Origin of the sequence: Streptomyces sp. NPDC023838 (assembly GCF_040639555.1) — a bacterium.
Lineage (GTDB): Bacteria > Actinomycetota > Actinomycetes > Streptomycetales > Streptomycetaceae > Streptomyces.
On the sequence record NZ_JBFAAD010000021.1, the window covers coordinates 57,672 to 115,342 of the forward strand.

The window sequence follows — 57,671 nt, forward strand, 5'->3', positions numbered from 1 at the left end:
GAGACGCCCCGGCTGACCACCCTGCTCGGCCGCCGTCTGCCGAACCTGGAGGCGACCGCGAAGCTGCGGGTCGGCGAGCGGGACTACCCGACGCTCGCGCAGTTCACCAAGCAGCTGATGTGGGACGTCGACTACCCGATCGACGTCGTCTACACCTGGGTCGACGACACCGACCCGGCCTGGCAGGGCCGCCGCGACGCGGTGCGCCGCAGCCGGAACATGCCGACCAACGACGCCGACAGCGGTGACGTGCGCTTCCGCAACCGCGACGAGCTGCGCTACTCGCTGCGCTCCCTGGAGATGTTCGCGCCCTGGGTGCGCACCATCTACCTGGTCACCGACGACCAGACGCCGGAGTGGCTGGACACCGAGCAGTCCGGCATCAAGGTGGTCAGCCACCGCGAGATCTTCAAGGACGCGGCGTGGCTGCCGACGTTCAACTCGCACGCCATCGAGAGCCAGCTGTACCGGATCGAGGGCCTGGCCGAGCACTTCCTCTACCTCAACGACGACGTGTTCATCGGCCGTCCGCTCAACCCGTCGTCGTTCTTCCTGAGCAACGGCGTGGCCAAGTTCTTCCGGTCGCCGACCGCCGTCCCGCCGACCGAACCGTCCCCGGACGACGAGGGCTACTTCGCGGCGGCGAAGAACAACCGGGCGCTCCTGGAGGAGGCGTTCGGGCGGACCGCGACGACGAGCTTCCTGCACGCGCCGCACCCGCTGCGCCGCAGTGTGCTGACCGAGATCGCCGAGAAGTTCCCGGAGGAGGTGGGCCGTACCGCGGCCAACCCGTTCCGCGCCAACTCGGACCTGTCGATCACGTCCTCGCTCCACCACCACTACGGCTACCTGATCGGCAGCTCGGTGCCGAGCGCGATCTCGTGCAGCTACATCAACGTGGGCAACTACGACCACCACACGGTGCTGACCCGGCTGCTCGCCGAGCGCGCCCACGACGTGTTCTGCATCGGCGAGTCCGCCGACGCGGAGGTGTCGGTGGAGGAGCAGGACCGCGTACTGCGGGCGTTCCTGAGCGCGTACTTCCCGGTGAAGTCGCGGTTCGAGCGGGACTGACGCGGCTGACGCGTCGGATACGGAGAAAGGGGCTCGCCCCGGCCTTTCGGCCGGGGCGAGCCCCTTTCTTTCGGGGGCGCGGGGAACTGCGCGAGAAGCGCCCACAGCCCGCGGCCGCGCGACGGCGGGCCCCGTCACCCCGGTAGGGCGCTACTTTTCGAACGGGCTCCGAACCGGGAAGTACGCGTCGAGGAACGGCGTGATCAGGTCCTTCTGCTCGTGCACGTCCTGCTCCGTGGAGACGGTGTCGTTGACGCAGAACACCGTCTTGTCGCGGTTGGCGAGCAGCCGGCCGAGCCGGGTCTCCGTCCACGGGTGCGTCAAGTCGAGGTAGGTGTACGGAAGTTCGGAGGGCACCGCGCGCTGCGTGTGGTACGCGTAGTAGTGGTGCAGGGACGACGAGATGGAGATGTCGTCCTCGGAGCGGAACCGGCTCGCCTCGGTGTAGCGGTACTCCGGCTCGAACTCCGTCTCGATCTCGGTGAGCAGGCTGCGGCGCAGCGGGTGCGGCATGTGCTTCATCTTCTGCACGACCACCGCCCCGTACCGCTCCTCGATGAGGCGGCGGTTGTTCTTGCCCGCGGCGGCCACCGGCGGGTCCTCGGGGGTGCGCGCGCCCAGCGGGACGAGGGCGGGCGAGGGGAAGAACTTGGTGAGGCCGCTGGAGAGGAAGAAGTCCTGCGGGGTGACCTCGTTGCCGAGCATCACGTCGTCGTTGAAGTACAGGAAGTGCTCGGCGAGGCCGTCGATGTGGTGGAGCTGGCTCTCGATGGCGTGCGAGTTGAAGGTGGGCAGCAGGCCCGGGTCGCGGAAGATCTCCTTGTGGCTGACGACCTTGATGCCGGGCTGTGTGGTGTCCAGCCAGTCGGGGGTCTGGTCGTCGGTGACGAGGTAGATGTTGCGCACCCACGGCGCGTACATGTGCAGCGAGCGCAGCGAGTAGCGCAGCTCGTCGCGGCTGAGGTAGCGCGCGGCGTTGGCGGCCTCGGCGTGGTAGGTCTCGCCCGCGAACTGGGCGCGGCGGCGCAGCCAGGCCGGGTCGGCGCCGTTCACCCAGGTGTAGACGACGTCGACCGGGAAGGTGATCTCGTCGGTGGGGTGGATGGCGAACTCGGCGCGGGTGCGCACCTGGGCGGCGTCGGGGGCCTCGCGGGGGGCGAGGTGGGTGAAGTACGCCTCGGAGACCTGGGCGGTGGGGCCCTCGGCGGCGAGCGTCTCGGCGAGCTTGCCGACGCGCGGCGGCACCAGCTGCCCGTCCTCCTCGTGCCAGAACTCGACGTCGCAGCCGTAGCGGTTGCCGAGGATGAGGCGGTGCGTGGCGTCCGTGCGGTACCAGGTGACCCTGACGGTCCCGGCGGTCTTGAACCGGCGCCAGGTGCCGTCCTCGTACCCCGGCAGGGAGGTCTCGGGGACCGGGTTGTTGCCCTTGACGTGGGTGACGTAGCCGGGCTGGTCGCCGCAGAGCGCCTCCAGCACCTTCAGCACGGCCGTGCGGTCGTCCTCGCGGACGGCGACGGCGGCGGCGGTCTCCGAGCGGCCGCGTACGCAGAAGTGGTCGAGGCCGGCCGCGTGCAGGGCGCGCAGCACGGCGTCGAGGTTGGCGCGGCGGGCCTGGAGCGGGGTCACGCCGGGGGTGACGAGGGCGACCTTGGGGTCCTTGCCGACGTGCACGACCGCGCGGTCGGGGCCGGAGGCGAGGGTCTGGTAGCGCTTGGTGACGCGGGCGGCCCGCATCTTCTCGGCGACGGCGGCGCCGCCGGCGATGCGCATCTTGACGCGGCGGCGCATGTCGGCGTCGACCTGCGAGACGATCGCCTTGCGGACGCTCTCGGGCACGGCCCGCCGGTAGACCCCCAGCAGTCTCGGTGCCTCGGGATTACGCACGGGGGGCTACTCCTTGACGTTCGTGGGACATCGTACGTTTGCTGAACGTGTCCAGTATGCCGCCGCCGCCGTGGGGCCCGGACGCGGGGTTTTCCCCCACCCCGCCCCTTCCCGCTGTGACATTGCGCGGCTCCGCCGCGGGGCCTCCGGCGGTCGTCGTCCGGCTGCGGACCGTGGTGGGTTGCTCGCTCCCCCCAAGTTCTCGGCTTCGCTCGAACAGGGGGGACACCCATCGCGGCGGAGCCGCACATGTCACAGCCCCGCGCCCCTGTAGGGGCGCGGGGAACTGCGCGGCCAGCCACAGACGGCCCGCAGCCGACCGACGAGCGGCCTCAGCCCACTAGAACGGCTTGAACTCGTCGTACTCCTGCTGCGCCTCGTCGCGCTCGGCATCCCGGTCGCGGCGACGCTGCGCGGCAGGCCGCGGCGCCTCCAGACGGTGGTCCTCGCCACGGCGGCCCAGCATCTCCGCCCCCGCCATCATCGTCGGCTCCCAGTCGAAGACGACCGCGTTCTCCTCGGGGCCGATGGCCACCGCGTCGCCCGCGCGGGCACCGGCCTTCATCAGCTGGTCCTCGACGCCGAGGCGGCTGAGGCGGTCGGCGAGGTAGCCGACGGCCTCGTCGTTGTTGAAGTCGGTCTGGCGGATCCAGCGCTCCGGCTTCTCGCCGCGCACCCGGTAGACCTCGGCCGCCTCGTCGTAGGTGACGGTGAAGCCCGCGTCGTCGACCGCCTTGGGGCGGATCACGATGCGCGTGGCCTCCTCGACGGGCTTCGCGGCACGCGCCTCGGCCACGATCTTCGCCAGCGCGAAGGAGAGCTCCTTCAGACCGGTGCGGGCGACCGCCGAGACCTCGAAGACCTGGTAGCCGCGCTGCTCCAGGTCGCCGCGGATCATGTCCGCGAGCTCCTGGCCGTCCGGGATGTCGATCTTGTTGAGGACGACGATACGGGGCCGGTCGTCGAGGCCGCCGTACTGCTTCAGCTCGTCCTCGATGACGTCGAGGTCGGAGACCGGGTCACGGTCGGACTCCAGCGTGGCGGTGTCCAGGACGTGCACGAGCACCGAGCAGCGCTCGACGTGCCGCAGGAACTCCAGGCCCAGGCCCTTGCCCTGGCTGGCGCCGGGGATGAGGCCCGGCACGTCCGCGATGGTGTAGACGGTCGAGCCCGCGGTGACCACGCCGAGGTTGGGGACCAGCGTGGTGAACGGGTAGTCCGCGATCTTCGGCTTGGCGGCGGACAGGACGGAGATCAGGGAGGACTTGCCCGCGCTCGGGTAGCCCACCAGGGCCACGTCCGCGACGGTCTTGAGCTCCATGACCACGTCACGGGCCTCGCCGGGCTCGCCGAGCAGCGCGAAGCCGGGGGCCTTGCGCCGGGCAGAGGCGAGCGCCGCGTTGCCGAGGCCGCCGCGGCCGCCCTGGCCCGCGACGAAGGTGGTGCCCTGGCCGACCAGGTCGGCGAGTACGTTGCCGTCCTTGTCGAGGACGACCGTGCCGTCCGGGACCGGCAGGACCAGGTCCTGGCCGTCCTTGCCGGAGCGGTTGTCACCCGCGCCGGGCTGGCCGTTGGTGGCCTTGCGGTGCGGGCTGTGGTGGTAGTCGAGGAGCGTGGTCACCGACTGGTCGACGACCAGGATGACGTCGCCGCCACGGCCGCCGTTGCCGCCGTCAGGGCCGCCGAGCGGCTTGAACTTCTCCCGGTGCACGGAGGCGCAGCCGTGGCCTCCGTTACCCGCGGCGACGTGCAGCTCGACGCGGTCCACGAAGGTGGTCATGGGCTTGCCTCCTGGGGGTCCCCCCGGCCGAAGGCTGGGGGAGTACGAATGTCTGTGTAATGCCGTGTTTCATTAGAAACACGCGAAAGGCGGACCCGCTTCCCGTACGGGCTCCGTACGGGAAGTGAGGTCCGCCTCAGCGAAAGAACCGGTCAGGCGACCGGAACGATGTTCACGACCTTGCGGCCACGGTGGGTGCCGAACTGCACCGCGCCGGCCTGCAGGGCGAACAGCGTGTCGTCGCCACCGCGGCCGACACCGGCGCCCGGGTGGAAGTGGGTGCCACGCTGGCGGACCAGGATCTCACCGGCGTTGACGGTCTGACCGCCGAAGCGCTTCACACCGAGCCGCTGAGCGTTGGAGTCGCGACCGTTCCGGGTGGACGATGCGCCCTTCTTGTGTGCCATGTCTCCTCAGTCCCTTACTTCGCAGCCGCGGGGATGCCGGTGACCTTGATCGCCGTGTACTGCTGGCGGTGGCCCTGGCGACGGCGGTAACCGGTCTTGTTCTTGTACCGAAGGATGTCGATCTTGGCACCCTTGTGGTGGTCCACGACCTCGGCCGTGACCTTGATGCCGGCCAGCACCCACGGGTCGCTGGTCACAGCGTCGCCGTCGACAACGAGCAGGGTCGAGAGCTCGACCGTGTCGCCAACCTTGGCAGTGGAAATCTTGTCAACCTCAACGATGTCGCCGACAGCAACCTTGTGCTGGCGACCACCGCTGCGCACGATGGCGTACACGCGGATCTCTCTCTCACTCGGGACGGAACCCCTGAAGCCAGCCGCGTCACACGGGCGAGCCCGTGATGATCCGGAATGGACGAGCGGCCTCTCCCCGCTACCGCGAACGGTGGCCGGGAGGGAGGTGCTCAGGGGCGGGCGCGCATGGAAACACGCCGAGGGTCAAGGTTACGGGCCGCTTTCCCAGGGGTCAAACCAGCGATCATCGGGCCTGTGGGCAGTCACCCTCCGGGCCCGTGGGCGATCACCCCCGGGCACGCGAGCCGGTCACCCTCCGGGCACGTGAGCCAGTCACCCCCGGGCACGTGAGCCAGTCGCCCCCGGGCCCCTGGGCCGGTTACCAGAGGTCACTGATTCAATAATCACTCGTGCACCTGCGTTCGCTGCTCTCCATGCCCCGCATGCTCCGCCACGGCTCGACCGTGGGCGCGGACCTGCCGCCCGACGAGGCCGTCACGCTCGACGCCCCGGACGGCCCCATGGGCGACGCGCTCGCCGCCGTGCACGCGGGCGACCGGGGCCCGGCCGCCGCCCTGCTCGCCGGGACCCGCGAGCGGGCCGAGTGGGAGCGCCGCAGCAGCTACGTCAGCCAGCTCGCCGCGGCCGCCCTGCACAGCCCCGGCTGGCTGGACGACTGGCTCGCCGAGTCGCCCGAGGACCCCGACGCCGTCCTGGTCAAGGCCGAGCTCTGCGTCCACCAGGCGTGGGAGATACGCAGCGCGGCGCGCGCCAGGGACGTGGCGCCCGAGCAGTTCCAGGCGTTCTTCGCGCTGCTCCAGGACGCCGTCCCGGTGGCCTCGGCGGCCGCGCGGCTCAACCCCACCGACCCGGTGCCCTGGCAGATCGCGCTCACCCACGCCCGGGGCAGCCAGGCCTCGCGCGAGGTGTTCGACGCGTACTGGGCGGAGGCCGTCGCCCGCTCCCCGCACCACTACGGCTGCCACGCGGCGGCCCTGCAGTACCTCTCCGAGAAGTGGTACGGCTCGCACGGCGAGATGTTCGCCTTCGCCGAGCGGGCCGCCGAGAGCGCGCTGCCCGGCTCCAAGCTGCACGCGCTGCCGCTGCTCGCGGCCGTCGAGTACGTGGTGGTCTCCGACGACCCGCGCCACAGCCCCGTCGAGCGGGCCAGGATCGACGCGGCCGTCGAGCGCGGCCTGGAGCTGTCCACCTGGTACGAGCCGGGCGACCCGGACGCGGCGGACTTCCGCAACCACCTCGTCCTGATGCTGATCCTGCACGAGCGGTGGGCCGAGGCGCTGGACGTGTTCCGGGCGATCGGGGTGCGGGCGCGGACGTATCCGTGGGCGTACCTGGGCGAGCCGCGCACCGAGTTCGTGGAGCTGCGCTCCGGGGTGCGGATGCAACTGGCTTCGCGCACGCCGCTGTTCTCCCGGCCCGGGCGGCCGGGCGGCCCGGACGCGGGCCCCGGCCCGGCCCCGGCCCTGGAGGCCGGGGGCTCCGGGCAGCCGCGCACGCTCGCGATAGCCGCGGCCGCGCCGCACGAGGTCGCCGAGGCCGCGCTGATGTGCGGCGTCTCCCTGCGGATCGCGCCCGCGCGGCCGGACATGAGTTACGTGGAGCTCGTCCCGGACCCCTCGCCCGGGCGGCGCGCGGCGCTGGCCCGCGACGACCGGCTGACGGCGGCAGCCAACAGCTTCACCACGGGCGAGAAGTGGCCCGCGCTCGTCCTGCGGCGCAGCGGGCCCCGGTACGGGCTCACGCTCCTGCAGAAGGGCAAGGAGACCGCGGCCCACCAGTGGGACCCCGCGGCCCCCGTCACCGACCACGCGGAGGCGTCCGCGACCGCGCAGGCCCTGGCGGCGGCGTTCTCGGTCCGCGACGCCCGGCCGCTGGTGGCGCTGCTGCGGGGCGCGGACTCCCCCGCCCGCCGCCAGGCCGGCCTGGTGGCCGCGCTCGGCCTGCCGCCGCTGCCGCCCGGCTTCGGCGAGCACGACGAGGTGCTGCGGACCGTCCCGGGCGCCCAACTCCTGGCCCGCCGGGGCGTGTTGCGCGGCATCCGCGACTCCCTCTCCACGGACCTGGGCACCCCGGCGATCCCGGTACCGCGCAGCCGCCGCTGGTGGCGCCTGCGCATCGCGGCCCTCACGGTGCTGGTCCCGACGTCCGCGTACGCCTGGACAACCCCGGACTGCTACCGCGCGACGATGCCGACGCTGGCGTCGTTGTTCCTGGCGAGCCAGTTGCGCACGGCGTGGAGGGGCAGGGGTTGAGCCCGGGGTTCACCTGCGGGCCAGTGGGGGCCGGCCGCGCCCACGGCCCGCACGTCCAGGGGTTAGGGGCGCGGGGAACTGCGCGACCAGCCCCCACCCACCCGCAGACAAACCGAAGGCCCTCCCCCGGCAGATCCGGGGAAGGGCCTTCGGTGTCGCGGCGTACCGACCGGCGTACCGGCCGTCCTACCTACCGCGCTCAGCTCTCCGAAGAGACCGGGTCGGCGGCCGTCTTCTTGGCCGCCTTCTTCGCCGTCGTCTTCTTAGCCGCGGTCTTCTTGGCCGCCGTCTTCTTGGCGACCGCCTTCTTCGCGGTGGTGGCCTTCTTGGCCGTCTTGCGGGCCGCCTTCTTGGCCGGGGCCGCCTCCTCTTCCGCGACGGGCTCGGCCGCGACGGGCTCGGCTGCGACCGGCTCGGCCGCAGTCGGCTCGGCCGCCGTGGCGGTCTCCACCACGACCACCGCCGCCTCCTGCGCACCCGACGGCGAACCAGCCGGAGCCGTGGCCTTGCGGGTCGCCCGGCGACGGGCCCGCGGCGGGGCGGCGACGGGCGCCTCCTCGACGGCGGGCTCGGCCACCTCGGGCTCGGCCACCACGGGCGCGGGCTCGGCGACCGGCTCCGCCACCACGACCGGCTCGGCCACGACGACCTCGGCCGGGGCCTCGGTGGCGGGCGGGCCCGCCGGGGCGGACGCCTTGCGGGTGGCCCGGCGACGGGTCCGGCCGCGCGGCGCCTCGTCCTCGATGAAGGACGCCACCGTCACCGGCTCCGCCGCGACCGGCTCGGCCTCGGTGACCGGCTCGGCGCCCCGCTTCGGCGCACCGGCCGGAGCCGACGCCTTACGGGTCGCCCGGCGCCGCGACCGGCTGCCACGCGCCGCGGCCTCCGCCTCGGCGGCGCTGCTGTAGAGCTCCTCGTCCGGGACGAACTCCGGCTCGGCGAGCGCGACGGGGGCCGCGACCTCGGCCGCCACCTCCGCCTCGGTCTCGACGACCTCGGTGTCCAGGGCCTCCTGCTCGTGCACCTCGTGCTCGTGCACCTCGTGGTCGTGCTCGGCACCGCCCCGGCCGCGCTTCTTGGAGCGCTTGCCGTTGCCGCCGCCACCGGTACCGGTCGGCTGCTCCATGTGCACGATCACGCCGCGCCCGTTGCAGTGGACGCAGGTCTCGGAGAACGACTCCAACAGGCCCTGGCCGACCCGCTTGCGGGTCATCTGGACCAGGCCCAGCGAGGTGACCTCCGCGACCTGGTGCTTCGTACGGTCACGACCCAGGCACTCCAGCAGTCGCCGCAGCACCAGGTCCCGGTTGGACTCCAGGACCATGTCGATGAAGTCGATGACGACGATGCCGCCCAGGTCGCGCAGCCGCAGCTGGCGCACGATCTCCTCGGCCGCTTCGAGGTTGTTCCTCGTCACGGTCTCTTCGAGGTTGCCGCCCTGGCCGGTGAACTTGCCGGTGTTGACGTCGACGACGATCATCGCCTCGGTCTTGTCGATCACCAGCGAGCCGCCGGACGGCAGCCAGACCTTGCGGTCCAGCGCCTTCATCAGCTGCTCGTCGATCCGGTACGTCGCGAAGACGTCGACCTCGGAGGTCCACCGGGAGAGGCGGTCCGCCAGGTCGGGCGCCACGTGCGAGACGTAGCCGTGGATGGTCTCCCAGGCCTCGTCGCCGCTGACGATGACCTTGGTGAAGTCCTCGTTGAAGATGTCGCGCACGACGCGGACGGTCATGTCCGGCTCGCCGTACAGCAGGCTCGGCGAGCTCGTCGAGATCTGCTTGGCCTTCTTGGAGATCTCCTCCCACTGGGCCTGCAGGCGCTCGACGTCACGGCGCAGCTCGTCCTCGCTCGCGCCCTCGGCGGCGGTGCGCACGATGACGCCCGCGTCCTCGGGGACGATCTTCTTGAGGATGGTCTTCAGCCGCGCCCGCTCGGTGTCCGGGAGCTTGCGGCTGATGCCGGTCATCGAGCCCTCGGGCACGTACACGAGGTAGCGGCCGGGCAGCGAGACCTGGCTGGTCAGACGGGCGCCCTTGTGGCCGATCGGGTCCTTGGTGACCTGCACCAGGACCGACTGGCCGGACTTGAGCGCGGCCTCGATGCGGCGCGGCCCGTTGGCCATGCCCAGCGCCTCGAAGTTGACCTCACCGGCGTACAGGACGGCGTTGCGGCCCTTGCCGATGTCGACGAAGGCGGCCTCCATCGACGGCAGCACGTTCTGGACCTTGCCCAGGTAGACGTTGCCGACGTACGAGGTGGCCTCCTCCTTGTTGACGTAGTGCTCGACGAGCACGTTGTCTTCCAGGACGCCGATCTGGGTGCGCTCGCCGCTCTGGCGGACGACCATCACGCGCTCGACGGCCTCGCGGCGCGCCAGGAACTCCGCCTCCGTGATGATCGGCACCCGGCGGCGGCCCTGCTCGCGGCCCTCGCGGCGGCGCTGCTTCTTCGCCTCCAGACGGGTCGAGCCCTTGATGGACTGCACCTCGTCGGACGGCTCGGCCTTCTCGCGGGCCGGGCGCGGCTCGCGGACCTTGACGACCGTACGCTCCGGGTCGTCCGCACCCGTACCGGCCTCGTGGTCGCCCCCGTCGCCGCTGCGACGACGGCGCCGGCGACGCCGGCGGCTGCTGCTGGTGCCGGCGGCGGACGGGGTGTCGTCGGACTCCTCGTCCTCGTCCTCGAACGCCTCGGCCTCCGCCTCGGCGGACTCCTCCGACTCGCTCTCCTCCGACTCGGCGGACTCGCCCCGGCGACGGCGGCGGCCACCGCGGCGGCGACGGCGCGAGGGACGGTCGTCCTCGTGCTCCTCGGCCTCGGCGCCCTCCGGCTCCTCCTCGGCGGGCTCTTCCTCGTCGGCCTCCTCGGCCACAGGGGCCTGCGGCTCGGGCGCGGCCTCGGCGCTCTCGCCGCGACGGCGGCGGCGACGGCGCGAGCCGCCCTGCGGCTCGGCCTGCTCGACCACCGGCTCGGCCGGGGTCTCCTCGAGCTCCTCCTCGTCCGCCACCTCGGTGGCCGCCTGGGCGGCGGCCGCGGCGGCGGTCTCGGGGGTCTGGAACATCGGCTCGTGGAAGACCGGCGCCTGGAAGACGGCGACGGCGGGGCGGGTGGCCCGGCGGCGGGAGCGGCCGGTCTCCGCCTTCACCGGCTCGGCCTCGGCCGCCTCGGGCGCCTTCACGGCCTCCTTGGCGGGCTCCTCGACGGCGGCCGGGGTGAACTGCGGCGCGGTCGCCTTACGGGTGGCGCGGCGACGGGTGCGCCCACGGGGCGCCTCGTCCTCGGCGGCCTCGGCGGCGGGCTCCTCGACGGGCTCGGCGGCCTCGACGGGCTCGGCGGCGGCCACGACGACCTCGGCCTCCTCGGCGGCCTTGGGCGCACCGGCCGGAGCCGTCGCCTTACGGGTCGCACGGCGACGGGTGCGCGCCGGACCGGCGGGCTCCTCAGCCTCGGTCTCGGCGGCGGCCACGACAGCGGCCTCCTCGGCCGGGGAGGCGACCGGGTCCTCGGCGGCGACGGCCGGCGGCGCGCCGAGGGCGCCCGGGGCCTCCTCGACGACGGGGGCACCGGCGGGCGCGGTGGCCTTACGGGTGGCACGGCGGCGGGTGCGCGCCGGAGCGGCGGGCTCCTCAGCCTCGGTCTCGGCGGCGGCGGGCTCGGCGGCGGCCGGGGCCTCGACGGGCTCGGCGGCGGCCACGACGACCTCGGCCTCCTCGGCGGCCTTGGGCGCACCGGCCGGAGCCGTCGCCTTACGGGTCGCACGGCGACGGGTGCGCGCCGGAGCGGCGGGCTCCTCGGCCTCGACCTCGACGGCGGGCTCCTCGGCGGGCTCGGCAGCGGCCGGGGCCTCGACGACCTCGACGGCCTCGGGCGCACCAGCCGGAGCGGTCACCTTACGGGTGGCGCGACGGCGCGGGCGCGCCGGAGCGGCCTCGTCGGCGGCGGGGGTCTCGGCCGGGGCCTCGGCGGCGGCCGGAGTCTCCTCGGCGGCAGCGGCGGGCGCACCGGCCGGAGCGGTCGCCTTACGGGTCGCACGGCGGCGCGCCGGACGCGCCGGAGCGGCTTCCTCGGCGGCGGGGGTCTCGGCCGGGGCCTCGGTGGCCGCGGCTGCGGTCTCGGGCGCGTCGGCGCCCGCGGCTCCCGGCGGACCGGCGGGCCGCGACGCCGCACGGCGCCTGCGGCGCGGCGGCAGCGTGTCGCTGGGGCTGTTGTTGTCGTCCCCGGTCACGCCGGGTTCGTTCTTCTCGTTCTCAAGCATGCGGGCGTAGCTCCCGTCACGCTCCCGGGCGCCGCGCCTGGTTCCGGTCCGGCGGCACGTCCGCGTGATGTGCGCGGGTGCCGCCGTCCGGGGCGCGGGCGCCGCACGGGAGCTGATATGTCCGGCTCGCCGGTTCCGTACGCGATGTACGTACGGCCTGGCGAAAGTCTCCTGGTCAGTGCGCGGCCCGACCCAGGTGGCTCCCGAGTACCAGGGCTGCGCTACAACGACTGCCCTTACGCGGCGGGACCTTCCGGCGCCGTCGCAGAAGCGGTCCCGGCGGCCTTGGGTGGAGCGGCCGGGGCTGCCTCGCGGTCGGGCGCGAGCGGGTCGGTCACCGTGCCGGACTCCTCGTCGAAGAGCCCCTGCGCCAGCCTGGTCACCGCTGCGGGGACCGGCGGCGCCAGGTCGGCCACAGCTCGGAGACCGGACAGGACGTCGTCGGGTCGCACGGCAGGTGTCAGGTGCCGTACCACCAGGCGCAGTATCGCACAGGGGGTGTCCACCGGCCTATCGGCCTGTGGAGGAAGCGCCTGGAGTCCGGCCACCGCGCCGCGCGTGTCGAAGGTGCGCACGCCGTTCTTGGTCTTGCGCTGGACCTCGACGGTCTCGGCGGCGAGGAAGGCCTCGACGGCCTTCTCGGCGTCCTCGACGGCGACGCCCTCAAGGCGCATCTCCCAGATGGAGGCCGTCAGCCGGTCGGCGAGGCCCGAGGTGCGGGCCTCCACGGCGTCGGTGATGTCGAGCCCGGTGGGCAGCGACTCGTCGAGCAGCGCGAGCAGCGTCGCCGGGTCGCGGTGCTCGGTGAGCGCGATCTCCAGGTACTCGGCCTCGGAGCCGGTGCCGGTGGGGGCCGCGTTCGCGTAGGACACCTTGGGGTGGGGGGTGAAGCCGGCCGAGTACGCCATGGGCACCTCGGCGCGGCGCAGCGCGCGCTCGAAGGCGCGCTGGAAGTCGCGGTGGCTGGTGAACCGGAGGCGGCCGCGCTTGGTGTAGCGCAGTCGGATGCGCTGCACCGCAGGTGCGGGCGGCGGGCCTTCGGGCTGTCGCTTGCCCAGTGGTTCTTCTCCTCGTGCGGGGCGGGCGCGGTGGGCGCCGCCCACCTGTCCTGTGGGGGCCCTCCGGTCACAGCCCGCGCGCCGACCGGCTCATCCCTCCGTCTTGTGGAGGGAGATCTCGGGGGCGGGCACCGCGCCGGAGGCAGTAGTTGTACTACCCAGAGTACGCGCCGGATGCGGCGCCGGTTCCCGGGGCGGCCCGCCGACGAGCGCGCGCCAGGCGTCGGCGCGGGCCTGCCGTACGGTCTCGCGGGCCGAAGCCAGCGCCTCGCGCGCGGCGCGCCGGGCCGTGCCGAGCGCGGCGCCCGCGATCCGCCCGGCCTCGACGGCGGCCCGCTTCACCGGGGCCCACACGGCCTCCCGCACCCAGTGCAGGACGGGCGCGCACACCGTGCGCCACACCCATCGCAGCGGACGCCCGACCAACTGCCACCCCAGCCACTTCAGCCCGCGCCCGACGGCCCGCGAGAGGTGTCCGGCGATCCGCCACGCGTGCCCGAACGCGGCGCCGACCTCGCGCGCGACGACCGCGACAGCGCGCCCCAGCGGCGTCAGCACCCACCGGTAGAACCACCCGAGAGGTACCACGAACAAGATCAAACCCACTCGTACGAGGGCACTCCCGACAGCCGAGACGACCACCGCGATCCCCCGCGCCACCCACGCGAGACCGGCCCACCCTGCGGCGGCGAGCCACGCGATGCCCCTGCCCAGCCATGCGAGGCCCGCCCCGACCCCGGCGGCGCCCCGGGCCAGCCCACCCACGAGCCACGCGATGCCGTGCCCCAGCGGAGTCAGGACATACCGGTACAGCAGGCTCGCCGGGGCCACCACCCCGTACCGCCACAGCAGGCTCGCCGGGACGACCACCCCGTACCGCCACAGCGGCACCGCCAGCCACCGCCACAGCCAGGTCAACGGGGCCACCACCAGCGTGTGGGCCAGCCAGGACAGACAGCGGCCCAGGAACACCAGCGGGGTGACGATCAGGGTGCGGCCCAGCCAGGCCAGCGCGCGGCCGACCGGACGCAGCAGCGAGCGGTGCACGGCACGCGCCGCCGCGGCCAGCGCGTCCCAGACCATGCGGACCGGCACGACCAGGACCAGGACGACGATCCGTACCGGGATCCGGATCGCGACGGTCAGACAGCCCTCGGGCTGCCTCGGCGGCGGTTGCTGCTGGAGTTCCATGCCCGTCAGGACGCGGCAAAGGCCCCGCACCGTTGCGGTGCGGGGCCTGCCGTGATCAACCGGTGATCGAGCGCGGCTACTTGACGACGGTCAGCGGAAGCAGCTTCTTGCCCGTCGGGCCGATCTGGATGTGCGTGTCCATCTGCGGGCAGATGGATATGGCCTGAAAACCGATTCTGCCGCCTCACGGCCCGTCCTACCGTCGAAGACATGGGCAGACGTACGAGGACAAGGACGCAGGCCAGCCAGAGACAGTACGACGTCGAGACCGAGTGGACCGCCGCAGATCTCGCGCTCTTAGAGGAGTTGAAGAAGGCAGAAGCCCTCTTACCCGACGACGCTCCAAGGGCCCTGCTGTCGGTGCGGCTATCCATCCTCACCGACGAGACGACGTCACCGGTCCGGCAAGAGCTCGATCTTCGGATGCTGGCCCGCGAACGCGGCTATCGAGTGGTCGACGTCGCCAGTGACCTCAACGTGTCGGCAACGAAGGTGCCACCGTGGAAGCGGAAGAAGCTCGGGGACTGGCTCAACAACCGCGCGCCGGAGTTCGATGTACTCCTCTTCTGGAAGCTGGACCGTTTCGTACGGCGTCTCTCCGATCTCAGCACCATGATCGACTGGTGTCTGAAGTACGGGAAGAACCTGGTCTCCAAGCACGACGCGATCGATCTGACCACGACCGCTGGAAAGATCATGGTCACGATCATCGGTGGTATCGCCGAGATCGAGGCAGCCAACACCAGCACTCGCGTGGCGAGCCTCTGGGAGTACACCAAGACTCAGAGCGAGTGGCTCATCGGCAAGCCTGCGTACGGCTACGAGACAGCGGAGACCAAGGACGGAAAGATCGTCCTGATCATCAACCGGACCGCCTGCAGAGCGCTGCACTGGTGCCGCTACGTCGCCATGCGGGCCAAGCCCCTCTCCGCCCAGCAGATGGTGAGCGTCCTCGTGCGGACCGGTCTATGCGGGGCGGGGCTCACGGCGTCGACACTGCTCCGTCGGCTGAGGAACCCGGCCCTCATGGGGTACCGGGTGGAAGAGGACAAGAACGGTGGCGTACGCCGCTCGAAGCTCGTACTGGACGGCGACGGCAGGCCGATTCGAGTGGCAGACGGTGTTTTCACGGAGGAACAGTTCTACAGCCTTCAGAAAGCGTTGGACCGTCAGGGGAAGCAACAGCCCACCCGCAACCCCGAAGGGGCGACGAGGTTCCTCGGAGTCCTGATCTGTTCCGACTGCAAGGCCAACATGACCGTCCAGAAGACCCAGAGCAAGGGCCGGTCCTACGCATACCTGCGTTGCGGCAAGTGCAAGGGCGGGGGTCTGGGCGCGCCGAATCCCTATGAGGTCTATGCCCAGCTCGTCGAAGACGTTCTGAAGGTGCTCGGGGACGAGCCGGTCATGACGCGCGAGTACCGGCAGGGAGCCGAAGCGCGAAAGGAACAGCAACGCCTGGAACAGAGCATCAGCTACTACATGACCGGGCTGGAACCCGGGGGCCGCTTCACGAAGACACGCTTCACCCAGGAGCAGGCGGAAGAGAAGCTGGATGATCAGATCAAGCAGCTGGCCGCCATCGACCCCGAGTCGACCAAGGATCGGTGGGTGGCCGTGCACAACGGCAAGTCCTTCCGAGCCCGCTGGCAGGAGGGCGGGATGGAGGCCATGGGGGCCGATCTCCTTCGTGTCGGCGTGAAGTGCGAGATCACTCGGACCAAGGTCTCGGGCGTGCGCGCTCCCAAAATCCGCATGAAGATCATGATCCCTAAAGATGTGCGAGCCCGCTTGATACTCAAGGACGACGATTTCGCGGAAGCCTTCTGAAACACCCCGACCGCCGGACACGACGGACTGGGCTTCATCGCTCAGGCGAACCACTCATCCGGGTCGAACGGCTCTTCCATACCGTCGTCGTCGACGATCACAATCTCGCTCTCGATCAGGTTCGCGGCCCTGTCATCCACAGTTCCGAGCCGCCGCGCAGACCGATGCTGCGGGAACGCTCGTTCCGGCGGTGCGGTCATGGGCCCTGACCGGCTTGCTGGTAAGTCCGGCTATCAGGACTTGCGGAATACCGCTCGTGGCAAGGCCCTGCGACGCCCCATGAAGTTCTGCCGAATGACAGCATCGTGCGGTGCGTGCGCAAGATGAACCGAGTGTCAGGTGACGCATTGGCTGCCTGACCAGGCCCGGAGCGCACGAATGCCCTCACCAGGGGTGGTGAGGGCATCACTCACGCTCGGCGGGACGGAGACGGACGAGAACGTGTAACCGCTCTGCCGTCCGTGCCACCGGCTCAAGACGCGCGAGGACTTCGGGGCCGCTGGTGCCCCGTTCTCAAGCGTTCGGCCACGGCCGTTTTGAATCAGCGTGGCCGATGACCGGGACGAGAACACCATCCACGAGAACATCCACCAGCGCACAGTTGGCATCGCCGACCGAACCGGCGATCGGGATTCCGTTGAGGGTCTTACAGACGTCTAGGTCCAACCCTGGGGCTGGTGCGGCACTGGCGGGTGCGGTTAGGGCCCCGAGGAGAGCGGCAGCCCCAAGGAGAGAGTGGTGAGTGCCCGGCTGGTGTTATGCATGCCCAGCCAACGATCTTGACCCGTCGTGGTCACGACCGGCTCGCAGACACCGCCCCGTACCGGTCCTTACCAGACCGGTGCGAGGTGGAAGGGGTGCGGTGTAGGTGCGCACCCTGCCCCGGCACGGGCGTTGGGTGGCTCGTACCGGGGCGGATGGCTCAAGCTGACTGTGACTGTGCGCTTCAGATGGCGGATGAGTGCCCGAGTTGGCGGGGCTGAGCATCAGAGGTGGCGGCCCTGCGAGATGGCGCCAAGAGCGAGATACTCAGGACCGCCAACTGAAGCACTCATCCGCCAAGCCAAGCGCTCAGACGCAGTCGGTGGAAGCGTGGAGGCTTGCCGGTCTGGGAGTCAGCTGGTCTCCTTGACCACCACATGCTCCTTGAACTGGGCGGTGTACGGGTTCCCGTCGCTGTCTGTCGCCGAGGACATGGGGTCGGCCGTGGAGGGATCAGGCCGTCCGAGTGGACGACGCGAGCCCGCTTGTTGCCGGCGTCATTGACATACAGGTTCCCGAGCTCATCGACGACCACGGCATCAGGCCCGACCATGCCCACCTACAGGGCAGGAACGTCGTCCCCGTCGAAGCGCGCAGATCCGGTATTGGCGACCGTGGTGATGATCCCGCTGGGGTCGACCCTTCGGATGCGGTGGTTGTGGGTGTCGGCGATGTACAGGCTCCCGTGGGCGGCCAAGACTCCCTTCGGGTAGTACAGGTCGGCTGCCACGGCAGGCTCACCGTCCCCAGAGGACGCCGCACGTCCCGTGCCGGCATACGTGGTGATGATCCCGCTGGGGTCGACCAGCCGGATGCGGTGGTTGAGGGTGTCCGCGATGTACAGGCTCCCGTGGGCGTCCACGGCGACCGCCTGGGGGTAGTACAGGTGGCCTCCACAGCAGGCACGTCCTGCCCGTAGAACCCCGCACTTCCCGTACCGGCATACGTGGTGACGATCCCGCTGGGGTCGACCCTCCGGATGAGGTGGTTGAAGGTGTCGGCGATGAAGACGTTCCCCTGGGCGTCCGCGGCGACCGCGAACAGGCTGTTCAGATTGGCTTGGGCAGCCGCACTCTGATCGCCGCTGTGCCCGGTAACTCCGTTACCCGCCACCGTGATCCTCTCGTCCATCCAGTTCTTACGTCCTCGGGCGTTACCTCGGTGCGGCGATACGGGTTCGAACCGCTGTCGGAAGACTGCTCTATTTGTTCCCGAACCCCACGACGGCTGTTTGGATGGCGCTGGCCATCAACAGTTCGGCCGAGCCAGTCCGGGCCTGGGCCAACGGGCCTGCGGTGTAGGCGGCGACAGCGTTGCCGGACCCGTCCACAAGAGTGATCCCCGCTGGAAAGGCCGTCCCGCCGCTGATGACGAGAACGGGTTGACCGTCCACGTAGCGCAGGCTGAGCGTGCCTACGTCCTCGGGGTTGACCTCCGAGGCCGGGACCGGGGTTACGTCGATGATTTCGGGCGGCGTGTACTGCTCGTCAGACATGGCGCTACCTCCTCCTGGTCGGCTCACTACCGATCCGCACTGATCATTCCATGACGATCCGTAATGACGCCATCACTGTTGATGGATCGGAGGCCCCCATGCTCAGACGACCCCGCCCCCCCTTGCTCTGTCCCCGGGTGCCCTGAGCTGACCCGAGCCGGCGGAGGCCCACGGCGCTCCGCGAAGGTGTGCCCGTCAACGGCGTTGGGAGTCGCGTGCGCAAGCTGAATCGACTCTCAGGTGACACGTCGGCGTCTGACCGCCGCAAGGCGAAGGAAACTCCGTGATCGGTGCAACCCGACCGAGCCCCCTCCCTGATAGGGAAGGGGCTCAACGCGTCGTCCCACCGTTCATGAGCCTGGCGGGGTTCAGACCCACTCCACCTCGGAGACGATGTGAGGCGGGCCGCCAGCCTCCGGCAGCGGCGTGCGAGACACCACCGGCGGCGCCGTAGGGCGACGACGAGAGGCACCAACCGCAGCAAGTACCGCAGCCGCCTCTTCCTCGCTGGCCACTGTCATCGCCTCAACCACCCGATCGAGTGCCCCGCTCACATCAGTGCGCGTGACCACTCGACGCGGGCGTCGGACCGGCGTTCTTGACCGTCAGAGGCAGAAGCTTCTTCCCAGTCGGCCCGATTTGTATGGCCGTATCCATCTGCGGACACACCCCACAGTCGAAGCACGGCGTCCAGCGGCAGTCCTCGACCTCGGTCTCGTCCAGCGCGTCCTGCCAGTCCTCCCAGAGCCAGTCCTTGTCGAGACCGGAGTCCAGGTGGTCCCAGGGCAGGACCTCCTCGTAGGTACGCTCACGCGTGGTGTACCAGTCGACGTCCACGCCGTACGACGGCAGCGTCTTCTCGGCGCAGGCCATCCAGCGGTCGTAGCTGAAGTGCTCGCGCCAGCCGTCGAAGCGGCCGCCGTCCTCGTAGACGGCGCGGATGACGGCGCCCACGCGGCGGTCGCCGCGCGAGAGCAGGCCCTCGACGATGCCCGGCTTGCCGTCGTGGTAGCGGAAGCCGATCGAGCGGCCGTACTTCTTGTCGCCGCGGATCTTGTCGCGGAGCTTCTCCAGGCGCGCGTCCGTCTGCTCGGCGGAGAGCTGCGGGGCCCACTGGAACGGGGTGTGGGGCTTGGGGACGAAGCCGCCGATCGACACCGTGCAGCGGATGTCGTTCTGGCCCGACACCTCGCGGCCCTTGGCGATGACGTTGACCGCCATGTCGCCGATCTGGAGGACGTCCTCGTCGGTCTCGGTGGGCAGGCCGCACATGAAGTACAGCTTCACCTGGCGCCAGCCGTTGCCGTACGCGGTCGCGACCGTACGGATCAGGTCCTCTTCGGAGACCATCTTGTTGATGACCTTGCGCATGCGCTCGGAGCCGCCCTCGGGGGCGAAGGTCAGACCGGAGCGACGGCCGTTCCTGGTCAGCTCGTTGGCGAGGTCGACGTTGAACGCGTCCACGCGGGTCGAGGGCAGGGACAGGCCGATCTTGTCCTCGGTGTACCGGTCCGCGAGGCCCTTGGCGATCTCACCGATCTCGGTGTGGTCGGCCGAGGACAGGGACAGCAGGCCGACTTCCTCGAAGCCCGTCGCCTTGAGACCCTTCTCCACCATCTCGCCGATGCCGGTGATGCTTCGCTCCCGCACGGGGCGCGTGATCATGCCGGCCTGGCAGAAACGGCAGCCGCGGGTGCAGCCGCGGAAGATCTCGACGGACATGCGCTCGTGGACGGTCTCCGCGAGCGGCACGAGCGGCTGCTTGGGGTAGGGCCACTCGTCGAGGTCCATGACGGTGTGCTTGCTGACCCGCCACGGCACGCCCGACTTGTTCGGGACGACTCGGCCGATGCGGCCGTCGGGCAGGTACTCGACGTCGTAGAAGCCCGGGACGTAGACGTTGCCGGTCTTGGCGAGGCGGAAGAGGACTTCCTCGCGCCCGCCCGGGCGGCCCTCGGCCTTCCACGCGCGGATGATCTCGGTCATGTCGAGGACGGCCTGCTCGCCGTCGCCGATGACCGCGCAGTCGATGAACTCCGCGATCGGCTCGGGGTTGAAGGCCGCGTGGCCGCCCGCGAGGACGATCGGGTCGTCGATCGTACGGTCCTTGGACTCCAGCGGGATGCCCGCGAGGTCCAGGGCCGTGAGCATGTTGGTGTAGCCCAGCTCGGTGGAGAAGCTGAGGCCGAAGACGTCGAAGGCGCCGACGGGGCGGTGGCTGTCCACGGTGAACTGGGGCACGTTGTGCTCGCGCATCAGCTCTTCCATGTCCGGCCACACGCTGTACGTGCGCTCGGCGAGGACGCCCTCGCGCTCGTTCAGCACCTCGTAGAGGATCATGACGCCCTGGTTGGGCAGCCCGACCTCGTACGCGTCCGGGTACATGAGCGCCCAGCGGACATCGCAGCTTTCCCACGGCTTGACCGTGGAGTTGAGCTCGCCGCCGACGTACTGGATCGGCTTCTGCACATGCGGGAGCAGGGCTTCGAGCTGTGGGAAGACGGACTCGGCGGCAGTCATCTCGACGAACTTTCGTGAGCTGGCAGGGGGGCGACTCTCTAGCGTAACCCGCTCGGGAGGTGCCTCTCGCCCGCCGCGATGCCCCGGCTCAGGGCCCCAGCCGCTCGCGCAGCTTCGGCCGCGACGCCCTGCGCCAGACTTCCGGCAGTTCGCGCTCGCGGTCGGCCGCCGTCGCCGCCTCCCGCCCGTACAGGAGTCCCCAGGTGAACGCGGACTCCCCCGCCAGGTGGGCCTGGATCGCCAGGCCGCGCAGCGCCTCGCGGGCCACCACGCTGTCCTGGTGGTCGCCCAGGACGGTCTGGACCTTCTTCATCCGCTTGGCGAACTTCTTCGCGGGGGCGCCGAGCGCGGGCTTGGCGGCCTCGGCGGCGTACCGGGCGCGCTTGGCCGCCTTGCGGGCCTCGTGCATGGCCACGTCGCGCGGCTCGCCCGGGTCGAGCTCCAGGGCCCGCGCCATGCGGTCCGCCAGCCGCTCGTAGTCCTTGATCACCGCCTTGGGCAGAACCTGCGCGGCCGGCCGCCGGGCCGCCGGGCGCAGCGGCGGGGCGTCGAGCAGCGCGTCCAGGGTGTCGAGCAGCGCGAGGTAGCGCCGGCTGTCCAGGACGGCGATGGTCTTGCGGCGCGTACCGGAGCGGCGGGCGACGCTCCAGATGCGCAGCCGTCCCCGGACCGGTCCGAGCAGGAGGGGGCGGGGCAGGGCTGCGATGCGGGTCTGGAGGCGTTCGGTGAGGACTTCCTGGTCGCGGTCGACGCCGAGCTCGCCCGCGAGCCACTTCAGCTCCTCGCCGAGGGGGTCGGTGACGGTCCGGTCGAGGATTTTGCGGTACGACTTGAAGGCGCTGCGCAGCCGGCGCGTGGCGACCCGCATCTGGTGGACGGAGTCGGGCAGGTCGCGCCGGACGGCCGGGTCGAGGCCGACCAGGGCGTCGCGCTGGGCGCGGAGGTAGCCGAGGATGTGGTCACCGGCGGTGGTCCCGCCGGTGGCGGGCGGCTCGGGGAGGTCCGGTGGGGCCGGGGCGGTCTCGGCCAGCGCCCGTGCCAGCTTCGACGCGTTGTGCGAGGGCCGCAGACCCGCCTTGCGCAGGCGCTTCTCGACGCGGTCGAGGAGGGCGGGATCCGCCTCGTCGGCGAGCTCCACCTCGACCTCGGTCCAGGCCGTCGCGGGGCCCGCGCTACCGGGGCCGAGCCGCTGCGCGCGCACCGCGTCGACGCTCACCTCGGCGAGCAGCGCGCCGTCCCCGTCGAGCAGATGGCGTACGTGGCGGGAGGACAGCAGCCGTACGACAGGGGTCAGTCGGGCGTCGCGGACGCGGGAGCGCAGGAGGGCGGCCAGGGTGCGGGGGACGTCCGGGGAGAGGGGGGCGCGGATCTCGTCGCGGATGCCGGTGGCGACCGGGAACTTCAGGTGCCAGCCCGCGTCGTCGCCGCCGGTGCGGCGGCGCAGGGTGAGGGAGTGTGCGGCCAGGCGCAGGTCCTCGGTGTCGTAGTAGACGGCGTCCAGCTCCGCCACGCCCCGGTCGACGACGCTCGCGACCTCCGCGGCCCTGGTGAGGTCGGGGAGCCGGACGGCGTCGCCGGTGGCTTCGTACTTCCGCTCGATCTCGCGCTTCGTCTCCGCCATGAATTGAATCTAGACGCGAAACCGGACCCTAAACAGGCACCGGACCAGCCATCGCGGCCGGTCCGGTGTCCCGCGTGGCCCTCGGCGGGCGCTACGCCGTTATCGGCCGCTGCACCCTGATCGACTGGAGGAGCCCGATCGCCACCCAGACCGCGAACATGGACGATCCGCCGTACGACACGAACGGCAGCGGCAGGCCCGCCACCGGCATGATGCCGAGCGTCATCCCGATGTTCTCGAAGGACTGGAAGCCGAACCAGGCGATGATCCCGGCCGCCACGACCGTGCCGTACAGCTCGGTCGTCTCGCGGGCGATGCGGCAGGCGCGCCACAGGACCACGCCGAGCAGCACGAGGATCAGGCCCGCGCCGATGAAGCCGAGCTCCTCCCCCGCGACCGTGAAGACGAAGTCCGTCTGCTGTTCGGGGACGAACTGGCCGGTGGTCTGGCTGCCCTTGAACAGTCCGGTGCCGGTCAGTCCGCCGGAGCCGATGGCGATACGGGCCTGGTTGGTGTTGTAGCCGACGCCCGCCGGGTCGAGGCTGGGGTTGGCGAAGGCCGCGAAGCGGTTGATCTGGTACTCGTCGAGCAGCCCGAGCGCCGCCACCGCGACCGCGCCCGCCACGCCCGCCCCTATCAGGCCGAGCACCCACCGGTTGGAGGCTCCGGAGGCGAGCAGCACGCCCAGGATGATGATCACGATGACCATGACCGAGCCGAGGTCCGGCATCATCATGATGATCAGGATCGGCAGCGCGGCGATGCCCAGGGACTTGAGCACCGTGCGGTGGTCGGGGTGGGGTGTGTCCCCGGCGTCGACGCGCGACGCCAGTATCATCGCCATCCCCAGGATGATCGTGATCTTGGTGAACTCGGACGGCTGGAGCGAGAAGCCGCCGCCGATGATGATCCAGGCGTGCGCGCCGTTGACGGTCGCGCCCAGCGGGGTCAGTACGGCGAGGATCAGCACCACCGAGAGCCCGTAGAGCACCGGCACCGCGCCCCGCAGGGTGCGGTGGCCCAGCCAGATCGTGCCGATCATCAGGCCGAGCCCGATGCCGGTGTTCATGGCGTGCCGGACGAGGAAGTAGTACGGGTCGCCCTGGTTGAGCTGGGTGCGGTTGCGGGTCGCGGACCACACGAGCAGCGAGCCGATGAAGGACAGCGCGAGCGCGGACAGCAGCAGCGGCAAGTCGAGCCGGCGCAGCACCGAGTCGCGCGCGGTCAGCTTGGCGAAGGTGGAGCGCTCCGGCGCGTAGCGCTGGACGGAGAAGCCGGCCATGGTGCTCAGTCCCTCCGTCCGTGGCGCGCGCCGTTGCGGTTGTCGGTGTTGGCCGCGGCGAGCTGCTGCTCGCCGGTCTTCTCGGGGGCCTTCTGCGAGTTGGGGTCGTACGGCTCGATCTTCGGCGCGTCGATGGAGCCGTCGGCCTGGATCCTGGGCAGGGACTGCTGCGGCTCGGGCAGCAGGGCGCGCTTGAGGTCCTGGTTGCCCGCGTCGTCGAGCCCGTAGAGCGCGTCGTAGATGTTGCGCACGGCGGGGCCGGAGGCGCCGGAGCCCGTACCACCCTGGGAGATCGTCATGACGATCGAGTAGTCCTTGGTGTACGTGGCGAACCACGAGGTCGTCTGCTTGCCGTAGACCTCGGCGGTGCCGGTCTTGGCGTGCATCGGGATCTGCTTCTGCGGCCAGCCGCCGAAGCGCCAGGCGGCCGTACCGCGGGTGGCGACTCCCGCGAGGGCTTCGTCTATGTCGTCGCGGGTGGCCTGGCTCATCGGCAGCTTGCCGTGCGCCTTGGGCTTGATCTCCTTGACCGACTTGCCGTCGGCGCTGATGACGGCCTTGCCGACGGTCGGGTCGTAGAGGGTGCCGCCGTTGGAGATCGCCGAGTAGATCGTCGCCATCTGGATGGGGGTGACGAGGGTGTCGCCCTGGCCGATGGAGTAGTTGACCGAGTCACCGGCGCGCATGAGGTTGCCCTCGAGGCAGTTCTCGTACTCGATCTTCTCGACGTAGTCGCCGTCCTTCTTGCCGTGCTTGCACCAGGCGTCCTTGTTGGCCTCCCAGAACCGCTGCTTCCACTGGCGGTCGGGGACCCGGCCGGGGACCTCGCTGGGCAGGTCGATGCCGGTCTTCGAGCCGAGCCCGAAGTCGTGGGCGGTCTTGTAGAACCAGTCGGCGGCGTCCTTCTTCGGCTTCATGCCGCCGTCCTTGAGCCACTGGTCGTGCGCGAGGCCGTAGTACACGGTGTCGCAGGAGACCTCCAGGGCCTGGCCGATGGTGATGTTGCCGTGGCCCTGCGACTCGAAGTTCTTGAAGACCTGGCCGCCCACCGAGTACGAGCTGGGGCAGGGGTAGCTGCCGCCGAAGGGGTATCCGGCGCGGACGGCGGCCGCCGAGGAGACCACCTTGAAGATCGAGCCGGGGGCCGCCTGGCCCTGGATGGCCCGGTTCAGCAGCGGGTAGTTGGAGTCCTTGCCGGTCAGGGCCTGGTAGTCCCTGGCGGAGATGCCCCCGACCCAGGCGTTGGGGTCGTAGTTGGGCAGCGAGGCCATGGCGACGACCCGGCCGGTCTTGGCCTCCATGACCACCACGGCCCCGGCGTCGGCCTTGTAGTTCTCGTTGGTGTTCTTGTCGAACTCCTTGCGGGCCTCTTCCATGGCGTGGTTGAGCTCGTACTCGGCGACGGCCTGCACCCGGGCGTCTATCGAGGTGACGATGTTCGAGCCGGGCTCGGCCTTGTCGCTCTGCGCCTGCCCGATGACCCGGCCGAGGTTGTCCACCTCGTAACGGGTCACCCCCGCCTTGCCCCGCAACTGCTTGTCATAGGTGCGCTCCAGGCCGGAGCGGCCCACCATGTCCGAGCGCAGATACGGCGAGTCGGTGTCCTTCGCCTTGATGATCTCCTCGTCCGTCACCGGCGAGAGGTAGCCGAGCACCTGGGCCGTGTTGGCCTTGCCCGGCGCGGCGTAGCGGCGCACCGCGGTGGGGTCGGCCGTGATGCCGGGGAAGTCCTCCGAGCGCTCACGGATCTGCAGGGCCTGCTGGGTGGTGGCCTTGTCGGTCACCGGGATCGGCTGGTACGGCGAGCCGTTCCAGCAGGGCTTGGGCGTCTTGGCGTCACACAGGCGGACCTTGTCCATCACGTCCTGCGGCTTCATGCCGAGCACCGCCGCCAGCCGGCCGAGGACCGCCTTGCCCTTGTCGGGCATCTTCGTCAGATCGGTCCGCGAGGCGGACACCACCAGACGCGTCTCGTTGTCCGCGAGCGGCACACCGCGCGCGTCCAGGATCGCCCCGCGCACAGCCGGCTGGACCACCTGCTGCACATGGTTGTTCTTCGCCTCGTCGGTGTACTCCTGCCCGTTGCGGATCTGGAGGTACCAGAGGCGCCCGCCCAGGGTCAGGAGCAGGGAGAAGACGAGGACCTGGATGATGATGAGCCGGATCTGCACCCGGGGGGTGCGTCCCGTCTCGGGGATGTTGCTCACGCCGTGGCCCCCTCGTTCACAGTCGCTTGACGCCCTTGATGCGGCCGGCCCGGGCCGCGCGGTTGCGGGCGGCCTTCACCCGCAGGCCGCCCTTCTGGTTGCCTATCCGCAGCCCGGTGCCGCCGGAGAGCCGGCCGGAGGCGATGCTGCTGCCGTTCTTGGCCGAGCCGCCGCCCCCGGACGACTCGGCGAGCGGGTCGTTCTCGGCCCGTCTGGCCAGCGCCATGATCAGCGGCACCGTGAACGGGGCGAGCAGCAGGTCGTAGACGGCGGCCGTGAACAGCAGGTTCACCAGGCCGACATGGCGGGCCGCGGTGTCGCCGACGAGGGCGCCGACGCCCGCGTAGAGCAGGGTGGAGCCGATGGCCGCGCAGACCACCACGACCATGGGTCCGGTGGCCGAGCGCAGCCGGCCGTGGTCGGGCTTGGCGAGCCCCGCCGCGTAACCGATCACGCAGAGCACCAGGGCGTACCGCCCGGCGGCGTGGTCGGCGGGCGGGGCGAGGTCGCAGAGCAGGCCCGCGCCGAACCCGACGAAGGCGCCGCCGAGGTGTCCGTAGACGAGGGCGAGGCCGAGGACGGTCAGCAGCACCAGGTCCGGGACGGCGCCCGGGAGCTGGAGCCGGGCGAGGACGCTCACCTGGACGACGAGGGCGACGACGACCAGGGCGGAGGAGAGGATGACCCTGTTGATGCGCATCTGGATCAGCTCCTACTGGTCGCCGTCGGCGGCGGCGTTGTTGTTCGCGTTGCCGTTGTTCGCGGGGCCGTTGGGGTTGGCGTTGGGATTCGCGGCGCCGTTGGGGTTCGCGTTGCCGTTGGGGTTCGCGTTGTTCGGGTCGCCGCCCGGGATCGGCACGTTGGGGTCCGCCGCGTTCGGGTTCGCCTGGTTCGGGTTGGGGGACGGGGTGACCGTCACCGTCACGGTGAGCGTCGGGGTCGGCTTGGGCTTGGCGGGCAGCACCTGGTCGCGCGGGTCGGTGCGCGGGGCCTCGACGACGACGCCGACGATGTCGAGCTTGGTGAACCCGACGTACGGACGGACGTAGATGGTGCGGGTCAGATCGCCGCCGGAGGGGTCGACCTTGACGACCTCGCCGACCGGGACGCCGGGCACGAACGGCTTGTCGGACTGCGAGCCGAAGGTCACCAGCCGGTCGCCCGCCTTGACCTTGGCCTTGCCGTTGAGCAGCTGCACCGACAGCGGCCGGTCGCCCTGGCCGGTGGCGAAGCCCAGCTCGTCGCTGTTCTCCATCCGGGTGCCGACCGTGAAGTCCGGGTCGTTGGCGAGCAGGACGGTGGCGGTGGACGGGCCGACGGTGGTGACCCGGCCGACGAGCCCCTCCCCGTTCAGTACGGTCATGTCGCGCTTGATGCCGTCGCGCGAGCCGGCGTCGATGGTGACGGTCCAGGAGAAGCCCTGGGCCGCTCCTATCCCGATGACCTGCGCGGCCTTGATGCCGTACTGGCCCTCGCCGGCGGTCTTGAGCATCGCGTCGAGCTGGTTCAGACGCGAGCGGTTGCGGGCGTCGCTGCCGAGCTTCTGCTTCAGCACCTCGTTCTCGCGCTGGAGGTCGGCGATCTTGTTGTGCCGCTCCCCCGAGTCGCGCACCGCCCCGATGGCGTTGCCGACCGGGTCGACGGCGGCCGCCATGCCGTTCTCCACCGGCCCGAACACCGTGGCGGCGGCCTGCCGGGCGCCGTCCACCGGTGAATTCTCCCCACCCCGGATGTCGACCGTGATCAGCGCGAACGCTACGGCGATCAGCAGCACCAGGAGCAGCCGGCTCTCTCGTGTGTCCCTCACGTGCGGCGGCCGTGCCTTCCTCGTCGGAATCTGTTCGATCTGTATATCAACGATCCGCCGTACGGGTTGGCAGTGGCCCGTACGAGCGGTCCCCCCGGGCCACTGGATGACCCGGGGGGACGGCGGCCGGTGGCGCTTATCGGCGCGGCTGGGCGTCGAGGACCTGCTGGAGCGCCTCGAACTCCTCGACGCACTTGCCGGACCCCAGAGCGACCGAATCCAGCGGGTCCTCCGCGATGTGGATCGGCATGCCGGTCTCGCGGCGCAGCCGCTCGTCGAGGCCGCGCAGCAGGGCGCCGCCGCCGGTGAGGACGATGCCGCGGTCCATGATGTCGCCGGAGAGCTCCGGCGGGCACTTGTCGAGCGTCGTCTTCACGGCGTCGACGATCGCGTTGACCGGCTCCTCGATGGCCTTGCGGACCTCGGCGGCCGAGATGACCACGGTCTTGGGCAGCCCGGAGACCAGATCGCGGCCGCGGATCTCGGTGTGCTCGTCGTTCTCGAGGTCGTACGCCGAGCCGATGGTGATCTTGATCTGCTCGGCGGTGCGCTCACCGAGGAGGAGGCTGTACTCCTTCTTGATGTGCTGGATGATCGCGTTGTCCAGCTCGTCGCCGGCCACCCGGATGGACTGCGCCGTGACGATTCCGCCGAGCGAGATCACCGCGACCTCGGTGGTGCCGCCACCGATGTCGACGACCATGTTGCCGGTCGCCTCGTGGACGGGCAGGCCCGAGCCGATGGCCGCGGCCATGGGCTCCTCGATGATGTGCACCTGACGGGCGCCGGCCTGGGTGGAGGCCTCGATGACGGCACGGCGCTCGACTCCGGTGATGCCGGAGGGAACGCAGACGACGACGCGCGGGCGGGCCAGGTAACGCCGCTTGTGGATCTTCAGGATGAAGTAGCGGAGCATCCGCTCCGTGATCTCGAAGTCGGCGATCACGCCGTCCTTCAGCGGTCGTACGGCCACGATGTTGCCCGGCGTACGACCGATCATCTTCTTCGCCTCGGCGCCGACCGCCAGGATGCCGCCGGTGTTGGTGTTGATGGCGACGACGGACGGCTCGTTCAGGACGATTCCGCGGCCCCTGACGTACACCAGCGTGTTGGCGGTCCCGAGGTCGACAGCCATGTCACGGCCGATGAACGACATGTTGTTGCTCCCCATGAGGATGCGTCCGGCCTTCCCTAATCGAGCGTTGACGGCTTTTCAGGTCGGCGAGGTGGGTGCTGTGGGCGTGAGGCTCCATCGTAGTGCCGCCTGCACGGACACGGCGCGTTGGTCCACCTCTGGTAATGGTGACGACGTGTCGAGGCGATGCGTTCCCGACTTCGTCCCGCATATGCCGAGGGGCGACCGAAATTCCATCGGTCGCCCCAGGTCATGAGCGCTATATGGCTGACAACCGGTCAGGAAGTCAGACGCGACCCGGGAAGAAGATCTTCAGTTCCCGTTCGGCCGACGCCTCCGAGTCCGAGGCGTGGATGAGGTTCTCCCGGACGATGGTGCCGAAGTCGCCGCGGATGGAGCCGGGCGCCGCCGCGATCGGGTCGGTGGGACCCGCCAGCTGGCGTACGCCCTCGATGACCCGCTCGCCCTCGACGACGAGGACGACGACGGGGCCGGAGGCCATGAAGCCCATCAGGGGCTCGTAGAAGGGCTTGCCCTTGTGCTCGCCGTAGTGCTGCTCCAGGGTGTCCTGGTCCAGGGTCCGCAGCTCCATCGCCGGGATGGTCCAGCCGGCCTTGCGCTCGATACGGCCGATGATCTCGCCGATCAGGCCGCGACGGACGGCGTCGGGCTTGAGGATGACGAGAGTGCGCTGGGTCATGGTGTACGGCTCCTTGCGGCATACGTGTGCGGTGAAGGCGAGGCTACAGGGGGCGTCTCGGGCGCCGACACCCGGACCGGCGCGGGGGCGCGGGGAACTGCGCGACCAGCCCAGCACGGTCCGCAGCCGAAAGACGCAGGCCCCCGGGCGCCCCCCGGACCGCCTACGCCTGCGGCTCCGGCTCCACCTCGGCCTGGCCCGCGAAGCGGGCTTTCGCCGCGTCCACCTGCCGGCCGTAGTGGATCGAGGCCCACCACAGACCGGCGAAGACCGCACCGAGGAAGAACATGTGCGGGACGACGAAGCCGCTCGCGATCAGGGCGATCTGGAGCGCCCAGCCCAGCTGGAGGCCACCGGGACGGGTCAGTACGCCGCACAGGAGCAGCGAGAACAGCATGGCGATGCCGCTGACCGTCCACACCGTGGACACCGTCAGGTCCTGGTCCTTCATGGCGACCAGTCCGGCGAAGCCGATGACGAAGAATTCACCGATGAGGGTGGAAGCGCAGAGCGTGCGCATCGGGCGTCAGCCCCTTCCCAGGAGCAGCCGGGCCTCGCCGACCGTGATCACGGAACCGGTGACGAGGACTCCCGCACCGGCGTACTCGTCCTCTTCCTCCGCCAGGGTGATCGCCGCCTCCAGCGCGTCGTCCAGGCGCGGCTCGACCACCACCCGCTCGTCGCCGAAGACCTCGACGGCGATCGCGGCCAGCTCGTCGACGTCCATCGAGCGGTGGCTGGTGTTGGCGGTGACGACGACCTCGGCGAAGACCGGCTCGAAGGCCTCCAGCAGGCCCTTCACGTCCTTGTCGGCGCTGGCCGCGACCACGCCGATCAGCCGCGAGAACCCGAACGCCTCGGTCAGGCCCTCGGCGGTGGCCTGGGCGCCCGCCGGGTTGTGGGCGGCGTCCAGGACGACGGTGGGGCTGCGGCGCACCACCTCCAGGCGGCCGGGCGAGGCCACCGAGGCGAACGCCTTGCGGACGGTGTCGACGTCGAGGGGGCGGGCGTGCTCGGAGCCGATGCCGAAGAACGCCTCCACGGCGGAGAGCGCCACCGCCGCGTTGTGCGCCTGGTGGGCGCCGTACAGCGGCAGGAAGACGTCCTCGTACTCCCCGCCGAGGCCGCGCAGCGTCAGCAGCTGGCCGCCGACCGCGACCTCGCGCGCGACGATGCCGAACTCCATGCCCTCCCGCGCGACCGTCGCGTCCGTCTCGACGGCCTTCTTCAGCATCACCTGGGCCGCGTCGACCGGCTGCTGGGCCAGGATCACGGTGGCGCCCTGCTTGATGATCCCGGACTTCTCGACGGCGATCTCGGCGGGCGTCGAGCCGAGGCGGTCGGTGTGGTCCAGGGAGATGGGGGTGACCACGGCCACCGACGCGTCGATCACATTGGTCGCGTCCCAGCTGCCGCCCATGCCGACCTCGACGACGGCCACGTCGACGGGGGTGTCCGCGAACGCGGCGTACGCCATGCCGGTCAGCACCTCGAAGAAGGACAGCCGGTACTCCTGCTGGGAGTCGACCATCTCCACGTACGGCTTGATGTCCTCGTACGTCTCGATGAAGCGCTCGGCGGTGATCGGCGCGCCGTCCAGGCTGATGCGCTCGGTGATCGACTGGACGTGGGGGGAGGTGTACCGGCCGGTGCGCAGGTCGAAGGCGGCGAGCAGCGCCTCGATCATGCGGGCGGTGGACGTCTTGCCGTTGGTGCCGGTGATGTGGATCGAGGGGTACGCCCGCTGGGGCTCGCCCAGGACGTCCATCAGCGCCGCGATGCGGGCGACGGAGGGCTCCAGCTTGGTCTCGCCCCAGCGCGTCGCCAGCTCCGTCTCGACCGCGCGCAGCGCCTTGTCGACCTCCGGGTCGGCGGGGCGGGCGGGGACGGGGTCGCCCTGCGGCGCGCCGCCGTGGGTGCGCAGGGTGCGGCTGCCGGCCTCGATCACCGCCAGGTCGGGGTCGCGGTTCGTCTCGGCCTCGACGATGTCGTCGAAGTGGTCGTCGGGGCTGCTGCTGCGGTCGGGCTGCTCGGTCACGCCCCCAGTCTACGGAGCCCCACCCCGCCCCTTCCCTGAACCCTCCGGGGGTGGGGGGTGGCGGAGCCGGTTTCCCCCGGGAACCCCGGGCGGGACCTGCGGCCCCTGCACCCCACCCACGGGGCTCCGCCCCGGGCCCCTGTTGGTCTGCGGACCGGGGTGGGCTGGTCGCGCAGTTCCCCGCGCCCCTGAGAACGCGGCTCCGCCGCGTGGGCGCGACCAACCCACCCAACAGGGGGGCGGGGCTGCGCCCCGCCAGAAGGCACATGGAAAGGGGCCCCGGGCCGTTCTTCACGGTTCGGGGCCCCTTCGCCGACTTCGCTACGCCTGCGGCAGGTTCGCCAGCTGCGTCGTGATCCGGTCGATGTCCGCCTCGGCCTTGGCAAGGCGCGTACGGATCTTGTCGACCACGTTGTCCGGAGCCTTCGCCAGGAACGCCTCGTTGCCGAGCTTGGCCGTGGCCTGCTGCTTCTCCTTCTCGGCCGCGCCGAGGTCCTTGGCCAGGCGCTTGCGCTCGGCCTCGACGTCGATCGTGCCGGACAGGTCGAGCGCGACCATGGCACCCGCGACCGGCAGCGACGCGGTGGCGTGGAAGCCCTCGCCCGCCGGCTGGAGGCGCAGCAACTGCCGGATGGCCGCCTCGTGCGGGGCCAGGGCCGTACCGGTCAGGGTCAGCTCGGCCGGGACCTTCTGGCCGGGCTGGAGCCCCTGGTCGGAGCGGAACCGGCGGACCTCGGTGACGACCTGCTGGACCAGCTCGATCTCACGCTCGGCGGCGTCGTCGCGGAAGCCGCTGTCGCTCGGCCAGTCGGCGATCACCAGGGACTCGCCGCCGGTCAGCGTCGTCCACAGGGTGTCGGTGACGAACGGGACGATGGGGTGCAGCAGGCGCAGGGTGACGTCCAGGACTTCACCGAGAACGCGGCCGGAGACCCGCGCCGGCTCGCCGCCCTCGAAGAACGTGGTCTTGGAGAGCTCGACGTACCAGTCGAAGACCTCGTCCCAGGCGAAGTGGTACAGCGCCTCGGACAGCTTCGAGAACTGGTAGTCCTCGTAGAGCGCGTCCACCTCGGCCACGGTCTTGTTGAGCCGCGACAGGATCCAGCGGTCGACCGCCGACAGCTGCTCCACGGGCGGGAGTTCACCCTCGACCGTGGCGCCGTTCATCAGCGCGAAGCGCGTGGCGTTCCAGATCTTGTTGGCGAAGTTGCGGGACGCCTGGACCCAGTCCTCGCCGATCGGCACGTCCACGCCCGGGTTGGCACCGCGCGCCAGGGTGAAGCGGACGGCGTCGGAGCCGTACGTGTCCATCCAGTCGAGCGGGTTGACCGCGTTGCCGAAGGACTTCGACATCTTCTTGCCGAACTGGTCGCGGACCATGCCGTGCAGGGCGATGGTGTGGAACGGCGGGGTGCCGTCCATCGCGTACAGACCGAACATCATCATCCGGGCGACCCAGAAGAAGAGGATGTCGTAGCCGGTGACCAGGACGGAGTTCGGATAGAACTTCGCGAGGCTCTCGGTCTGCTGCGGCCAGCCGAGGGTGGAGAAGGGCCACAGGCCCGAGGAGAACCAGGTGTCCAGGACGTCGGTGTCCTGGCGCCAGCCCTCACCCGTCGGCGCCTCCTCGTCCGGTCCGACGCAGACGATCTCGCCGTTCGGGCCGTACCAGACGGGGATGCGGTGGCCCCACCACAGCTGGCGCGAGATGCACCAGTCATGGAGGTTGTCGACCCAGTCGAAGTACCGCTTTTCCATCTCCTGCGGGTGGATCTTGACCTTGCCGTCGCGGACCGCGTCACCGGCGGCCTTGGCGAGCGGGCCGACCTTGACCCACCACTGCATCGACAGACGCGGCTCGATGGTGGTCTTGCAGCGCGAGCAGTGGCCGACCGAGTGGGGGTACGGACGCTTCTCGGCCACGATGCGGCCATCGGCGCGCAGGGCGGCGACGATGGCGGAGCGGGCCTCCAGCCGGTCCAGGCCCTGGAAGGGGCCGTGGACGGTGATGACCGCGTGCTCGTCCATGACGGCGAGGTTGGGCAGGCCGTGGCGCTGACCGATCTCGAAGTCGTTCGGGTCGTGCGCCGGGGTCACCTTGACGGCGCCGGTGCCGAACTCGGGGTCGACGTGCTCGTCCGCCACGACCGGGATACGGCGGCCGGTGAGCGGCAGCTCGATCTCGGTGCCGACGAGGTGCCGGTAGCGCTCGTCCTCGGGGTGGACCGCGACGGCGGTGTCGCCGAGCATCGTCTCGGCGCGGGTGGTGGCGACGACGATGGACGCGTCCCCGTCCCCGTACCGGATCGAGACGAGCTCGCCGTCGTCGTCCTGGTACTCGACCTCGATGTCGGAGATCGCGGTGAGACAGCGCGGGCACCAGTTGATGATGCGCTCGGCGCGGTAGATGAGCTCGTCGTCGTAGAGCTTCTTGAAGATGGTCTGGACGGCCTCGGACAGGCCCTCGTCCATGGTGAACCGCTCACGCGACCAGTCGACGCCGTCGCCGAGGCGGCGCATCTGGCCGGAGATCTGGCCGCCGGACTCGCCCTTCCACTGCCAGACACGCTCGATGAACGCCTCCCGGCCCAGGTCGTGGCGGGACTTGCCCTCCTTGGCCAGCTCGCGCTCGACGACGTTCTGGGTGGCGATACCGGCGTGGTCCATGCCCGGCTGCCACAGCGTCTCGTAGCCCTGCATGCGCTTGCGGCGGGTGAGGGCGTCGATCAGCGTGTGCTCGAAGGCGTGGCCCAGGTGCAGGCTGCCGGTGACGTTCGGCGGCGGGATGACGATGGTGTACGGAGGCTTGTCGCTCTTGGCGTCCGCCTCGAAGTAACCGCGCTCTACCCAGCGCTCATACAGCTCCCCCTCTACCTGGGCCGGCGCGTACTGGGTCGGCAGTTCGGTGGTGGGCGCTGGGTTCTGGTGCTGAGTGTTCTCGGTCACGGGGTCAGTTTAGGGGCGGCGGCAGCCGACGATGAAACGGGAATGTTTGTTGACATCCTCTCCGCGGTGACATGCGGAGATTCCTCGCCCCCACTGGAGAGGGGAGCCAGAGGTTCACGCGTGCGCCCGGCTCCGGAGCCGGGCATGACCGGCCGGGTGCGGCCGGTCGGTGCGTGCTGTTCACCGCAATGCCCTGCGGCAAAGGCCATGCCCGCCTCGCTCCGGAGAGCACGGCCGAGCGTCACGACCGAGGCGTTGTGGTCGGCGTCGTCCACGTGTCCGCATCGGGTGCAGACGAACCTGTCCCGGTCGATGCGGGATGCCGGGTCGCGGTGCAGACAGATCCCGCACGTCTGCGAAGTGCCTGCCGCCTCCACCGCGACCAGCGCTGCCCCGTACTGGGGGCACTTGTACGCGAGCTGACGGCGGCGCTCCCCCGGCAGATTGTCGAGGATGCCCCGGTTGAGCCCCGCCTTCTGCGAAACGTGCTGCCCGGGGATCTGCGCCGTCCCCTTGGCACTCTTCGTCATGGCCTTCACCCGCAGGTCCTCCACCGCGACCAGTCCGTGGTTCTTGGCCAGATCAGCGGTGAGCTTGTGCGTGAAGTCCAGTCGGCGCCGAGCCTGGCGGGCCTTGAGCCGGGCGATTTCCCCCAGGGTCCGCCGCAGACGCCTGCTGTATCTGCCGCCGCGATGTCTGCGCGCGTGGCGGATCTGGCGTGCCTTGCGCCGTTCCAGCCCTTCCAGCCGCCTCTGCTCCCCCTCACCCAACGACGGCTGCATGAGCCTTGGCTGTGTCTCGTCGGAGAGGTAGGCGGACTGCTTGACGCCGAAGTCGACTCCGACGGCTGGGAGCCCGTTCGCGGGGGCGGCCTCCTTGCCGGTGCACACCGCGAAGCTGATGAACCACCGTCCGGAAGCGTCGGTACGAATGGTTGCGTTCCTGACCTCGCCCCCGAGGGGACGGGAGAGACGGAACTTCACATCCCCGAGTTTCGGGATGCGAACGGACGCCCACTTGCGGTTCAGCTGCGCCACTCGGACCGCCTGACCGGGAAGCGGGATGGAAAGGCGGGCGCCTCGCTTCTTGAACCGGGGGAAGCCGGCCGGGTGGTCCTTGTTCCAGAAATTGTCGTACGCGCGGTCCAGACGCCGCAGGATCTGCTGCGGCGCCTGTGAGGGGAGCTCCCCGATCCAGTTGAGGTCGCGTCTGGCCTGTGTCAGGTACCGGCACTGTTCGTCGGCCCGCAGGCAGTGGCGCCGCTGCTGGTGAACGTAGATCCAAGCCCAAGGGCCAGGTTCCACACGGCGCGGCAGGTATGGCCCCATCGGCGGAGGGCGTCGGTCTGAAGCGGAGTGGGGTGCAGGCGGTACCGACGACCGGCGTCCGCCGCTTTCGTCGATCGCCGCGCCACTCCCCCGCCTCCCTGCTCCTCAACTCCCGCCCCGGGAATGGCTTCCCCGAACCCGAACAGGCCATGCGGGAACCCACTGAAGAGACCAGGGCCCGCGTCGACGATTTCACCGGGACCTGCGACCACGTCCGCGCGGTCGTCCGCTACCCGGCCGACATCACCGTCGCCGACTTGACCAGGAGGCTCAGGAGTACCTCGGAACGCGCCCTGCGCCCCAGGGGCGCGTCGCAGGTCCGGGCCGCTTCATTCTTCGTCGCCTCCGGCGGAGCGGATACGTGCGCCCGGAACGACGAGTACGTGAAGGAACAGGAACAAGTCATCAACAGCCAGACATCAGGACACCCCGGGTAGTGCACGCTCCTGCTGCGTCCGCCAGGATGTCGGGATCGGATAAGCATTCCTAGGGGGATTCCCAGCAATGAGCTACAACCAGCCGGGCCCGTACGGCGGCCAGCCCCAGCAGCCCGGCCCGTACGGTCAGCAGCCGCCGCAGCAGCCGTACGGGCAGCCTCAGCCCGGCTACGGATACCCGCAGCAGCCCCCGCAGGGCGTCCCGCCGCAGCAGGGCTACGGCTACCCCGCCCAGCAGCCCCAGTACGGCCAGCAGCCGCCCTACGGCGCCCCGGTGCCGCCGCCCGCCCCGGCCAAGAAGAAGAAGACGGGCCTGATCGTCACGGCCGTCGTGGTCGCGATCGCGGCCGTCGGCGGCGGGGTGTACTTCGTGACGAAGGGCGGCGGAAGCAGCGTCGCCGATGACGGCGCGCACAAGCTGATCACCCCGAACAGCGTGATCGCGGGCGCGTACAGCATCAACAAGAAGGACCCGTCCGACGAGACCACCGAGAAGGACAAGAAGGACTTCGAGAAGGCCGGGATCAAGAACCCGACGACGGTCAAGACGAGTTACAAGGCGTCGAGCGGCATGCCGGCCAAGCAGATGAGCTTCAACGGCGTCTACGGCCAGATCGCGGACCCGGAGAAGTCGATCGACGCCGTCTTCGCGCAGCTCAAGAGCAACGCGGAGAAGGACAAGGACGACAAGGGCACCTTCATCGGCAGCCCGGAGACGAAGTCCCCGGCGGGCCTCGACGGGGCCATCATGAAGTGCCAGTCCGCGAAGATCACGGCCAGCAAGAGCACCGGCGGCAAGGACCTGGAGTTCCCGGTGTGCCTCTGGGCCGACCACAGCACCCTGGGCATGGTCACCCTGATCGACCCGGCATCGATCCTCGCCGGCACGAAGGGCGTCTCGCTCGACGAGAACGCGGAGACGACGGCGAAGCTCCGTAAGGACGTGCGGGTTCCCGCGAAGTAGTTCGCGACGCAAGACCGCCGAAGGGCGCCCGACGGACTCGTCGGGCGCCCTTCGTTCTCCGGCGTCGTCCTCCTGCTGCCCGCGGCGTGAACGGCAGGATCGAGCCAATCCGGCCACAAGCCGTTGAAAGCCATGAACTCGTCATGATCGACTAGAGGCTCGTTCCGGAGCGAACCGGCGATTTCCCCCCTTTGTGACGAGGAGTGTTCTTGTGCTGCGCGCAACACGGCGTGTCCTGACGACGGTGGCTTTGGCGTCGACGACCGCCGCCGCATCCCTGCTCATAGCGACACCGGCATCCGCCGTGACGGACGAGTGTGTGAAGGTCGTGGAGGGAGCGGGATTCCCGGTTGGTTCGAAGACGCAGGCCGCCTGCCGGTACCACGCGATCGGCTCCTCCCCCGTACACCTTCCCAACCCCTTCTGCATCACGGGTCTCGAAGCGCTGCGGGTGCCTTCCGGCGTAGCAGCTGACGCATGCTCGCGTGCATGAGATGACTGAGCTGTCGAGCGGTCGGCGCGCCCTCAGTTGATTTGAAGGCGCCCGACAGAAGGGCGCCCGGCCGGTTGGATCTCCAACTGGCCGGGCGCCCTTCTGTGTTCGGCTGTCGGCTACGCCGACTTCTCGTGCCGCCCGTCGTTCTTCACGATCCGCGGCTCGCGCGGGACCAGCGTCGGGTTGACGTTGTTGTGGACGACGTCGGACGTGATGACGACGCGGGCCACGTCCTTGCGGGACGGGACCTCGTACATCACGGACATCAGGACCTCTTCCATGATGGCGCGCAGACCGCGCGCCCCCGTGCCGCGCAGGATCGCCTGGTCGGCGATGGCCTCCAGGGCCGGGCGGTCGAAGTCCAGCTCCACGCCGTCGAGTTCGAAGAGGCGCTGGTACTGCTTGACCAGCGCGTTGCGCGGCTCGACGAGGATCTGGAGGAGCGCCTCGCGGTCGAGGTTGTGGACCGAGGTGAGGACGGGCAGGCGGCCGATGAACTCGGGGATCATCCCGAACTTCACCAGGTCCTCCGGCATGACCTCCTGGAACTGGTCGCTGGCCTCGATCTCCCGCTTGGAGCGGATCGTCGCGCCGAAGCCGATGCCCTTGGCGCCGGCCCGGGACTCGATGATCTTCTCCAGACCCGCGAAGGCGCCGCCCACGATGAACAGCACGTTCGTCGTGTCGATCTGGATGAACTCCTGGTGGGGGTGCTTGCGTCCGCCCTGCGGGGGCACCGACGCCGTCGTGCCTTCCAGGATCTTCAACAGCGCCTGCTGGACGCCTTCGCCCGACACATCGCGCGTGATCGACGGGTTCTCGCTCTTGCGGGCCACCTTGTCGATCTCGTCGATGTAGATGATCCCCGTCTCGGCCTTCTTGACGTCGTAGTCGGCGGCCTGGATGAGCTTCAGGAGGATGTTCTCGACGTCCTCGCCCACGTACCCCGCCTCCGTCAGCGCCGTCGCGTCGGCGATGGCGAACGGGACGTTGAGCATCCGGGCGAGCGTCTGGGCGAGCAGCGTCTTGCCGGAGCCCGTGGGGCCGAGCAGCAGGATGTTGGACTTGGCGAGCTCGATCGCGTCGTCGCGGCCCTGGGCGCCGCCGTTCTCGCCGGCCTGGACGCGCTTGTAGTGGTTGTAGACCGCCACGGAGAGCGCCTTCTTGGCGGGCTCCTGGCCCACCACGTAGCTCTCCAGGAACTCGTAGATCTCGCGCGGCTTGGGCAGTTCCTCCCACCGCACCTCGGAGGACTCGGCGAGCTCCTCCTCGATGATCTCGTTGCAGAGATCGATGCACTCGTCGCAGATGTACACACCGGGGCCTGCGATGAGCTTCTTCACCTGCTTCTGGCTCTTCCCGCAGAACGAGCACTTGAGCAGGTCGCCGCCATCACCGATGCGTGCCACGAGGTGCTTCCCCTTCGCCTGGGAGACGCCACGTTCAGCGGCTCCTGGTGCCTCATATCCGACGGTACCTTGCCTGGCCCCCCGTTCGGGCCCCCCTTGGCGCGGTTCACTTCGACGGGGACCGCCGTGTGTACCGCGCCAGGGGCTCCGGCTGCGTCAGGCGGCCGCGGCCGACGTCGTCTTGCGGGTCGACACGATCTGGTCGACCAGACCGTACGCCAGGGCGTCCTCGGCGGTGAGGATCTTGTCCCGCTCGATGTCGTCCCGGATCTTCTCGATGGGCGTGGTGGAGTGCTTGGCCAGCATCTCCTCCAGCTGGCTGCGCATGCGCAGGATCTCGTTGGCCGCGATCTCCAGGTCGGAGAGCTGCTCGCGGCCGGTCTGCGAGGACGGCTGGTGGATCAGCACGCGCGCGTTGGGCAGCGCCATGCGCTTGCCGGGGGTGCCCGCGGCGAGCAGCACGGCGGCGGCGGAGGCCGCCTGGCCCATGCAGACCGTCTGGATGTCGGGCTTCACGAACTGCATCGTGTCGTAGATGGCCGTGAGGGCCGTGAACGAGCCGCCGGGGCTGTTGATGTAGATCGAGATGTCGCGGTCCGGGTCCATCGACTCCAGGCACAGCAGCTGCGCCATGACGTCGTTGGCAGACGCGTCGTCGATCTGCACGCCGAGGAAGATCACGCGCTCCTCGAACAGCTTCGCGTACGGGTCGTACTCGCGCACGCCCTGCGAAGTGCGCTCGACGAAGCGCGGCACGATGTAGCGGTTGTCCACCTGCGGGCCGGTGTAGAGGCCGCTTGCGGAGAGGTTGTTCTGCATGTCGGGGTTCACCATCCTGGTGGCGTTCGTGGGCTCAAGGCTTTCGGGGGCCGGGGCTGGGGTTCCCCGGCTCGGGGAGGTACGCGGCCCGGGAGGGGCCGGGGAGTCTCCCGCGGAGCCGGGGAGAGGGGCTCAGGCCCCGGTGCCGCCGCCGCCCGGAACACCGGCCGCGTGGGCCATGATGTCGTCGATGAGGCCGTACTCCTTGGCCTCCTCCGCCGTGTACCAGCGGTCGCGGTCGCCGTCGCGGATGATCGTCTCGACCGTCTGGCCCGAGTGGCGGGCGGTGATCTCCGCCATGCGCGTCTTCGTACGCAGCAGGTACTCGGCCTGGATCTTGATGTCCGAGGCGGTGCCGCCGATGCCGGCGGAACCCTGGTGCATCAGGATGTCGGTGTTCGGCAGCGCGAAGCGCTTGCCGGCGGTGCCGCCGGTGAGCAGGAACTGGCCCATCGAGGCCGCCATGCCCATACCGATCGTGACCACGTCGTTCGGGATGTACTGCATGGTGTCGTAGATCGCCATGCCGGCCGTCACCGAGCCGCCGGGGCTGTTGATGTAGAGGTAGATGTCCTTCTCCGGCTCGGCGGCCAGGAGGAGGAGCTGTGCGGTGATCTTGTTGGCGATGTCGTCGTCGACCTGCTGGCCGAGGAAGATGATGCGCTCGTTGAGCAGCCGGTTGTAGACATGGTCGCCGAGGCCACCACCGAGGGACGGCTCGCCGGCGGCGTAAGGCATCAGATTCGTCACGTATCCACCTGCTCGTCTCTGACGGCTTCGGCCGTCTCAGCGTCTTCATTCAGAGGGCGGGACCTTCGCGGCCGACTCGTCACCGGCTGACTCCACGCCCCCGTATTCATGGACCCTAACGCGCAGGTAGGACAACGCCATCCCGGTTCCCGAACTGTTCGCTCGGAGCGCAAGGTGGTTGAAGGCCGGGCCGCGATGGAATCGGCCGTTGGGGCGCCTGGGCGCGGGCCCGCTCCGGGTACGCGGAAGGGCCCGGACGCGGCAGCGTCACGGGCCCCTCTCTACGCACTTCTGCGTACTCCGTACTCAGTACGTACTTCGTACGTGGTCAGGCGTTGTCTGCCGGACGAGGCAGGACCAAGGCTCAGGCCTCGGTCTTCTCCTCGGCGGCGTCGGCCTCGACGACGGCCTCGACGGCCTCGGCGGCGGCCTCGACCTCGTCCTCGTCGTCCTCCAGGTCGACGGGCTCACCGTTGGTGTCGACGACCTTGGCGGCCTCGACGACCACGGCCAGCGCCTTGCCGCGGGCGACCTCGCCGACGAGCATCGGCACCTGGCCGCCCTCGACGACGGCCTGGGCGAACTGGTCGGGGGACATGCCGGAGGAGGCGGCACGGCGCACCAGGTGCTCGGTGAGCTCCTCCTGGTTGACGTTCAGCTTCTCCTTGTTGACGAGCTCGTCGAGGATGAACTGCGTCTTGATGCCCTTGACGGCCGCTTCCTCGGTCTCGGCGTCGAACTCTTCCTGCGTCTTGCCCTGGATCTCCAGGTACTTGGCGAGGTCGAGGCCCATCTGGCCGAGCTGGTGGTGCTCGAGGTTGTGCTTGCGGGTCTGGATCTCGTCCGCGAGGAGCTTCTCGGGGATCGGGACCTCAGTGATCTTCAGCAGCTCGTCGAGCACGCGCTCCTGGGCCTGGGTGGCCTGGTCGAACTGCTTCATGTTCTCCAGGCGCTTGCGGCTGTCGGCCTTGAGCTCGTCGAGGGTGTCGAACTCGGAGGCGAGCTGCGCGAAGTCGTCGTCCAGCTCCGGCAGTTCGCGCGCGGCGACCTGGGTGACCTTGACGCTGACCTCGGCGTCCTTGCCCTCGGCGGAGCCGCCCTTGAGCTGCGAGGTGAAGGTGGCCTCGCCACCGGCCTCCAGGCCCTTGACGGCCTCGTCGATGCCGTCGAGGAGCTCGCCGGAGCCGATGGTGTACGAGACACCCTCGGCGACGCCGTCCTCCAGGACCTCGCCGTCGACCTTGGCCTCGAGGTCGATGGTGACGACGTCGCCGTCCTGGGCGGCGCGCTCGACCGGGGAGGTCGAGGCGAAGCGCTCGCGCAGGTCCGAGACGGCCTTCTCGACGTCCTCGTCGGAGACCTCGACGGCGTCCACGGTGACCTCGATGCCGGAGTAGTCCGGGATCTCGATGGTCGGGCGGATGTCGACCTCGGCGGTGAAGTTCAGCGTCTCGCCGTCCTTCAGCTCCGTGATGTCGACCTCGGGCTGGCCCAGCGGGTTCAGCTCGGCCTCGTTGACCGCCTCGGTGTAGAACTTCGGGAGGGCGTCGTTGACGGCCTCCTCCAGCACAGCACCACGGCCGAACCGCTGGTCGATGACGCGGGCCGGGATCTTGCCCTTGCGGAAGCCCTTGACCGTGACCTGCTGGTTGATCTTCTTGTACGCCGCGTCGAGGCTGTCCTTGAGCTCCTCGAAGGGCACCTCGACAGTGAGCCGAACCCGGGTCGGGTTCAGGGTCTCCACGGCGCTCTTCACGGTTCGGTCTCCTTGTGGCTGACTTCTGGGGGGTTCTACCCGGTGGCCGACGGCCGCGGGCGGATCGGGCCCGGTTCATCGGATTCATCAGACACACGGGCACGCAGCTTGCATAGTAACCGCAAGCGGGATGCCACCCACAATGTGATCTTGTGCGCGGGGCCTGGGGAGGGGCGCGAGATGCTGCTGGTCGGGGTGGCGGGATTTGAACCCACGGCCTTCCGCTCCCAAAGCGGACGCGCTACCAAGCTGCGCCACACCCCGTCGGTGCGACACGTAGGGTACATGCCCGCGGGGAATCCGTCGGCCGCTTTCCCCACCGGGCCGCGCGGCCGGATGCGGTGTGCGCGCGCGGGGGGTGACCCGCTACGATGCTCTTCGTGCCGCGGTCCTTCCCGACCTGCGACGCGACGCACGCGGGCGTAGCTCAATGGTAGAGCCCTAGTCTTCCAAACTAGCTACGCGGGTTCGATTCCCGTCGCCCGCTCCACTGCCCCGGGCCCGGTGACCAGCTCACCGGGCCCGCGGTGTTTCCCGGGCCCGGCGCCTTCCGTGAACGCGGCGCCTTTACGTGAACGCGTCGCCTTCCGTGAACGCGGGCCGGGTCAGAACTTGATCTGGTTGATCGTGTCCGCCAGCGAATTGAGAAAGCGCTGTATGGACGGCGCCATCCCCGTCGACGCCATGAAGAAACCGAAGAGCGCGGCGACTATGGCCGGGCCGGCCTTGATGGAGCCGCCGCGGATCATCACCACGAGGACGATCGCCAACAGCAGCACCACAGACAGTGAAATGGCCACAACTGATCACACCCTTGGTCGGTCCGCCTTGCCGGCCCGGAGTGTGCCGCCGAGCACACCCCGCAGGGTCCATCGTGCCACCAACACCCCTGTAGGTGCTGCCGCCTGACGCATCGGCAAGGTATGGATCACGCCAAGGGGCCGTGCGGGTCCGGAAGGCCCAGGAGGGCGCGGGTGGTGGCGTATTTGCGCGTGAGGCGGGTACGGGTGGGCTCGTCCAGGGCGGCGAGGCGGGCCGGGTCCGCGTTGTGGGCCAGGTCCGCCTCCTTGACCAGCAGCGCCCCTGGCGTGGAGAGGATCCGCGCCGTGTAGGCCGGCAGGTCCTCGCCCGGCCGCTTCGAGAGCGCCCTCACCATCTCCTTGACGGAGTCGGTGAGTTCGGCGCCCTCCAGCCACTCCTCCGGGACCGCCCCGTCCTCCACCGCGTCGTGCAGCCACGCCGCCGCGATCTGCTCCTGTGTGCCGCCACGCGCGCGTACGCCCTCGGCCACGGCCGCCAGGTGCTCCGCGTACGGGCGGCCCGCCTTGTCGGTCTGGCCCTCGTGGGCGGCGCGGGCCAGGGCCTCTACCTCGGGGAGTGTGAGCATGCGGGTCAGCGTAGGGCCGCCCGGGCCGGGAGCGCCGTGGAGGCGAGGCCCAGGCCGAGGATGCCGAGGGCGAACGAGCCGTACAGGAGTGGCGGGATGTACGGGTCCTCGCCCGTCAGGCCGTTCGTCATGGGGATCAGGGTCGCCAGCGCTATCGCCGTGCCCAGGATCAGGCCCGCCGACGTGACCAGGAGTGCCTCCCAGCGGATCATGCCCATGACCTGCCGGCGCGTCGTGCCGATCAGGCGCAGCGTGCCGAGCTCGCGGCGGCGGTCCAGGACCGTCATGACCAGCGTGTTCGCCGCCGCGACGGCCGCGAAGCCGCCGAGGACGGCCGCCATGGTGGTGTTGGCCCAGGCGTTCAGGTCGCGGTCCACGCTCTTGGCCGTGGCGTAGCCGGCCGCGTCCGTGACCGTGTCGCCGAGCGGCGCCAGCGCGGACGGCCCGGCGCTCCCCTTCACCAGGAGTTCCGTCGGCATCCCCACCGTGGTGGTGTGGGACGCCAGGCCCGCCTGCGGGAGCGTCACCTGTGACAGGCCCAGGCCCCTGTCGTACGTCGCCACCACCCTCAAGGACGCCTTCGCCCCGTCGGGGAGGACGACGTCGAGGCGGCCGCCGACGCGCTTGCCCAGGTCGTTCGCCAGGGTCTTGTCCAGGGCCACCGTTCCCGGGCGCATCGCCTCCAGCGAGCCCTTGCGTACGCCCAGGTCCTGTACGCGCGCCAGGTCCGCGCCCGTCCCCGTGAAGCCCTGCGTGGAGACCGACTGAAGGCCGCCGCCCATATGGACCAGGACGTTCGTACGGGTGATGCCCACCGCCGTCTCGACCCCCGGCGTCACCTTCGCCCGGGCCACCGCGTCCGGGGCCAGGCCCGACGGGCCGGTGACCACCCGGTCCGCGACGAGACCGGCGCGCTGCTGCTTCTCGGTGACGCGGTCCTCGCTGGTGTGCAGGAAGACGAGGGTGGAGGCGAACGCCATGGCCAGCACGATCGGGGTGATCGCGGAGGCGAGACGGCGGGCGTTCGTACGGGCGTTGGCCGCCGCCAGCGCCGCCGGGGCGCCCGCCGCGCGCAGCGGCAGACCGAACAGTCCCGCACACGCGCGGGCGATCAGCGGGCCGAGCAGGGCGACCGCGAGCATGAAGAGCATGACGACGCCGAGGGCCGCGTTCGCCGCGTCTTCGCCCTTCTCGGACGCGGCCACGCCCGCGAGGGCGATGCCGCCGCCGAGGGCCGCCAGGCCCAGGGGTGTACGGATCCAGCCGGCCCGCAGCCGCTCGACCGACGCGTCCCGCAGCGCCTCGCCCGGCTTGGTGCGGGACGGGCGGCGGGCCGCCATGTACCCGGCGACGAGCGAGGTCAGTACGGCCGCGCCGCCCGCCGCCACCATCGGGATCCACGACACCGCCAGGTCCACGGCCTCGGGCACCGCGCCCTTGTCGCGGAGCCGGCCGAACCACCAGGTCGCGAGCGCCACGCCCGGAAGGCAACCCAGCGCGCCCGCGAGCGGGGCGACCAGCAGGGTCTCGCTGGCGATGGTGCGCCGGATCTGGCGCGGGGTCGCGCCGATCGCGCGCAGCAGGGCGTACTCGCGGCGGCGCTGTCCGACGGAGAGCGTGACCGTTCCGGCGGCCGTGAAGACGGCGACCGCCGTGGCCATGCCGCCGAAGGAGCCGCCGAGCCCGGTCAGCAGCTCCTTGGCGAAGGCGAGGCCGCGCGTCTCGACCGCGCCGCGCCCGTCGCCGGTGTGCACCTCGGCCGCGTTCCCGAGCCGCTCGGCGACCTGGGTGGCGAGGGTGGCGGCGGAGGTGCCGGGCTTCGCGAGTACGGCGATGGCGTCGGCCTTGCCCGGGTGCCCCGACAGGGCCATGGCCTGGGTGTCGGTGAACCACATGGTGGCGGGCTCACGCGTGGTGCCGGACACCGTGAACTGCCGCTTGCCGGACGGGGTGTCGACGGCGATCCGGTCGCCGACGGCCGCGTCGCCGTCCGCCGTCACCACGTCACCCGTACGGGGCGGGGTCCCGGCGGTGAGCTTCGTGCCCGTGAAGGCGGTCGAGCCCCAGCCGTGGGCGGTGGCGGGCGTGTGTCCCGTACGCACAGGAAAGGAGACGTCGGGGATCGCGGCGGCCGCGCCCGGGGCCGTCGCCGCGCGGGCCGTCAGGGCGGCGTCGAGCCGCGCCTTGTCCGGCAGCGGGACGGACTCGGTGTCCCGGTCCTCGCCGCTGCCGGTGGTGTAGTGGGCCTGCTGGTCGGCGGCGACGATCACGGGGGCACCGGCGTACCGCTCGGCCGGGACGGATGCGCGCGCGCCCGTCTCCAGGAGGATCCCGCAGGCCGAGACGATCATCGCGGCCATGAAGAGGGCGATGAAGGTGCCGGCGAAGGCGGAGGGTTTGAAGCGGAGGGCTGCGCGGGCGAGGCCGTTGGGGCGGGGGCTCATGGTGGGGTCACTCCTGTGGGGTGGGTGTTGCGGGTTGCGGGTTGCGGGTACGGGTTGCGGCTGCGCCTGCGGCGGGCGGGATTCCCCACCCCGCCCCTTCCCGAAAGCCCTCTGGCGGGCGGCCGGTGGTGGGTCGGGCGGGCTGCTGGGGGCTTCGCCCCCGGACCCCCTTGCTTCGCCTGCGGACCGTAGGTGGCTGGTCGCGCAGTTCCCCGCGCCCCTTATCAGGCCGGTGTTCGTCTGCAGGTCGTGCTGGGTTGCTCGCGCCCACGCGGCGGAGCCGCACATGTCACAGCCCCGCGCCCCTTATCAGGCCGGTGTTCGTCTGCATGTCGTGCTGGGTTGCTCGCTCCCCCAAGTTCTCGGCTTCGCTCGAACAGGGGGGACCCCCATCGCGGCGGAGCCGCACATGTCACAGCCCCGCGCCCCTACAGGGGCGCCCCGCAGGGGCGCATTTAGGGGCGCGGGGAACTGCGCGACCAGCCCCCACCGGCCCGCAGCCGACGAAACAAGCCGCCCGGCCAAGGGCTTTCGGGAAGGGGCGGGGTGGGGGGATTCACGCCGCCATCCCCGCGTACGCCGTCGTCGGCGGCGCCGTCAGCGACGTCATCCGCGCCGCGATCTGCCCCGCCGACGCGCCCGTCAGGGCATCCGCCAGCGATCCGTCCGCAAGAAAAAGGACCTGGTCGGCATAGGCGGCGGCAGACGGATCGTGCGTGACCATGACGACCGTCGTCCCCATCCCGTCCACCGCGTTCCGCAGCAGCGCGAGCACCTCCGCCGCCGTCCTCGTGTCCAGCGCCCCCGTCGGCTCGTCCGCGAAGACGACGTCCGGGCGCGTCACCAGCGCGCGGGCGATCGCGACGCGCTGCTGCTGCCCGCCGGACAGCTCACCGGGACGACGTCGCCCCTTCCCCGCCAGCCCCACCTGCCCCAGCAGCTCCTCCGCCCGGCGCCGGTCCGGCCGCCGCCCCGCCAGCCGCATCGGCAGCAGTACGTTCTGCTCCACCGTCAGCGACGGCAGCAGATTGAACGCCTGGAAAACGAACCCCAGCCGGGCGCGCCGCAGTTCGGTCAGCTTGTTCTCGCTCATGCCCGTGATCTCGGTCCCCCCGAGCCGTACGGACCCGTCCGTCGGCCGGTCCAGCCCCGCCGCGCACTGCAAGAACGTCGACTTCCCCGACCCCGACGGCCCCATCACCGCCGTGAAGCTCCCGCGCGGCAGCCTGAGGTCGATCCCCCGCAGGGCGTGTACGGCCGAGCCGCCGCGCCCGTACTGACGCCGCACCCCGCGCAGCTCGACGGCCCAGCCGGGGTCGCCCTCGACGGCCTCGCCCCGTGCCGCCCGCCGCTTGCCGCGTCCCAGTGCCATTGCCTCGACCCTCTCCTCGTCCGTACGTTGCCGATGTCTCGAACGTACGGATTCGGGCCGGTCCCGAGCCATGGCGGTTCCCGGCGGATCGGGGGTGGGGACATCCCCACCTCTGTACGGGAGTTGTCCCGTGCTGAGCTTCTGCGGCCGCCCGCGGGTCGTTCACCCTCCTCCGGCTCGGCGGCGAGCCCGACCTGCTCCGTACGGAGAGCTACGACATCGGCCGCATGACCGCCAACGCCCCACTGAGCAGGGAGCGTTCAGTCGGTTACGCTCGCCGGCGACGGCGACTGCGTAGAGGTCGCAGATCTCCCCCACGCCGTCGCCATCCGCGACTCCAAGCGGCCCGAGGCGCCGCGCTCACCGTCGGCCCGGGCGTTCACGGCCTTCGTGCGACCTCACGCGTCACGCCTGATCAAGAGCAGCGCACGGTCGTCGTTGACGTCCTTCGCGACCGCCTCGATCAGGTGCCAGGCCGCGCCGTGGAAGCCCGTCGTGACGTAGCGGTCGGCTTCGCCCGTGAGGCGGTCGATGCCCTCCGCGATGTCGCGTTCGGCCGTCTCGACGAGGCCGTCCGTGAAGAGCATCAGGACGTCGCCGGGGCCGAGTGAGCCCTTGACCGGGTGGAACTCGGCCCCGTCGTACACCCCGAGCAGCGGCCCCTCCCCCGACACCTCGCGCCAGCGGCCGGAGCCCGCCTGGAGGTGGAGGGCGGGGAGGTGTCCGGCGGAGAGCAGCTCGTAGTCGCCGGAGTCGAGGTCGAGTACGAGGTGGATCGAGGTCGCGAACCCCTCGTCCCAGTCCTGGCGGAGCAGATAGCCGTTGGCCGCCGGGAGGAAGCCGTGCGGCGGGAGCGAGCCGAGCAGGCCGCCGAACGCGCCGGACAGGAGCAGCGCGCGCGAACCCGCGTCCATGCCCTTGCCGGAGACGTCGGTGAGGACGACTTCGAGCGTGCGGTGCCCGTTGGTGCGGGCCGCCACGACGAAGTCGCCGGAGAAGGACTGCCCGCCCGCCGGGCGCAGGGCCATCTCGCGGTGCCAGCCGCGGGGCAGGCGGGGCAGGGCGGACTGGACGCGGATGCGTTCGCGCAGGTCGAAGAGCATCGTGCCGCCGCGCCGCCAGGGCACGCCGACGCGCGCCCGGAACTGGGCGATCAGCAGGCCGAAGAGACCACAGGCGGCTACCACGAGGACCGTGCCGGGGGTCACCCTGGCGGGGCCCTCCGTGTACGGACCGAGGCGTACGGATTCCACGATCAGGGCGAGGGCGGCGGCCGCGTACAGGCCGAGCAGGCTCGCGGGGCGGAGCAGGACGCCGCCCGCGACGATCGGCAGGACCAGCGCGCTCGGCGCGCACCAGACCGGTGAGACGAGGGTCGCGCAGGCGATCGCGGGGACGGTCAGGAGCAGGCCCGCGAGCGCGATCCAGTCCGAGCCGTCGCCCCGGAAGTAGTCGACCCCGGACTTGCGCAGCGCGATACGTGCCCGGTGCGCCGACTTGCGCCACCGGGCACTGTAAGAATCCGCTCCCACGCGACGTGCCATTGCCGGTGACCCTATCCAGCCGACGCCGCCGTGCGCAGGGGGACCCCTCTGGCCGTACGTTCGAAATCCGGTCGACCGGATCTCATACCCGCTGGTAGTCATGGCGTATGACTGTGGATGTACGTGCCCTGGACCCCGCCGACTTCGATCAGTGGTACGGGGTGGTGGAGCGGGCGTTCGGGGGCGTGCCGGAGGGTCCGGAGCTGGAGGAGTTCTGGCGCACGGTGATCGATCCGGCGCGCTGCCTGGCGGCGTACGAGGGGGCGGCCGTCGTCGGGACGACGCAGACCTTCGCGCTGCCGGTGTCGGTGCCGGGCGGCGGGTTCGTGCCGACCGGGGCGGTCAGCGCGGTGAGCGTCGCGGCGACGCACCGCCGGCGCGGGATCCTCACGTCGATGATGCGCAGCCAGCTGGACGTCCTGCGCGAGGAGGGCGTCCCGCTCGCCGTCCTCACCGCGTCCGAGCCGGGGATCTACGGGCGGTACGGGTTCGGCCTCGCCACCCAGCAGATGAGCCTGGAGATCGACTCCTCGCGGGTGCGGGTGGAGGTGCCTTCGGCGGGCGGGGCCGACGTGACCCTGCGGTACGCGTCCGTCGCGGAGACCGCCTCGGCCTGCGAGGCGGTGTACGGGCGTGCGGTCGGCACGCGCGCGGGGATGTTCCTGCGCACGCCGGGCTGGGAGCGGCATCCGCTGCTCGACCCGCCGGGCTTCCGGGACGGGGGGTCGCCCGCGCAGTGCGTCCTGGCCTCTCGGGGCGACGAGGTCGTCGGGTACGTGCGTTTCCACACCAAGCCGGAGTGGGACGCGGCGGGCCCGAAGGGCGTGGTGACGCTGCGGGACATCAACGCGGACTCGCCCGAGGTGTACGGGGCGCTGTGGCGGTTCCTCTGCGACATCGACCTGACGTCGACGGTCAAGGCGGGCAACCGCCCGGTGGACGATCCGCTGCTGCACCTGGTGTCCGATGTGCGGCGGTGTGGGGTGCGGGTGCGGGACGGGCTGTACGTGCGGCTGGTGGAGGTGGGGGCGGGGCTCGCGTCCCGTACCTACTCCGCCCCGGTCGACGTGGTCTTCGACGTCTCGGACGCGTTCTGCGGGTGGAACGCGGGGCGGTGGCGGTTGAGCGGGGACGGGAAGGGGGCGGTGTGCTCGCGCACGGCGGACGCGGCGGATGTGGCGCTGTCGGTTCGGGACCTGGGGGCGGCGTTCCTGGGCGGGGTGTCGCTGGCGGCCCTGGCGGGGGCGGGGCGGGTACGGGAGCTTCGCGAGGGGGCGGTGGCGGAGGCGGGGGTGGCGTTCGCGACGCGGGTGGCGCCGTGGCTGCCGCACGGTTTTTAGGGGGGATGAGCCCCACCCCGCCCCTTCCCTAAACCCTCCGGGGGTGGGGGCTCCCGGCGGCGATGCCCCCGGACCCTGAGGCGATGCCCCGGACCCCTGAGGCGGGGCCTGCGGCCCCTGCACCCCGCTCCGTTCGTCTGCGGGCCGGCGGGGGCTGGTCGCGCAGTTCCCCGCGCCCCTTGAATGCCGCTGCGCGGCAATCCCCTGGGCGCCCCGAAGGGGCGCATCCAAAGGGGCGCGGGACTGTGACATGTGCGGCTCCGCCGCGTGGGCGCGAGCAACCCAGCACGGTCCGCAGACGAAGCACCGGCCGCCCGCCAGAGGGCTTTCGGGAAGGGGCGGGGTGGGGGCTGGTCCCCGTCTACGCGCGGCCCTGGCAGCCCGGGCACCAGAACAGGTTCCGGGCCGCCAGGTCCGCCGTGCGGATCTCTGTCGCGCAGATGTGGCACGGCAGGTGCGCGCGCCGGTACACGTACACCTCACCCCCGTGGTCGTCGACCCGCGGCGGACGACCCATCGCCGCCGGCATGTGCTCCGGCCGCACCGTATCGATGCGGTTCAGGCGCACACCCTCCCGCATGAGCAGCACCAGGTCCGCCCACATCGCGTCCCACTCCGAACGCGACAGCGAGCGACCCTCCCGGTACGGGTCCACGCCGTGCCGGAACAGGACCTCCGCCCGGTACACGTTGCCGACACCCGCGATGACCTTCTGGTCGAGCAGCAGCGCCGCGATCGTCGTGCGGCTGCGCGAGATCCGGGCCCAGGCCTTCTCGCCGGTGTCGGCGGCCCGCAGCGGGTCCGGGCCCAGACGGGCATGTATGGACGCCTTCTCCGCGTCCGTGATCAGCGCGCAGGTCGTGGGGCCGCGCAGGTCCGCGTACCCGCCGGGACCGGTCAGGCGCAGCCGGACCGTCTCCGTGGCCGGCGGCGCCGGGCCGTCGCCCAGCGCGTACTTGCCGAACAGGCCCAGGTGGATGTGGATCCAGCCCACGGCCTCACCGAAGCCCAGGAAGAGGTGCTTGCCGTGCGCCTGCGCGCACTCCAGCACCTGCCCGTCCACCAGCGCCGCCCCGTCCGAGAACTTCCCCTGCGGGCTCGACGCGCGCACGCGGCGGCCGCCGAACCACTTCTCGTGGTCGGCGGCCAAGCGGTGGATCGTGTGACCCTCGGGCATAACGCCAGGTCAGCCCTGCTGCGGGTGGTGCGCGGGGATCTCGGGGAGTTCGCCCGTGCTCTCGTAACGCGCCAGCATCTCGATGCGGCGGGTGTGGCGCTCCTCGTTCGAGTACGGAGTGCTCAGGAACACCTCGACGAACTTGGTCGCCTCCTCCTGGGTGTGCATCCGCCCACCGATGGAGATCACGTTCGCGTTGTTGTGCTCGCGGCCCAGCGCCGCCGTCTGCTCGCTCCAGGCCAGGGCCGCCCGTACGCCCTTCACCTTGTTCGCGGCGATCTGCTCGCCGTTGCCGGAGCCGCCGATCACGATGCCCAGCGAGTCCGGGTCCGCGGCCGTCTTCTCGGCGGCGCGCAGGCAGAACGGCGGGTAGTCGTCCTGGGCGTCGTAGATGTGGGGACCGCAGTCGACGGCCTCGTGGCCATGGGCCGTGAGCCACTCGACCAGGTGGTTCTTGAGTTCGTATCCGGCATGGTCTGAACCGAGGTACACGCGCATGCCCCCGAGTGTGGCATGCGATCCGGCGGGCAGGGTTCATCGGGGTGAGGACCGGTAAGGAGCTTCGTCCCGGAGAACTGATGACCTTGTTCCCCTCATCACGATTCGGAGTCAGGCCTTCCGTACCTGGGAGTACCGGGCTTCAATGCGTTGGTTCGTAACCCGAGCGACCCTTAGACCTAAGGATTCGTCCATGACCTCGCAACCCTCCCTTGCGAAGGAAGACGGCCGACCGGGCGATCCCGGAACGCCCGACTCCCCCGTCGTCGGCGCCCCGCACGGCTCCAACGGCCTCCAGGCCGGTCTCAAGAACCGTCATCTCTCGATGATCGCCATCGGCGGTGTCATCGGAGCCGGGCTCTTCGTCGGCTCCAGCTCCGGCATCGCCGCCGCCGGGCCCGCCATCCTGCTCTCGTACGCGCTCGTCGGCCTGATGGTCGTCTTCGTCATGCGCATGCTGGGCGAGATGGCCGCCGCGCGACCGACCTCCGGCTCCTTCTCCGCCTACGCCGACCGCGCGCTGGGCCGCTGGGCCGGGTTCTCCATCGGCTGGCTCTACTGGTTCTTCTGGGTCGTGGTGCTCGCCGTCGAGGCGACCGCCGGAGCGAAGATCCTGCACGGCTGGGTCGGGGCGGTCCCGCAGTGGGGCTGGGCACTGATCGTGATGATCGTGCTGACCGCCACCAACCTGGTGTCGGTGTCGTCGTACGGCGAGTTCGAGTTCTGGTTCGCCGGGATCAAGGTCGTGGCCATCGGCGCGTTCGTCGCCATCGGGCTGCTCGCCGTCTTCGGGATACTCCCGGGCTCGGACAACCCCGGCGACGGGTTCGCGCATCTCACCGATGCCGGCGGATTCATGCCGAAGGGCGCCGGGGCGATTCTCACCGGTGTGCTGATGGTCGTCTTCTCCTTCATGGGCAGCGAGATCGTCACCCTGGCCGCCGGTGAGTCCGAGGACCCGCAGCGGGCCGTCACCAAGGCCACCAACAGCGTGATCTGGCGTATCGGCGTCTTCTACCTCGGCTCGATCCTGGTCGTGCTCAGCCTGCTGAAGTGGAACGACCCGGCGATCGTCAAGGACGGCTCGTACGTCGCGGCGCTCAACTCGATCGGCATCCCGCACGCGGGCCAGATCATGAACGTGATCGTGCTGACGGCGGTGCTGTCCTGCCTCAACTCCGGCCTGTACACCGCTTCCCGCATGGCCTTCTCGCTCGGCCAGCGCGGTGACGCGCCGCGCGCCTTCGCCCGTACCAACGCGCGGGGCGTGCCGCAGGCGGCCATCCTCGGCTCGGTCCTCTTCGGGTTCGTGGCCGTCTTCTTCAACTACAAGTGGCCCGACACCGTCTTCGACTTCCTGCTGAACTCGTCCGGCGCGGTCGCGCTGTTCGTGTGGCTGGTCATCTGCTTCACGCAGCTGCGGATGCGCGGGATCATCCTGCGCGAGACGCCGGAGAAGCTGACGGTGAAGATGTGGCTCTTCCCGTATCTGACGTGGGCGACGATCGCGATGATCTCGTTCGTGCTGGTGTACATGCTGACGGACGACGCCGGGCGCAAGCAGGTGCTGCTGTCCCTGCTGGTCGCGGCCGTCGTGGTGGCGATCGCGCTGGTGCGGGACTTCACGCAGCGGTCGGCTCCGGTCCCGGCCGTCGAGGTCGCTCAGAGCGGTGTGAACGACGAGGTCACCGCGGAGTAGGTGCGCAGGGCGTCGTCCTCGGTGGCGGCGAGGTACCAGATGTTGACCTGGTACGACTTGCCGCCCTCGTCGAAGCCCATCTGGCGGGCCTTCCAGGGGGCGCCGTCCTGTGTGAAGTAGTAGTCCCAGACGACGGCCGGGCGGCCGTCGAAGGTGGTCCGCTCCAGGCGGATGTTCCGGTAGCCCGGGACGTCGTGGGAGCCCTGCTCGGCTTCCTGCCACTGGGGCATGAGATCGCCGCCGCGTGCGAGTGCGTACGAGGCGGCGATTTCCTGTTTTCCGCCGGGTGAGTGGTAGTGGATGTTGGACGGGCTCTTGGCGGTACGCGTCCAGCCCTCGGGGGGCGCCCAGGCGAAGCCGGTCTCTCCTCGGGTGCCGGGGGGTGGGGTGGTGGGAGTGCTGGGGGGTCGGGCCGTGCCGGCGACGGTGCTTGTCACGCTGGGGCGCGTGTGGGGGCCGGGGGTGTTGGTGCTGCCGGCGGTGCCGGTGCCGGCGCCGTGTGTCGTGGCCAGGACGACGAGGGTGGCCAGGGCCGCGGCTACGGCGATGGCCGCGGTGGTGGCGAGGCGTCGATTCCCCCACCCCGCCCCTTCCCTGAACCCTCCGGGGGTGGGGGTGGGTTGAGGTGGGAGTGCGAGCGAACTCTCCGGGGGCTGCGCCCCCAGCCCCCCAGCGGGGGCTCCGCCCCCTGCACTCCTGGTGGGGGGCGGGGCGGGCGGGGCAAGCGTGGAGGCCCCGGGGCCGCTTGCGGGGGCTTCGGCCGCTGCGCCCCCGGTGGGCGGGGGCGGGGCGGGGACGCCCGGCCCGGGACTGTCCGCGAGGGCCGCGCCCCCGGCGGGCGGGGGCGCGGCTGGCACGCCCGGCCCGGGGCTGTCCGCGGAGGCTTCGCTCCCCGCGCCCCCTACGGGGCTTCGCCCCGGCGTCCGGCCGGGGTGGGGCGCAGCGGGGTCGCCGGGGCCCCCGGCGGGTGGGGGCAGCGTCGGGGCCCCGGACCCGCTTGCGGAGGCTTCGCCCCCCGCAAGCGGGTGCCTTGGGTCCCGTTTCGTTGCGGGGTGGGGCGTCGGGGGTGGCCGCGTGAGGGTGGGGGTCGGGGGGGTCGCTATCGGGGTCAGGAGTGTGGACAGGGCGTCCAGGGTGGGGCGTTGATCCGGGTCCTTCACCAGGAGCGATGCCAGCGCCGGGGACAACGGGCCTGCTGAGAGCGGGAGTTCGGGCTCCTCGTACAGGACCGCGTGCAGCGTCGCCAGCGTCGTCTCGCGGGCGAACGGGGACTGGCCGCCCACCGCCGCGCACAGCGTCGCCCCCAGGGACCACAGGTCCGACGCCGGGCCCTGGGGCCTGCCGCCCACCCGTTCCGGCGCCATGTAGTCCGGCGAGCCGACCAGCATCCCCACCACCGTCAGCGCCGTCGCGTCCTGGATCGCCGCGATGCCGAAGTCGGTGAGGACCACTCGGCCGGTGCGGCTCAGGAGCACGTTCCCGGGCTTGATGTCTCTGTGTAGGACTCCTACCGCGTGTACTTCCCTCAGCGCCTCCACCAGGCCCAATCCGATCCGCGCCGCCTCTCGCGGGGGCACCGGGCCGTCCTCGACCAGGAGTTGCTCCAGGGAGCGCGCGTCCACCAGCTCCATCACGATCCAGAGGCGGTCGGACTCCTCCACCACGTCGTAGACGCGCACCACGTTCGGATGGTCGATGCGGGCCGTCGCCCGCGCCTCGCGCAGGGTGCGTTCGCGGCGGATGCGGCTGTCCTCGGCGTCGAGGTCGTTCATGCGCATCTCTTTTACGGCGACCTGGCGGTCCAGGATTTCATCGAACGCCCGCCACACCCGCCCCATTCCACCCTGGCCGATCGTGACGTCGAGTCGGTATCGCCCCGCGACCAACAGCCCCCGAATTCCCGGCATTACCGCCCGCCCCCTCAGTACCTGGTGCGACCAGGACAGAAACACGAACTTGCCACCATCACAGCATAATTCCGCGAAATCTTGTGGGACCCTGCTGAGCACTGCTCTCAGTACGCCGGCCGAACAACTCGGCTGAGGGGGATGGGAAATGCGTTCGAAGAAACACTGGGGCTCCGTGGCCGCCGGCCTGTTCGCCGGACTACTCGTACTACCTCTGGGATCACTGGCCTTTGCCGCCGACCCCACACCCGGCAGTGATCAGGGCGGATCGCCCGGGCCCAGCGCCCCGGCCGAGCTCAAGATCTCCACCGAGCTGCCGAAGGAAATCAAGGTCGACAATTCTTCCGGAAAGACCACGCTCACCGCGAAAATCCTCAACAAGGGGACCAAGGACACCGGCCGGGTCACCCTCACGGTCCTCGGCCTCGACGGCATGCGGATCACCGGCGTGGACGGGTGCGTGACGGTGCCCGAGAACCGGCTGCCGAAGGGGACCAATACCGGATTCGCCTGTGTCATCGACAACGTGGCCGCCGGCGCCGACAAGTCGTACACCGTATCCGCCACATACGACCTGAAGAAGACAGGAAAGATCTGTCTTCCGGTCACCGAGGGCACCGGCGAGAAACTGCTGTGGCAGCAGGGGCCGGTCCCGTTCGGGACGACCAAGCCGACGCCCAACGCCCCCGACACCCCCCTGCTGCTCGGCACCGACAACGTTCCGGCCGCGCCGCCCAGCGGCTCCGCCACCCCGCCCCCGACCGCACCCGTCCCGACCGGCAGCCCCGCTCCGACCCCGCCGTCCCAGCTCCCCAAGACCGGTGTCAATGACGGCGTACTGCCGCTGCTCGCGGCCGCCGGACTGCTCCTCTTCGTCGGCACCACCGGCATCTGGTGGGCCAACACCCGCCATCACCACCGTCGGCGCACGCACTGACGGAGAAGGAATCTGACGGAGAAAGCAAAAAAAGGGGCCTGGAGCGCGCGCCAGCGCCTCCAGGCCCCTTCCCTGTGACCGCCCGCGTCCTACTTGCGGCCCACGAACTTCCACGCCGTCGGCAGTGCGCCCATCGCCAACGCCGCCTTCAGCGCGTCGCCCAGCAGGAACGGCGTCAGGCCCGCCGCCACCGCCTGGTTCATCGACATACCGGTCGAGGCGGCCAGGTACGGGACGCCGACCGCGTAGATGATCGCGGAGCCGAGCACCATCGTGCCCGCGGTGCGCAGCACCGAGCGGTCGCCGCCGCGGCGGGCGAGGGCGCCCACGACGGTGGAGGCGAGCAGCATGCCCAGGACGTAGCCGAAGGACGCGCCGCCCGCGCCCGAGGTGCCGCCCGCGAACCACGGCATCCCGGCCATGCCGATCAGCGCGTACAGACCGAGCGAGAGGAAGCCGCGGCGGGCGCCGAGCGAGGTGCCCACCAGCAGCGCCGCGAAGGTCTGGCCGGTGACGGGGACCGGGGAGCCCGGGACGGGCACGGCGATCTGGGCGGCCACGCCGGTGAGCGCCGCGCCGCCGAGCACCAGGGCGATGTCCCGGGTGCGGGCGCCGGGCAGCAGGTCGGCGAGGACCTTTCCGGTGCGGGGTGCTGCGGCGGGGGCGGGGGCAGTGGTCGTGGCCATCGTGGGCTCCGCGGGGTCGGGGACGGGCAGTTACGTGCTGGGGACACCGTGACGTTAGCCGAGCGACTCTGACTCGATCACCATCAGCGGCCCACAAAGCAGTGGTTGAGCCCTTGGTGGAGATCACACAAAGGCCGGACTGCTTCCGTCCGTTGGGGTG

Annotated in this window: 43 protein-coding genes, 2 tRNA genes and 1 pseudogene (1 of these 46 only partly in view); 9 read left to right on the plus strand and 37 right to left on the minus strand. The window is 70.7% G+C overall.

What is annotated here, in order from left to right; genetic code table 11:
• A protein-coding gene (locus AB0G17_RS24205) for a stealth conserved region 3 domain-containing protein (RefSeq protein WP_361386462.1) crosses the window boundary here: on the plus strand, nt 1-1,074 show its final stretch. It extends 1,749 nt beyond the left edge of the window; only the last 1,074 of its 2,823 coding nucleotides appear in the window; its start codon lies off the left edge, out of view; it ends in the stop codon at nt 1,072-1,074.
• A gap of 150 nt (nt 1,075-1,224) precedes the next feature.
• Here the strand turns inward: AB0G17_RS24205 and AB0G17_RS24210 are convergent, their stop codons facing one another.
• The 4 genes from AB0G17_RS24210 to rplU form a co-directional block, all read right to left on the minus strand.
• Complete coding sequence (locus tag AB0G17_RS24210; protein ID WP_361386468.1) at nt 1,225-2,958, minus strand: stealth family protein; 1,734 nt, start codon at nt 2,956-2,958, stop codon at nt 1,225-1,227.
• 340 nt (nt 2,959-3,298) lie between these two features.
• A complete protein-coding gene (obgE, locus tag AB0G17_RS24215) occupies nt 3,299-4,738 on the minus strand; it encodes a GTPase ObgE (RefSeq protein WP_361386471.1) in 1,440 nt (479 codons plus the stop codon).
• Nucleotides 4,739-4,890: 152 nt separating this feature from the next.
• Entirely contained in the window at nt 4,891-5,145 is a 255-nt protein-coding gene (gene rpmA, locus AB0G17_RS24220; RefSeq protein WP_049715810.1) for a 50S ribosomal protein L27, read from the minus strand.
• Nucleotides 5,146-5,159: 14 nt separating this feature from the next.
• A complete protein-coding gene (gene rplU / locus AB0G17_RS24225) occupies nt 5,160-5,480 on the minus strand; it encodes a 50S ribosomal protein L21 (protein WP_015033583.1) in 321 nt (106 codons plus the stop codon).
• 392 nt (nt 5,481-5,872) lie between these two features.
• Here rplU and AB0G17_RS24230 point away from each other — a divergent pair, with 392 nt between their 5' ends.
• Nucleotides 5,873-7,711: a hypothetical protein gene (locus tag AB0G17_RS24230; RefSeq protein ID WP_361386474.1), complete on the plus strand. Its 1,839-nt coding sequence runs from the start codon at nt 5,873-5,875 to the stop codon at nt 7,709-7,711.
• Nucleotides 7,712-7,910: 199 nt separating this feature from the next.
• Here the strand turns inward: AB0G17_RS24230 and AB0G17_RS24235 are convergent, their stop codons facing one another.
• From AB0G17_RS24235 to AB0G17_RS24245, 3 genes are all read right to left on the minus strand, one after another.
• Nucleotides 7,911-11,969 (minus strand): Rne/Rng family ribonuclease, encoded by a 4,059-nt coding sequence (locus AB0G17_RS24235; protein ID WP_361386477.1) that lies wholly within the window; start codon nt 11,967-11,969, stop codon nt 7,911-7,913.
• 236 nt (nt 11,970-12,205) lie between these two features.
• Complete coding sequence (locus AB0G17_RS24240; protein WP_361386480.1) at nt 12,206-12,985, minus strand: TIGR03936 family radical SAM-associated protein; 780 nt, start codon at nt 12,983-12,985, stop codon at nt 12,206-12,208.
• A 132-nt stretch (nt 12,986-13,117) separates the two neighbouring features.
• Nucleotides 13,118-14,218, minus strand: coding sequence for a hypothetical protein (locus AB0G17_RS24245; protein WP_361386483.1), 1,101 nt, complete (start codon nt 14,216-14,218; stop codon nt 13,118-13,120).
• Nucleotides 14,219-14,428: 210 nt separating this feature from the next.
• Between AB0G17_RS24245 and AB0G17_RS24250 the strand changes: the two genes are divergently transcribed.
• Nucleotides 14,429-16,048: a recombinase family protein gene (locus AB0G17_RS24250; RefSeq protein ID WP_361386486.1), complete on the plus strand. Its 1,620-nt coding sequence runs from the start codon at nt 14,429-14,431 to the stop codon at nt 16,046-16,048.
• A 41-nt stretch (nt 16,049-16,089) separates the two neighbouring features.
• On the opposite strand, the gene AB0G17_RS24255 is transcribed toward AB0G17_RS24250, so the two are convergent.
• The 16 genes from AB0G17_RS24255 to AB0G17_RS24330 all read right to left on the minus strand — a co-directional run bounded on the left by AB0G17_RS24255 (nt 16,090) and on the right by AB0G17_RS24330 (nt 36,101).
• Nucleotides 16,090-16,248: a hypothetical protein gene (locus AB0G17_RS24255; protein WP_361386489.1), complete on the minus strand. Its 159-nt coding sequence runs from the start codon at nt 16,246-16,248 to the stop codon at nt 16,090-16,092.
• A gap of 1,121 nt (nt 16,249-17,369) precedes the next feature.
• Entirely contained in the window at nt 17,370-17,696 is a 327-nt protein-coding gene (locus tag AB0G17_RS24260) for a hypothetical protein (protein WP_361386611.1), read from the minus strand.
• A 315-nt stretch (nt 17,697-18,011) separates the two neighbouring features.
• Nucleotides 18,012-18,305: a hypothetical protein gene (locus tag AB0G17_RS24265; protein WP_361386492.1), complete on the minus strand. Its 294-nt coding sequence runs from the start codon at nt 18,303-18,305 to the stop codon at nt 18,012-18,014.
• A 555-nt stretch (nt 18,306-18,860) separates the two neighbouring features.
• Complete coding sequence (locus AB0G17_RS24270; protein ID WP_361386495.1) at nt 18,861-20,825, minus strand: TIGR03960 family B12-binding radical SAM protein; 1,965 nt, start codon at nt 20,823-20,825, stop codon at nt 18,861-18,863.
• A gap of 88 nt (nt 20,826-20,913) precedes the next feature.
• On the minus strand, nt 20,914-22,446 hold the full coding sequence (locus AB0G17_RS24275) for a CYTH and CHAD domain-containing protein (protein WP_361386498.1): 1,533 nt from the start codon (nt 22,444-22,446) through the stop codon (nt 20,914-20,916).
• A gap of 91 nt (nt 22,447-22,537) precedes the next feature.
• Nucleotides 22,538-23,728 (minus strand): rod shape-determining protein RodA, encoded by a 1,191-nt coding sequence (gene rodA / locus AB0G17_RS24280; RefSeq protein WP_361386501.1) that lies wholly within the window; start codon nt 23,726-23,728, stop codon nt 22,538-22,540.
• A gap of 5 nt (nt 23,729-23,733) precedes the next feature.
• Entirely contained in the window at nt 23,734-25,935 is a 2,202-nt protein-coding gene (mrdA, locus tag AB0G17_RS24285; RefSeq protein WP_361386504.1) for a penicillin-binding protein 2, read from the minus strand.
• A 16-nt stretch (nt 25,936-25,951) separates the two neighbouring features.
• The gene (mreD, locus tag AB0G17_RS24290; protein ID WP_361386507.1) at nt 25,952-26,635 is read right to left on the minus strand and encodes a rod shape-determining protein MreD; all 684 of its coding nucleotides are present in this window, start codon (nt 26,633-26,635) and stop codon (nt 25,952-25,954) included.
• A 12-nt stretch (nt 26,636-26,647) separates the two neighbouring features.
• A complete protein-coding gene (mreC, locus tag AB0G17_RS24295) occupies nt 26,648-27,742 on the minus strand; it encodes a rod shape-determining protein MreC (protein WP_361386510.1) in 1,095 nt (364 codons plus the stop codon).
• A gap of 136 nt (nt 27,743-27,878) precedes the next feature.
• On the minus strand, nt 27,879-28,898 hold the full coding sequence (locus AB0G17_RS24300) for a rod shape-determining protein (protein ID WP_361386614.1): 1,020 nt from the start codon (nt 28,896-28,898) through the stop codon (nt 27,879-27,881).
• A gap of 265 nt (nt 28,899-29,163) precedes the next feature.
• Nucleotides 29,164-29,577 (minus strand): nucleoside-diphosphate kinase, encoded by a 414-nt coding sequence (gene ndk / locus AB0G17_RS24305; protein ID WP_361386513.1) that lies wholly within the window; start codon nt 29,575-29,577, stop codon nt 29,164-29,166.
• Nucleotides 29,578-29,740: 163 nt separating this feature from the next.
• Nucleotides 29,741-30,097 carry a DUF4233 domain-containing protein gene (locus tag AB0G17_RS24310; protein WP_361386516.1) on the minus strand — a complete coding sequence of 119 codons (357 nt, stop codon included), beginning with the start codon at nt 30,095-30,097 and terminating at the stop codon, nt 29,741-29,743.
• A 6-nt stretch (nt 30,098-30,103) separates the two neighbouring features.
• Nucleotides 30,104-31,615, minus strand: a complete 1,512-nt coding sequence (locus tag AB0G17_RS24315) for a Mur ligase family protein (RefSeq protein WP_361386519.1) — start codon at nt 31,613-31,615, stop codon at nt 30,104-30,106.
• Between the two features lie 321 nt (nt 31,616-31,936).
• Nucleotides 31,937-34,561, minus strand: coding sequence for a valine--tRNA ligase (locus AB0G17_RS24320; protein ID WP_361386522.1), 2,625 nt, complete (start codon nt 34,559-34,561; stop codon nt 31,937-31,939).
• Entirely contained in the window at nt 34,558-35,865 is a 1,308-nt protein-coding gene (locus tag AB0G17_RS24325) for a transposase (RefSeq protein WP_361386525.1), read from the minus strand. The genes AB0G17_RS24320 and AB0G17_RS24325 overlap by 4 nt, the downstream gene beginning before the upstream one ends.
• Nucleotides 35,781-36,101: a helix-turn-helix domain-containing protein gene (locus tag AB0G17_RS24330; protein ID WP_361386528.1), complete on the minus strand. Its 321-nt coding sequence runs from the start codon at nt 36,099-36,101 to the stop codon at nt 35,781-35,783. Before AB0G17_RS24330 ends, AB0G17_RS24325 begins: the two co-directional genes overlap by 85 nt.
• A 292-nt stretch (nt 36,102-36,393) precedes the next feature.
• On the opposite strand from AB0G17_RS24330, the gene AB0G17_RS24335 reads away from it, so the two are divergent.
• On the plus strand, nt 36,394-37,290 hold the full coding sequence (locus tag AB0G17_RS24335; protein WP_361386531.1) for a hypothetical protein: 897 nt from the start codon (nt 36,394-36,396) through the stop codon (nt 37,288-37,290).
• A 612-nt stretch (nt 37,291-37,902) separates the two neighbouring features.
• Here the strand turns inward: AB0G17_RS24335 and clpX are convergent.
• The 5 genes from clpX to AB0G17_RS24360 all read right to left on the minus strand — a co-directional run bounded on the left by clpX (nt 37,903) and on the right by AB0G17_RS24360 (nt 42,784).
• Nucleotides 37,903-39,195, minus strand: a complete 1,293-nt coding sequence (clpX, locus tag AB0G17_RS24340; protein ID WP_067158960.1) for an ATP-dependent Clp protease ATP-binding subunit ClpX — start codon at nt 39,193-39,195, stop codon at nt 37,903-37,905.
• A gap of 156 nt (nt 39,196-39,351) precedes the next feature.
• The gene (locus AB0G17_RS24345) at nt 39,352-40,029 is read right to left on the minus strand and encodes an ATP-dependent Clp protease proteolytic subunit (RefSeq protein ID WP_306822805.1); all 678 of its coding nucleotides are present in this window, start codon (nt 40,027-40,029) and stop codon (nt 39,352-39,354) included.
• A gap of 117 nt (nt 40,030-40,146) precedes the next feature.
• Nucleotides 40,147-40,764, minus strand: a complete 618-nt coding sequence (locus tag AB0G17_RS24350; protein WP_361386536.1) for an ATP-dependent Clp protease proteolytic subunit — start codon at nt 40,762-40,764, stop codon at nt 40,147-40,149.
• Nucleotides 40,765-41,128: 364 nt separating this feature from the next.
• Nucleotides 41,129-42,520 carry a trigger factor gene (gene tig, locus AB0G17_RS24355; protein WP_361386539.1) on the minus strand — a complete coding sequence of 464 codons (1,392 nt, stop codon included), beginning with the start codon at nt 42,518-42,520 and terminating at the stop codon, nt 41,129-41,131.
• A 187-nt stretch (nt 42,521-42,707) separates the two neighbouring features.
• A tRNA-Pro gene (locus AB0G17_RS24360) sits at nt 42,708-42,784 on the minus strand.
• Nucleotides 42,785-42,936: 152 nt separating this feature from the next.
• Between AB0G17_RS24360 and AB0G17_RS24365 the strand changes: the two genes are divergently transcribed.
• Nucleotides 42,937-43,010 (plus strand) — tRNA-Gly (locus tag AB0G17_RS24365).
• 115 nt (nt 43,011-43,125) lie between these two features.
• Here AB0G17_RS24365 and AB0G17_RS24370 read toward each other — a convergent pair.
• The 4 genes from AB0G17_RS24370 to AB0G17_RS24385 form a co-directional block, all read right to left on the minus strand.
• Nucleotides 43,126-43,320: a hypothetical protein gene (locus AB0G17_RS24370; protein WP_188278091.1), complete on the minus strand. Its 195-nt coding sequence runs from the start codon at nt 43,318-43,320 to the stop codon at nt 43,126-43,128.
• A 128-nt stretch (nt 43,321-43,448) separates the two neighbouring features.
• Nucleotides 43,449-43,907 carry an HD domain-containing protein gene (locus AB0G17_RS24375; RefSeq protein ID WP_361386542.1) on the minus strand — a complete coding sequence of 153 codons (459 nt, stop codon included), beginning with the start codon at nt 43,905-43,907 and terminating at the stop codon, nt 43,449-43,451.
• Between the two features lie 5 nt (nt 43,908-43,912).
• Nucleotides 43,913-46,351 carry an FtsX-like permease family protein gene (locus tag AB0G17_RS24380; RefSeq protein ID WP_361386545.1) on the minus strand — a complete coding sequence of 813 codons (2,439 nt, stop codon included), beginning with the start codon at nt 46,349-46,351 and terminating at the stop codon, nt 43,913-43,915.
• Nucleotides 46,352-46,907: 556 nt separating this feature from the next.
• Nucleotides 46,908-47,723 (minus strand): ABC transporter ATP-binding protein, encoded by an 816-nt coding sequence (locus AB0G17_RS24385; RefSeq protein WP_361386548.1) that lies wholly within the window; start codon nt 47,721-47,723, stop codon nt 46,908-46,910.
• A gap of 291 nt (nt 47,724-48,014) precedes the next feature.
• On the opposite strand from AB0G17_RS24385, the pseudogene AB0G17_RS24390 reads away from it, so the two are divergent.
• Nucleotides 48,015-48,107, plus strand: a pseudogene (locus AB0G17_RS24390) (DUF397 domain-containing protein); the annotation flags it as partial.
• Between the two features lie 14 nt (nt 48,108-48,121).
• Here the strand turns inward: AB0G17_RS24390 and AB0G17_RS24395 are convergent.
• Nucleotides 48,122-49,267 (minus strand): PP2C family protein-serine/threonine phosphatase, encoded by a 1,146-nt coding sequence (locus AB0G17_RS24395; protein ID WP_361386551.1) that lies wholly within the window; start codon nt 49,265-49,267, stop codon nt 48,122-48,124.
• Nucleotides 49,268-49,374: 107 nt separating this feature from the next.
• Here AB0G17_RS24395 and AB0G17_RS24400 point away from each other — a divergent pair, with 107 nt between their 5' ends.
• The gene (locus tag AB0G17_RS24400) at nt 49,375-50,607 is read left to right on the plus strand and encodes a GNAT family N-acetyltransferase (protein ID WP_361386554.1); all 1,233 of its coding nucleotides are present in this window, start codon (nt 49,375-49,377) and stop codon (nt 50,605-50,607) included.
• Between the two features lie 361 nt (nt 50,608-50,968).
• On the opposite strand, the gene AB0G17_RS24405 is transcribed toward AB0G17_RS24400, so the two are convergent.
• Nucleotides 50,969-51,784, minus strand: coding sequence for a DNA-formamidopyrimidine glycosylase family protein (locus AB0G17_RS24405; RefSeq protein ID WP_361386557.1), 816 nt, complete (start codon nt 51,782-51,784; stop codon nt 50,969-50,971).
• A 9-nt stretch (nt 51,785-51,793) separates the two neighbouring features.
• Nucleotides 51,794-52,282 (minus strand): ribose-5-phosphate isomerase, encoded by a 489-nt coding sequence (locus tag AB0G17_RS24410; RefSeq protein ID WP_361386560.1) that lies wholly within the window; start codon nt 52,280-52,282, stop codon nt 51,794-51,796.
• A gap of 193 nt (nt 52,283-52,475) precedes the next feature.
• Here AB0G17_RS24410 and AB0G17_RS24415 point away from each other — a divergent pair, with 193 nt between their 5' ends.
• Complete coding sequence (locus AB0G17_RS24415) at nt 52,476-53,981, plus strand: amino acid permease (protein ID WP_361386563.1); 1,506 nt, start codon at nt 52,476-52,478, stop codon at nt 53,979-53,981.
• On the opposite strand, the gene AB0G17_RS24420 is transcribed toward AB0G17_RS24415, so the two are convergent.
• Nucleotides 53,945-55,888, minus strand: a complete 1,944-nt coding sequence (locus tag AB0G17_RS24420; RefSeq protein ID WP_361386566.1) for a serine/threonine-protein kinase — start codon at nt 55,886-55,888, stop codon at nt 53,945-53,947. The two genes, AB0G17_RS24415 and AB0G17_RS24420, sit on opposite strands and share 37 nt — an antisense overlap.
• 148 nt (nt 55,889-56,036) lie before the next feature.
• Between AB0G17_RS24420 and AB0G17_RS24425 the strand changes: the two genes are divergently transcribed.
• Entirely contained in the window at nt 56,037-56,825 is a 789-nt protein-coding gene (locus tag AB0G17_RS24425; RefSeq protein ID WP_361386569.1) for a hypothetical protein, read from the plus strand.
• 89 nt (nt 56,826-56,914) lie between these two features.
• Here the strand turns inward: AB0G17_RS24425 and AB0G17_RS24430 are convergent, their stop codons facing one another.
• Complete coding sequence (locus tag AB0G17_RS24430) at nt 56,915-57,511, minus strand: biotin transporter BioY (protein ID WP_361386572.1); 597 nt, start codon at nt 57,509-57,511, stop codon at nt 56,915-56,917.
• Nucleotides 57,512-57,671: the final 160 nt, after the last annotated feature.

Coding starts and splice junctions, on each gene's coding strand:
- obgE (WP_361386471.1), bottom strand. CDS start 4,738: ATGACCACCTTCGTGGACCGCGTCGAGCTGCACGTCGCCGCGGGTAAC.
- rpmA (WP_049715810.1), bottom strand. CDS start 5,145: ATGGCACACAAGAAGGGCGCATCGTCCACCCGGAACGGTCGCGACTCC.
- AB0G17_RS24230 (WP_361386474.1), top strand. CDS start 5,873: ATGCCCCGCATGCTCCGCCACGGCTCGACCGTGGGCGCGGACCTGCCG.
- AB0G17_RS24235 (WP_361386477.1), bottom strand. CDS start 11,969: ATGCTTGAGAACGAGAAGAACGAACCCGGCGTGACCGGGGACGACAAC.
- AB0G17_RS24245 (WP_361386483.1), bottom strand. CDS start 14,218: ATGGAACTCCAGCAGCAACCGCCGCCGAGGCAGCCCGAGGGCTGTCTG.
- AB0G17_RS24250 (WP_361386486.1), top strand. CDS start 14,429: ATGGGCAGACGTACGAGGACAAGGACGCAGGCCAGCCAGAGACAGTAC.
- AB0G17_RS24255 (WP_361386489.1), bottom strand. CDS start 16,248: ATGACCGCACCGCCGGAACGAGCGTTCCCGCAGCATCGGTCTGCGCGG.
- AB0G17_RS24265 (WP_361386492.1), bottom strand. CDS start 18,305: ATGTCTGACGAGCAGTACACGCCGCCCGAAATCATCGACGTAACCCCG.
- AB0G17_RS24270 (WP_361386495.1), bottom strand. CDS start 20,825: ATGACTGCCGCCGAGTCCGTCTTCCCACAGCTCGAAGCCCTGCTCCCG.
- AB0G17_RS24275 (WP_361386498.1), bottom strand. CDS start 22,446: ATGGCGGAGACGAAGCGCGAGATCGAGCGGAAGTACGAAGCCACCGGC.
- rodA (WP_361386501.1), bottom strand. CDS start 23,728: ATGGCCGGCTTCTCCGTCCAGCGCTACGCGCCGGAGCGCTCCACCTTC.
- mreD (WP_361386507.1), bottom strand. CDS start 26,635: ATGCGCATCAACAGGGTCATCCTCTCCTCCGCCCTGGTCGTCGTCGCC.
- AB0G17_RS24300 (WP_361386614.1), bottom strand. CDS start 28,898: ATGTCGTTCATCGGCCGTGACATGGCTGTCGACCTCGGGACCGCCAAC.
- ndk (WP_361386513.1), bottom strand. CDS start 29,577: ATGACCCAGCGCACTCTCGTCATCCTCAAGCCCGACGCCGTCCGTCGC.
- AB0G17_RS24310 (WP_361386516.1), bottom strand. CDS start 30,097: ATGCGCACGCTCTGCGCTTCCACCCTCATCGGTGAATTCTTCGTCATC.
- AB0G17_RS24335 (WP_361386531.1), top strand. CDS start 36,394: ATGAGCTACAACCAGCCGGGCCCGTACGGCGGCCAGCCCCAGCAGCCC.
- AB0G17_RS24345 (WP_306822805.1), bottom strand. CDS start 40,029: ATGGTGAACCCCGACATGCAGAACAACCTCTCCGCAAGCGGCCTCTAC.
- AB0G17_RS24375 (WP_361386542.1), bottom strand. CDS start 43,907: ATGCTCACACTCCCCGAGGTAGAGGCCCTGGCCCGCGCCGCCCACGAG.
- AB0G17_RS24380 (WP_361386545.1), bottom strand. CDS start 46,351: ATGAGCCCCCGCCCCAACGGCCTCGCCCGCGCAGCCCTCCGCTTCAAA.
- AB0G17_RS24385 (WP_361386548.1), bottom strand. CDS start 47,723: ATGGCACTGGGACGCGGCAAGCGGCGGGCGGCACGGGGCGAGGCCGTC.
- AB0G17_RS24395 (WP_361386551.1), bottom strand. CDS start 49,267: ATGGCACGTCGCGTGGGAGCGGATTCTTACAGTGCCCGGTGGCGCAAG.
- AB0G17_RS24400 (WP_361386554.1), top strand. CDS start 49,375: ATGACTGTGGATGTACGTGCCCTGGACCCCGCCGACTTCGATCAGTGG.
- AB0G17_RS24405 (WP_361386557.1), bottom strand. CDS start 51,784: ATGCCCGAGGGTCACACGATCCACCGCTTGGCCGCCGACCACGAGAAG.
- AB0G17_RS24410 (WP_361386560.1), bottom strand. CDS start 52,282: ATGCGCGTGTACCTCGGTTCAGACCATGCCGGATACGAACTCAAGAAC.
- AB0G17_RS24415 (WP_361386563.1), top strand. CDS start 52,476: ATGACCTCGCAACCCTCCCTTGCGAAGGAAGACGGCCGACCGGGCGAT.
- AB0G17_RS24420 (WP_361386566.1), bottom strand. CDS start 55,888: ATGCCGGGAATTCGGGGGCTGTTGGTCGCGGGGCGATACCGACTCGAC.
- AB0G17_RS24425 (WP_361386569.1), top strand. CDS start 56,037: ATGCGTTCGAAGAAACACTGGGGCTCCGTGGCCGCCGGCCTGTTCGCC.
- AB0G17_RS24430 (WP_361386572.1), bottom strand. CDS start 57,511: ATGGCCACGACCACTGCCCCCGCCCCCGCCGCAGCACCCCGCACCGGA.